The organism is Mycolicibacterium novocastrense (genome assembly GCF_001499835.1).
Taxonomy (GTDB): domain Bacteria; phylum Actinomycetota; class Actinomycetes; order Mycobacteriales; family Mycobacteriaceae; genus Mycobacterium; species Mycobacterium novocastrense.
Map to the genome: position 1 here is coordinate 57,672 of NZ_LQIH01000004.1, position 55,873 is coordinate 113,544.

A 55,873-nucleotide genomic window follows, 5' to 3' on the forward strand; every position below is an offset into this window, starting at 1 on the left:
GTCTCGGGGAGCACGTTCGCGACGCGGTCGGCGTAGCGGCGCTCGTGCACCAGGGCAACCATGTCGGAGTTCTCGAAGAGGTACTTCAGCTCGCCCTCGACGTAGCGGAAGTTGACGTTGACCAGGATGGCGCCGGCTTTGACGATGCCCAGCATCGCGACGACGATCTCGTTGCGGTTGCGGCAGTAGAGGCCGACCTTGTCGTCCTTCTTGACGCCCTGATCGATGAGGTAGTGGGCCAACCGGTTGGCCTGCTCCTCCAACTGGGCGTACGTGAGCTGGTCGTCGCCGCAGATGAGGGCGACACGGTCTGGCACGGCGTCGATGGCGTGCTCGGCGAGATCAGCGATGTTCAGGGCCACGAGACCTAAACTAGAACGTGTTACATTTCCAGACAAGTCTGTGGCATCGACGCTGGAAGGCGAACCCTCGTGAGTGATCCCCAGAAGGGCCCCGACGCCCTCATTGAGCAGCGCGGACACACCCTGATCCTGACGCTGAACCGGCCCGAGGCGCGCAATGCGCTTTCGACCGAGATGCTCTCGATCATGGTGGAGGCCTGGGACCGCGTCGACAACGATCCCGAGATCCGCACCTGCGTCCTCACCGGCGCCGGCGGCTACTTCTGCGCGGGGATGGACCTCAAGGCGGCGACGGCCAAACCGCCGGGCGATTCGTTCAAGGACGGCAGCTACGACCCGTCGCGCATCGACGCGCTGCTGAAGGGCCGCCGGCTGACCAAACCGCTGATCGCCGCGGTCGAGGGCCCGGCGATCGCCGGCGGTACCGAGATCCTGCAGGGCACCGACATCCGTATCGCGGGTGAGAGCGCCAAGTTCGGTATCTCCGAGGCCAAGTGGAGCCTGTATCCGATGGGCGGCTCGGCGGTGCGCCTGGTGCGCCAGATTCCGTACACCATCGCGTGCGATCTTCTGTTGACCGGACGACACATCACCGCCGCCGAGGCCAAGGAATACGGGCTGATCGGCTACGTGGTGCCCGACGGGACCGCGCTGGACAAGGCGCTGGAGATCGCCGAGGTGATCAACAACAACGGACCGCTGGCCGTGCAGGCGATCCTGAAGACCATCCGCGAGACCGAGGGCATGCACGAGAACGAGGCGTTCAAGCCCGACACCGCCAACGGCATCCCGGTGTTCCTGAGCGACGACGCCAAGGAGGGCCCGCGAGCCTTCAAGGAGAAGCGGGCCCCGAACTTCCAGATGAAGTAGGCCCGCGGCGTCGTCCCGCTCCCTCGCTCGGTTGTGAAACCTGCGACGGTTTCGGTCGGATTTCCGTCGCGCGTTTCACGAACGGGACTAGAGCATTTTCGCCGTCGGCGTGAACACCACCGGCATCTTCTCCAGACCGCTCACGAAATTGGCGGGCCGCAACGGCAACTCGTCTCCGGAGGCCAACCGCAGATCGGGCAGCCGCTGCAGCAGTTTGGTCTGCATGATCGACAGCTCGAGCCGCGCCAGTTGGTTGCCCAGGCAGAAATGCGTGCCGAAGCCGAACGCCAGGTGGTTGTTCGGATAGCGCTCGATATCGAAAGACTCCGGGTCGTCGAACACCTTCTCGTCGAAGTTGGCCGACTCGAACAGCAGGATCATCTTCTCGCCCTCTTTGAGGGCCGTTCCGTGGAATTCGGTGTCGGCGGTGATCGTGCGCGCCATGTTCTTCACCGGCGCCGTCCAGCGCAGCATCTCCTCGATCGCGTTGGGCAGCAACGACAGATCGGACGCGAGGCGCCGATGCTGATCGGGGTGCAACAGCAACTGCCGGGTGCCGCCGGACAACGTGTGCCGGGTGGTCTCGTCGCCGCCGATCAACAGCAGCAGCACCTCGGTGACGATCTGATGGTCTTCGAGCTTGCTGCCCTCGACCTCGGCGTGCACCAGCACGCTGACCAGATCGTCGGTCGGCTCATCCTTGCGGACCGCGATCATGCCCATCATGTACTCGCTGTAGGCCGCGAACGCGTCCATGGTGACCTGGAATTCCTCCGGGTCCGCGGTGCTGCTGAGGGCACCCACCAGGTCGTCGGACCACTTGAGGAACATCTCGCGTTCCTCGGGACGCACCCCGAGCATGTCGCCGATGACGGCCATCGGCAGCGGCGCCGCGATGTCCCAGACGAAGTCGCATTCACCGCGCTCGCACACGTTGTCGATCAGCGTGTCGCACAGGTTCTCGATCGAGCCCTCGAGGTCTTTGACCCGCTTACGTGTGAAGCCGGAGTTGACGAGCTTGCGCCGCAGCAGATGCTGCGGATCGTCCATCTCGATCATCATCTCGACGCCCGGCTGGTCGGGTCGGATGCCACCGGCGTTGGAGAACAGCTCCGGGTTGCGCTCCGCCTCGATGACGGCGGCATACGTTGCGGCCGCGGCCAATCCGTTGCGGTCGCGGAACACCGGTTCGTTCTCGCGCATCCACTTGTAGACCGACCGCGAGTCGCCGGCGTAGAAGGCGCCGTCGGTCAGGTCGACATCGGGTTTGGTCTGCGGTGCCGTAACGGTCACGATCCAAGCTCCTCTGCATCCGCGAACGACATCTCCACGTTCCCGGCCGAACCGGAGAACAAAGCGCGTTTGGGAAAGCCTAGCGACGCAAGCTCCTTCGCATAGGGATGTTCGCCGAGCCGGACCCTGGCCCCGCCCGGCCGGTACCGCACATCGCTCAGCTTCATCTCGCCGACGGTGCGGCGCAGGACACCGTCGCGGCACGAGTAGGTGGGGTGGGCCTGCGGCTTGGCGGTGAACGTGGCAGGGACCCGAAGACCGGGACGAAAATCCATGCCGACCGCGAACTGGCCGTCGATGGTGACGTCGAACGAGTAGGTGTGCCCGTCACGAATCGTGAACTCCGACATCACCTTCGGATAACCCCAGATCTTGGTCCCCGCCTCCAGCGTGAACGCCTGGTCGACCGGTAGATGGTGGATGAACGCGCCGGCCGACTGCAGGGCCCGCGGCCCCGTCGCATCCGACCCGGGCGGGTTCACCATCACGTTGGTGCCGTATTCGTAGTACTGGCCGAGGTCGCCGTCCTCGTAGCGCATCAGCATCAGCACCGCGATCGCGCGGCCCGGCAGGAACCGGCAGACCTTCAGACCGCTGTAGTCGATCATGCGCTGGGCGGCTTCGGCGTCGACGGAGAACATCGCCATGTGCTGGTGCGCCTTGCGGATCTTCACCGGCATGGTGAGCACCGTGCCTGCGATGGTGTGCTGGGTCATCGCGTCAATCTAGAACGCCGAGTAGACAACTAGCAAGGAAGTGTCTACCCAGGCTGGATCGGCGGCTCGCCGTCCCGGGTCAGACGAGCGCGGCGAGATCCCTGATCTGCTCGGGCGAACGCGCCCCGACGACCATCATCGTGACGCCTGCGGCCTCCCATGCCTTGATCTGTTCCTGCACATAACCGAGGTCGCCGACGATCGCCGAGTCGTCGACCAACTCGTCGGGAATGATCTTCGCGGCTTCGTCTTTGCGGTCCGAGCGGAACAGCTTCGTCACATCCTCGACGACTTCCGCATAACCCATCCGGCGGTAGACGTCGGCGTGGAAGTTGGTGTCCTCGGCGCCCATGCCGCCCATGTACAGCGCCAGATGCGGCTTCATCAGCTCCATGATCTCGGCGCGGTCGTCGGTGACGACCACCTGAGCCGTCGCGCAGATCTCGAAGTCGGCGCGGCTGCGGCGCGCGCCCGGGCGGGCGAAGCCCTCGTCGAGCCACTCGTTGTACATGTCGGCGATGCGCGGCGAGTAGAAGATCGGCAACCAGCCGTCGCAGATCTCGGCGGCCAGCGCGACGTTCTTGGGCCCTTCGGCGCCGAGCATCACCGGGATGTCGGCGCGCAGCGGATGGGTGATCGGTTTGAGGTTCTTGCCCAGACCCGTGGTGCCCTCGCCGGTCAACGGCAGCGGATAGTGCGGGCCGTCGCTGCGCACCGGCGCCTCGCGCGCCCACACCTGCCGCAGGATGTCGATGTACTCCCGGGTGCGGGCCAGCGGCTTGGGGAACTTCTGGCCGTACCAACCCTCCACGACCTGCGGTCCGGACACCCCGAGCCCGAGGATGTGCCGACCCCCGGAGAGATGGTCGAGTGTCAGCGCCGCCATCGCGCACGCGGTCGGGGTGCGCGCCGACAGCTGGATCACCGACGTGCCCAGCCGCATGCGCGTGGTCTCGCGGCCCCACCACGCCAGCGGCGTGTAGGCGTCCGAGCCCCAGGCCTCGGCGGTGAACACCGTGTCGAAGCCGGCCTGCTCGGCGGCGGCGACCAGTTCGGCGTGATTCTCGGGCGGTTGCGCGCCCCAATACCCCAACTGCAGTCCGAGCTTCATCGGCAGACCTCATAACGGTGTCTTGAAACCATTGTTAGAACCTGTTCTACTCGATGCCGTGACCACCAGCCAAAGCAGCCCGGTGCAGATCGATCCGCATGAGCCGCCGCTTTCAGCGCCGCTGAAGCTCTCATTCGACTACACCCGTTCAGTCGGACCACTCCTGTCCCAGTTCTTCACCGCCCTGCGCGAGCGACGCATCGTCGGAGTGCGCGGTTCGGATGGGCGGGTGCACGTGCCGCCGGCCGAGTTCGATCCCGTGACCTACGAGCGATTGACGGAAATCGTACCGGTGGCCGCCGTCGGCACCGTGGTGTCGTGGACGTGGCAGCCGGCCCCCCTCGAGGGTCAGCCTCTGGACCGGCCGTTCGCGTGGGCGCTGATCAAGCTGGACGGGGCCGACACACCGATGCTGCACGCGGTCGACGCGGGTTCCGCAGACTCCATCAGCACCGGCGCGCGGGTGCACGCGCACTGGGTGGACGAGCCGGTCGGGGCCATCACCGACATCGCCTACTTCGCCCTCGGCGAGGACGCCGAACCGGAGGGTCAGCCCGACGACCGCGACCCGGTCACCGTCCAGGTGACGCCGTCGTCGATCGAGATCCAGCACACCGCGTCCCTGCCCGAGAGCACCTTCCTGCGGGCACTGGAGGAGGGCAAGCTGCTCGGGGCGCGAACCAAGAGCGGCCGCGACGGCAAGCCCGGCAAGGTGTACTTCCCGCCCAAGGAGGCCGATCCGGCCACGGGGCTGGAACTCGACGAGTTCATCGAGTTGCCGGACAAGGGCACCGTCACGACGTTCGCCGTCATCAACATCCCCTTTGCAGGACAACGCATCAAGCCGCCCTATGTGGCTGCCTACGTTCTGCTCGACGGCGCCGACATTCCCTTCCTGCATCTGGTGACCGAGATCGAGGCGAGCGAGGTCCGCATGGGCATGCGCGTCGAAGCGGTCTGGAAACCGCGCGAAGAGTGGGGTCTGGGCATCGACAACATCGACCACTTCCGGCCGACGGGTGAGCCCGACGCCGACTACGACTCCTACAAGCACCACCTGTAAAGGGCTGGACGTGACCGATTCAAGAGATGTAGCAGTCGTCGGGTTCGCGCACGCACCGCACGTGCGCCGCACCGACGGGACCACCAACGGCGTCGAGATGCTGATGCCGTGTTTCCACCAGCTCTACGAAGAGCTCGGCCTGAAGCAGACCGACATCGGCTTCTGGTGCTCGGGGTCCTCGGATTACCTTGCGGGCCGGGCATTCTCGTTCATCTCGGCGATCGACTCGATCGGTGCGGTGCCGCCGATCAACGAGTCGCACGTCGAGATGGATGCGGCGTGGGCGCTCTACGAGGCCTACATCAAGATCCTCACCGGCGAGGTGGACACCGCGCTGGTGTACGGCTTCGGCAAGTCCAGCGCGGGTGTGCTGCGCCGCGTGCTGGCGCTGCAGACCGATCCCTACAGCGTCGCCCCGCTGTGGCCGGACGCGGTGTCGATGGCGGGTCTGCAGGCCCGCTTCGGACTCGACGCCGGCAAGTGGACCGCCGAGCAGATGGCTCAGGTCGCACTGGACTCGATGACGGCCGCCGGCCGCACCGACAGCGAGAAGGCTCCGACTGCCTCAGACGAGGCGAAGGCGATCTCCGAACTCCTCGAGCGGCCGTACTTCGCAGATCCGTTGCGCCGCCACGACATCGCGCCGATCACCGACGGAGCCTCGGCGATCGTGCTCGCCGCCGGCGACCGGGCGCGTGAGCTCCGTGAGAACCCGGCGTGGATCACCGGGATCGAACATCGCATCGAGACGCCGATACTGGGCGCCCGCGATCTGACCACGTCGCCGTCGACGGCGGCGTCCGCCCGGGCGGCCACCGGCGGCGACACGGGATCCATCGACGTGGCCGAGATCCACGCACCGTTCACCCACCAGCAACTGATCCTCACCGAGGCGATCGGGCTGCCCTCGTCGACGAAGGTGAACCCTTCGGGCGGTGCGTTGTCCGCCAACCCGATGTTCTCGGCGGGCCTCGAGCGCATCGGGTTCGCCGCACAACACATCTTCAACGGCTCGGCGCAGCGGGTCCTGGCGCACGCGACGAGCGGGCCTGCGCTGCAACAGAACCTGGTGGCCGTTCTGGAAGGACACGCCTGATGTCGAAGAATCTCGCTGCGGTCCTGGGTACCGGGCAGACGAAGTACGTCGCCAAGCGCCAGGACGTCTCGATGAACGGCCTGGTACGAGAGGCCATCGACAAGGCGCTGGCCGACTCGGGCGCGACGATGGATGACATCGACGCGGTGGTGGTCGGCAAGGCGCCCGACTTCTTCGAGGGCGTGATGATGCCCGAACTGTTCATGGCCGATGCCGTGGGCGCGACGAACAAGCCGTTGATCCGCGTGCACACCGCCGGTTCGGTCGGCGGATCGACCGCGGTGGTGGCCGCCAGCCTGGTGCAGTCCGGTAAGTACCGGCGGGTGCTGGCCATGGCATGGGAGAAGCAGTCCGAATCGAACGCCATGTGGGCGTTGAGCATTCCGGTGCCGTTCACCAAGCCGGTCGGCGCCGGCGCCGGCGGCTACTTCGCCCCGCATGTGCGTGCCTACATCCGCCGTTCCGGGGCGCCCGACCACATCGGTGCGATGGTGGCGGTCAAGGACCGGCTCAACGGCGCCAAGAACCCGTTGGCGCACCTGCATCAGCCCGACATCACGCTGGAGAAGGTGATGGCGTCACAAATGCTGTGGGACCCCATCCGGTTCGACGAGACATGCCCGTCCTCCGACGGCGCCTGCGCTCTGGTGATCGGCAACGAAGAGATCGCGGATCGCCGTGTCCAGGAAGGCAATCCGGTCGCGTGGATCCATGCGACCGCGCTGCGGACCGAACCGCTGGCCTACGCGGGTCGCGACCAGGTCAATCCGCAGGCCGGCCGCGACGCCGCCGCGGCGTTGTGGAAGGCGGCCGGGATCAAGAGCCCCATCGACGAGATTGACGCCGCCGAGGTCTACGTGCCGTTCTCGTGGTTCGAGCCGATGTGGCTGGAGAACCTCGGATTCGCGCCGGAGGGTGAGGGCTGGAAGCTGACCGAGGCCGGTGAGACGGCGATCGGCGGTCGCATCCCGCTCAACCCGTCCGGCGGCGTGCTGTCGAGCAATCCGATTGGGGCGTCCGGCATGATCCGGTTCGCCGAGGCGGCGATCCAGGTGATGGGCAAGGCCGGTGAACACCAGGTGCCCAACGCGCGCAAGGCGCTCGGCCACGCGTACGGCGGCGGCTCGCAGTACTACTCGATGTGGGTGGTCGCCAGCGACAAGCCCGAGCACCGATGACCACAATGCAGTACACCTGCGCGGTGCCGATGTGCCAGATCGACCAACTCATCGACATCGCCAGGACCGCTGAGGAAGTCGGCTTCACCTCGATCGCGTTGCCGGACTCCATCTTCTACATGGAGAAGCAGTCGGCGGACTACCCGTACACCCCGGACGGCTCCCGGATGTGGGACGAGAACACCCCGTGGGTGGACCCGCTGATCGCCGCCGGCGCGATGGGTGCGGTGACGTCGACGCTGCGCTTCTACACCAACGTGATGAAGTTGGGCTCGCGCAACCCGCTGCTGCTGGCGCGTCAGGTCGGCTCGGTGGCCAACCTGACCAACAACCGGTTCGGTTTCGGCGTCGGAATCGGCTGGGCACCGGAGGAGTTCGAATGGTGTGGCCAGCCCTATGCCAAACGCGGCAAGCGGGTCGACGAGATGATCGAGGTGATCAAGCTCGTGCTGGCCGGCGGCATGGTCGAGTTCCACGGCGAGTTCTACGACTTCGACAAGCTGCAGATGAGCCCGGCGCCCACCGAGCCGGTTCCGTTCTACGTCGGCGGCCACACCGACGTCGCGCTCAGGCGCGCGGCACGTGTCGGTGACGGGTGGACCAGCGCGATGATGACCGGCGAACAGTTGGCCGAGACGATCGCCAAACTGAAGGCGCTGCTCGCCGAATACGGCCGCGCCGACGACCCATTCGAGTTCCAGGCGGTCTGCATCGACAAGTTCGGCGTCGACGGCCACCGCGAACTCGCCGAATCCGGTGTCACCGACAACATCGTGATGCCGTGGGTGTTCGAGGGACTGGGCTTCGACGCCCCACTGCAACCCAAGCTCGACTCGATGAAGCGTTTTGCCGAGACCTACATCCACTCGGGTTGGCAGAAGTGAGCGTCACCAATCCCGATGCACCGGTTCACCTGGCGGGCAAGCGATCCCGCGAGGCGGCAATCGCCCACGACAAGCAGGCCTGGCTGGACAACTTCGCCGACGACGCGGTCGTCGAGGATCCGATCGGACCGTCACACTTCGACCCGGAGGGCAAAGGCCACCGCGGCAAGGAAGCGATCGCCAAGTTCTACGACACCGCGATCGCGCCCAGCGAACTGCAGTTCAACTTCGTCGAGACGTTCCAGTGCGGTAACGAGGAAGCCAACGTCGGCTCGATCGTGATCCGGTCCGCCGGCTACGAGGTGACCGCCGAGGGCGTGTTCACCTACCGCGTCAACGACGAGGGCAAGCTCGTCGCGCTGCGCGCATACTGGGAGCTGGACCGCGCCACCGCGAGCGCGCGAAAGATCTAGCGGCCGAAGCGGTCCGCAGCCGAGGTGGCCAGGCTGAAGGTGAACCGCTTCGCTCGCCTGACCGCGTCGGTGAGGGCGCGTTTGGGTGCTGCCGCGGCACGGAGCTCGACCGCGTCACCCACGCGCGCGGCGCCCGCGGTATCCACCCAGCAGTAGCTGCCCAGGCATCGCTGCGCCCGTTCGGCGACGGCCTTGGTGATGCGGCGGTCGACCTCGAGGCCCGGTTGCGCACGGCTCGGGACGACGCAGCGGATGGTCGGCATCGTCACCTCGAGCACCGCACCGCCGACGGTGAGATGGCCGCCGATCCACTGCGCTTCGGGTAGGCCGTCGTCCGGATCCCGTAATGCGAGAAGCACATTCGGCCGAAACCGGCGCACGTCGAGCGGATCCCCGTCGACCTCTGCACCGACTGTCGACAGACTCGTGACGCTCAGCACGTGGACCGGCGCCAGGTCGACGAACATCCCCGGCGGCGTCGAGAACCGGGCGAACATGGCGAGGTCGGCGATCCGGAACATCGAGACATCAGGCAACCTTTCACCGTCACCGACCCCGAAATCGGTGCGCAGCGAGGCGATCGACGCGTTGTCTCGTTCGTGCTTGCTCAATCGGTGCAGGCTGGTGTCCTCGGCCGGCGGCAGTGCGGTCAGCCGCATGTCACGTCCGGCCAACTCCGACAGCTTCGCGTTCACCGCGTCGTCGCTGCTGGACAGTTCACTTCCGTCCGGAAAGGTGATCACCACATCGGGCACCTTGCCCGGACCCGCATCCGGCGGCAGCGGAGCGGCGTACCGTGCCGTCGCGTTCAGCAGCGCGGGGATGCGGCGCGCCGAGGCGGTCACGTCGCGCTCCAGATCGCGAACCGCCCAGAGCCGATCGCCGAGAACTCCGCGTTGTCCGATATCGACACTGTCGACGCGTTCGCCGCCCAGCGACTTCACCGGGTAGCGCCACAGTTCGGCAACCTCGCCGATCATCATGGGCGCCAGGCTACCGCCAACCGGTTCGGTCGCAGACCTGCATCCAGCGCATACGGCGAATTCAGTACGTTCGTTGTCGTGCTCTCGACACGAATGCGACGTCCGGATGCGTTGATTGAACGCGGCCGACTCACCATCACGAAGTCGATGTCCGCCGCGGCGGTGGCGGCTGCCATCTGCGCCGCCACTGTCGGCTGTGACGCCACGACCGGCCCCGTCCCGAACACGGGCACCGCAAGCCCGACCACCTCGCCTACCGCCTCTCCGGCGCCTGCCACCACGACCACCGGCACCGACCAGCCGGACGCGGCCTTCGATTACAGCCGCCTCCTGCTGCAGGCGTCCGATCTCAGCGACGCCGAGGACACCTTCACCGTTGCGTCGACGAACCCGGCGCCGGGAGGGTTACCTGGTTCGAGCGCCCTGTTCGTCAACCAGGACGACACCCGTGCGATCTCCAACACGGTCGTGATCTACCCGGACGCCGAAACCGCAACCAGAACGCTGCGCGAGGCCATACCCAAACTCGACCAGGTGGTCGTCAACGCGACACCGCGGCCGGTCCCGGTCGGCACCGACGGCACCATCGCCGTCGGCGAGTCCGTCGATCGCAGCAAGGCGGTCACGCTGGTGCTGTTCACGCAGGGGCCGGCGCTGGTACGCCTGGAATTCCAGAGCGCTCAAGGGGACGCCCCCACCGAAGAATTCGTGATCAACATCGGCAAGATGCAGAACGTCGCCCTTCGCGTCGGACTGCCGGAACCGCAGTAGTCACTCTTCGACGGGCTGCAGACCCGTCGAGTAGCGGCGGGCCAACTCCTGGTACGCGCCGGGATTGGTGTTCACCCACATCTGAGCGCCGGTGCCCGCGATCGGGCCACGCACCTTCGCGGGCGCACCGGTCACCAGCACTTCGTCGGGAATCTTCGTGCCGCCGACGACGAGCGAATGCGCCGCGATCAGGGTGCGCGCACCGATGACCGCGCCGTCGAGCACCGTGCAGTGGTTGGCCAGCACCGCCTCCGCGCCGATGTGCGCACCGTGCACGACGCACGCGTGGGCGACCGTGGCGCCGGGTCCGACGTCCACCGGAATGCCGGGCGGGGCGTGCAGCACGCAGCAGTCCTGCACGTTGGCGCCCTCGCGGATCACGATCGGGGCGAAGTCGGCCCGCAGGACCGCGTTGAACCACACCGACGCCCCCGCCTCGACGTGCACGTCACCCACCAGCGTGGCCGTCGGCGCGATGAACGCGTCCGGATCGATCGTCGGTGCGCGCCCCTCGAACGAGTACAACGGCATCGTTTGGTTATACCCCTAGTTGACCCCCGATGAGCGCTTCACGGGGAGGCGAATTACCTGCATAGATTGCGTGGAGAGCGGGAAAAACTGTAACGTGTTCTAGTTAGAGACACAGAAGCGGGAGGCCCACCGTGACTACCAACAGTGCGGGAATTCGTGAGATCGACACCGGCGCCCTGCCCGACCGGTACGCCCGGGGTTGGCATTGCCTGGGCCCGGTGGAGAACTACCGGGACGGCAAGCCGCACGGCATCGAGATCTTCGGCACCATGCTGGTGGTCTTCGCCGATTCACACGGCGATCTGAAAGTGCTCGACGGCTACTGCCGGCACATGGGCGGGAACCTCGCCCAGGGCACGATCAAGGGCGACGAGGTCGCCTGCCCGTTCCACGACTGGCGCTGGGGCGGCGACGGCAAGTGCAAGCTGGTGCCCTACGCCAAGCGGACACCGCGATTGGCCCGCACCCGTGCCTGGGAGACCGACGTTCGCGGCGGGCTGTTGTTCGTCTGGCACGACCACGAGGGCAACCCGCCCCAGCCCGAGGTCCGGATCCCCGACATCCCGGAGTTCGAGAGCGACGAGTGGACCGACTGGAAGTGGAACTCGATCCTGATCGAGAACGCCAACTGCCGGGAGATCATCGACAACGTCACCGACATGGCGCACTTCTTCTACATCCACTACGGCTTGCCGACGTACTTCAAGAACGTCTTCGAAGGCCATATCGCGTCGCAGTATCTGCACAACGTGGGCCGGCCCGACATCAACGACATGGGCACCACCTACGGTGAGGCGCACCTCGACTCGGAGGCGTCGTATTTCGGCCCGTCGTTCATGATCAACTGGCTGCACAACAACTACGGCGGCTACAAAGCCGAGTCGATCCTGATCAACTGCCACTACCCCGTCACGCAGAACTCGTTCATGTTGCAGTGGGGCGTCATCGTCGAGAAGCCCAAGGGCCTCGACGAGAAGATGACGGAGAAGCTCGCCAACACGTTCACCGAGGGTGTCAGCAAGGGCTTCCTTCAGGACGTGGAGATCTGGAAGCACAAGACCCGCATCGACAACCCGCTGCTCGTCGAGGAGGACGGCGCGGTGTACCAGATGCGCCGGTGGTATCAGCAGTTCTACGTCGACGTCGCCGACATCACCCCGGACATGACCGACCGCTTCGAGATCGAGGTCGACACCACGGCGGCCAACGAGAAGTGGCATGTCGAGGTCGAGGAGAACCTCAAGCGTCAGGCAGAAGAGAAGGACGAGAAGGAAAGAGCCGAGCAGAAGTCGTGACCGAAGACCGTAAGGCACCCGACGTCGACCAGATTGTCGGCCCCGCCGACGGCGGCCAGATTGTCGGCCCCGCCGACGTCGACCGGCTGGCCCGGGCGATGCTGCTGCTGCACGGTGCGCATGATGACGACGACGACGGCCATGGTCACGGCCACGGCGGGTTGGGGCCCGAAATCACCTCCAAGGCACCCTCTTTCGGTGGTGAGCGCGCGGCGGCACTGCGGGAGGCCACCCAGCGGGACCGCGAACGGTATCTGAGGTCGGGCCTGGTATCCGTCGACTGCCGCTTCTGCCATGTCTCGGTGGACGTCAAGAAGCTGGGACCGGCTCACACCTCGGTGCAGTGGAACACCGAGGCATCGCGGCGGTGTGCGTACTTCACCGAGATCCGGGAATCCGGCGGCGACCCCGCGCGCGCCAAGGCCTGCCCCCGGCTGGCCGACAGCATCAAGCACGCCGTGGCCGAGGGATGCCTGGAAGAGATCTCCTCGGCCCCCTCTCCCGGCGACGGCTAGATATCCCGAGCGCGAGGCCGTCGTAAAGTGCTCTGATATGCGCTGCGTTGCGGTCACTTTCTGTCTGTTCGCGGTGACTGCCTGCACGCGCGTGGTGGACAGTCCGCAGCCGGCGCCCGAACCGCCGGTCGCCCCGATCACCGCCGGACAAGTCGGCGACCTGCTGAGCCCCGACGTGACGAAGGGCGACGGCAACCTGTTCGTGACCGTCGACCCTGCCGAATGCGCGGGTGTGGCGCGTGAGGTGGACCCGCCGTTCATCGTCGATCACGATCCCGCGGCGTACGACGGCGGGCACTGGATGACCGTCAACGGCGCTCTCGACGTGTACGTCGAGGAGATGGTCGGCGTCTACCGCGCCGATTTCGACGCCAAAGACGCGCTCGCACAGGCCAAGCACACCATCGACGCCTGTCAGGGCATGACCTTTCGGGTCACCAGCATGGCCGAACGCGAGTATGTCTTCGAGCTTCTGCCGCAAGTCGATTCCGGTTCCGCCGAGATCCTGCTGTGGTCGTTCAAAGGTGACACCTGGGCTTGCGACAGCGCTTTCGTGGCCGCGCACAACGCCGCGATCGAGATTTCGACGTGCGGTCCCGCGAACGGATACGACGTGCGGTCGCTGGCCGAGGACGCGCTCGAACGCATCGAGAAGTTGGCCAACACCACCGCCTGACTACAGCCCCTTGAAGCGCTCCTTGACCTCGTCGTCGGTGAGGCCGTAGTCGGCCAGCGAGTAGGTGTGCTTGGGTGCCCGCGGACCCTTCTTGCTCTCTTCGTGGGTCGCGGTCGCCGCTTCACGCGCGGCATCGGTGAACTCGATCCCGAAAGCGCGGTAGATGTCGGCGACGGCGCCGACGGGATCCTTGACCAGATCGAAGTAGTCGAGATCGTAGAACTGAGCCGGATCATGTTTGGCCCGTTCGGCGTTGAACAGTTGCAGTCCCCGCGACCAGGTCTCCAGCGAATCGCGTCCGATGGTCTCCCCGACGAACGTGTTGGACCAGCCCTCGGTGGTGTGCTGGGCCAGCGAGCACATCGACGCCATTATTGTCTCCGCTGGCCGGTGACACTGGATGACCAGCGCATCCGGATAGGTTTTGAACAGCGCGTCGAGCGCGAACAGGTGGCTCGGATTCTTCAGGATCCACCGCTTCTCGGGTTCGTTGAGCCCGATCAGCTGAAGGTTCTTGCGATGCCGCCGATAGGGCTTCGTCCAGTCCTGCTTCGCCAGCCACTGCGAATACGTCGGGATGTGGGCCAACGTCTCGTAGGACACCGAATGCAGCGACTGGCGGAGCAGCTGCCAGCATTCCTCGACCTCGTCGGGAGTCATGTAGTGCAGCCCGGTGTAGTCGGGATTCTCCGCGTGCGCCTTGCTGAACTGGGCATCGAGTTGAGCGAAAACCGGGTTATCGGACCAGGTTTCGCGGGGCGGCCGAGGCTGGGGAAACTCGGCCAGCCACAACTCGAGCCCCTGGTGGCGGGGGTCGGCGGCCAAGAGCCGATGAATGGCGGTGGTGCCGGTGCGGGGCAGGCCCGTCACGAAGATCGGCTTTTCGATCACGATGTCGGCGTGCTGCGGGTGCTGCTTGAAAGCCGCTTCGGACACCAGCCGGGCGACCAGCGCGTTGCGCACGAAGAACCGTTGCATCTTGCTGCCGAATTCGGTGAGATCGGCGTCGCGGCGGTAGGACTCGAGCAGCACTCCGAGTGCTTCGCGATAGTTGTCGTCGTCGCTGCCGAAGTCGTCGAGGCCGCAGGCCTTGGTCGCCGACGCGTGCAGATCCTCGACCGTACCGACGTCGGTGCGCGTCACGCCTTGTACTCCCCACAGTTGACATCCAGCGCCTGGCCGGTGATTCCGCTGGACAGGTCGCTGGCCATGAACAGGATCGCCGAGGCCACCTCGTCCTCGGTGGGCAGCCGTTTGAGATCGGACGCGGCGGCGGTCGCCTTGTAGATCTCGTCGACGGTGGTGCCGTACTTGCCGGCCTGATGGTTGAAGTAGCTCTCCAGCGTGCCACCCCAGATATAGCCCGGCAGAATCGAATTCACCCGGATACCCTGTTCACCCAGTTCGGTGGCCAACGACTGCGACATCGCCAGCAGCGCCGACTTCGCCATCTTGTAGGCGCCGTACTTGGCCTGCGAGTGACGCACCACCATCGAATTCACGTTCACGACGGATCCGTTGGCCTCGGCCAGCGCAGGCGTGAATCCCTGAATCAGCCGCAACGCGCCGAAGACGGTCAACTCGATCGCATCGCGCATGTGCTCGAAAGTGGTGTTGGCCAACGGCTTCATCGACGGCACCCGAAACGCGTTGTTGATGAGCACGTCGACTTTGCCGTACGCCTTCATCGTCTCGTCGACGAGATTGTTCACCTGCGCCTCGTCGGTGATGTCGGTGCCCACCGACAGCGCCCGCCTGCCCAGATCGGTGACCTGCTTGGCGACGTCCTCCAGCCGTTCTACGGTGCGGGCCGCCAGCACGAGGTCGGCGCCCTCCTGGGCACACCGGCGCGCGAGCGTGGTGCCCAGCGCGGGCCCGACGCCGCTGATCACGACCACCTTGTCCTGCAGAAGACCCGACATCAGCCCACCATCCTGTTCTGAATCTGCCGTTGCCGCAGTGCGATTCTGGCACGCCAGTCGTCGTCGGAGATCTTGTTGCTGTCGTGGTACGGCAGCGCGGCGGCGACCTTGTCCACGTCGAGGACCTCGACCGTCGGACCGTCGGCCTCGGTGAGCGCACGCGACAGGCGCTGCCAGCGGAACTGCAGATATCCCTTGCGATGGCCGAGCGTCTCGCACCAGTTCGTGACACCGGGGTTGGCGTCGGAGACGACGATGCGGATCTTGTTGTCCGGATCCGCCTGTGCCTGAGTGCCGTTCAGCGACGTCTGGTGGTTGATGTAGTCCAACGAGATGTACCAGAGGCTGCCGAGCTGGAACCCGAGATACGGCGCGTCGCTGACCGGCACTGTGATGATCATGGCCTGATCCGGTGCCAGGTCGAAGTGGCCGACCGACGAGTACTGCGTTGCCAGTCCGCCCGGTGTGAGCCTCGGCGCGGTCAGCGTGTTGACCGGCAGGGTGTTGTAGAACCACTGCGGGAACTGCAGCCACGTCTTGACCCGTTGCACCAGTTGCTTTCCGGCCACCGCATAGCGCTTCTCGATGAGCGCCTTGGTCAGCGGCGGCGGTGCGGTGCCTGCGGTGTCGGTGCGCGCGATGCTGATGTAGCCGCGCTGTGCCGACCAGTCGTTGTAGACCTCGCGAACCACCAACTGCGCCGGGCTGTCCGGCGTGAAGCGCCACTCGTAGGTGCCGTCTTCGGCGATGTCGAGTTCGCGGTCGTCGAACGCGGCCTGGCTCGGTGGGACGTTGTCGTCGGTGTACTCGCCGCCGAGCATCTGGAATGCCAGGTCGGTCGTGGTTCCTCGCTTACCGGTGACGACGTACTCGTGACCGGCCTGCACGCGGGTGCCGAAGTAGAGGGCGTCCGGATTGTCGAGGCCCATCTTCGTGAACGGCCCGGTCCCGGACTGCATGAACGGATGCTCGCGGTCGTAGTCGAACGCCAGGTGAGCGCAGGCGGCCACGCATCCGGCGAGGTACTGCAGACCCTCGAGCAGGTCGGCTTCGGACTCGATGAACGGCGCGGTGGCCACGAGGTGCTCGGCTTCGGCGATCGCGTCGATCAGTGGCTGTGAGTACACACTGCGAAACTAGAACGCGTTCTACCGGTAGTCAATATATCGACCGCTGCGGTACATATATGGAACGTCAAGTACGCTGCTGACGTGCCCAGCACCGAGCCTTCCGGCCGCGCATCACCCCCGACCGATCGCGTGGTGCGCGTCCTGGACTACCTCGCGGAGCGTCCCGCCGAGCGTTTCGGTGTATCGGATTTGGCCCGCCGCGTGGCGCTGAGCAAGCCGACTTGCCTGGGCATCGTCACCTCGCTGTGTGATGCGGGATATCTGGTGCGCGATCCGACCGACAAGACCTACCGGCTGGGCGCGTCGCTGATCACGCTCGGGCATCGGGCCCAGGAGGCGTTGCGCGTCAGCCCGGCCGTCCGGGAGGAACTGCGTCGGCTCTCGACGCGGTTCGGTGTCACCGCGGCGCTCTCGGGCGTGGTCGACGACCGGATCACGGTGCTGGACCTCGTGGCGCCCGCCGGCGCGCGCCCGGGCGTAGAGGTCGGCCAGAGCTATCCGTTCGCCCCTCCGGTGGGCCTGATGTTCGTGCTCTGGGACGACGAGGCCGAGCGCGATTGGTTGGCCAAGGAGCCGACGCTTCCACTGCGCACCGACACCGAGCGGTTGCACCGGGTGATCGCCGAATGCCGGGCCGATGGGTACCTGGTCGAGAGGCTGACGCCCGGCGGGCGACGGCTGTATTCGTTGATGGCGGGGATGTCGACACAGTTGCCCGACGAGTTGCGCGCACTGCTCGGGGAACTGGTCTCCGACATCGGCGAACGGGTTTACCTGCGCGACGAGAACGACAGTGGCCGCAAACGTCATGACATCAGCGTGATCTCGGCGCCGGTGTATGACCACTACCAGCGACAGATCATGGTTGCCTCGATGCACATCGGGAAAGCGTTGACCGACAACGAGATCACCGAACGCGCGCGGGCATTGGTCGCGACCGCCGACACGGTAACCCAGCAGCTAGGTGGCGTGAAGCGTCGCGGTACCACTTAGAACAGCAAACATACTTTTTTCGAGTTTGCGTGTTTTGCCACCGGGGTCGGGGGTATCCAGATTGCGTCTGGGGGTCTTCAAGCCGCACCGGTCGCACTGGTCGGGGCGGTTACGAACAACAAGTCGATGTAGCGCCGTGACCATCGGCGCCATCACCGAACAAGGAGTTCAACTGTGGAGATCAAGAAACTTGCGGCCACAACGGCAATGGCGGGTGCGCTCGGTTTGTCGGCATTCGCACTGGGCAGCGGGCTCGCGCAAGCCGACCCCGGGCCGAAGTGGCCGAACATCCCTGGTCCGCCGAATCCGCCCGCGCCGGCCATCTCGCACTGGGCGCCGGGCGACCCGCCCGGGCACAACCCGTACGGCCCACCCGGACAGGTGAAGAAGGACCCCACGCTAGGCGTGGTTCCGAACCCGTTCTACGGTGTTCCGCCTGGACACTGGGATAACCCGGCACGTCTCGGTATCCCGGACGTCTGGCTGCCGCCCGTCGAATTGCGTCCGGACTTCCCGGACCTCAACACCCCGCTGAAGGTCGAGTGGAACGCCGAGGCGAACGCATTCGGTGTGACGCTGGAAAACGGCGTGTTCATCGCTTACCGATGACGCGTTAAGCCTCCACACCACAGCCGCCCTGCCCGATGGCAGGGCGGCTGTGCTTAGTCGTGACTTCAGGAGCACTTCCGGAATACCTCTCAAACGCTACGCTGACCTGGTGAAAGTCGGCGGAGCGACCTCGTGACCGGGGTGCCGGAATTCGGCATCCTGGGTCCGCTCGCTGTCACTCTCGACGGCGGACAACCGCTTGATCTCGGCGGCCCGAAGCAGCGGGAACTGCTCGCCATGCTGTTGCTGTACCCAAATCGGTGCCTCCCGGCGGACCGCATCGCCGACGCAATCTGGTGTGGCGCACCGCCTGCGAGCGCGAACGGCACGCTGCGGGCTCACGTGTCGCGCCTTCGATCGCACCTGGCGGCTGCGGGAGCCCACGATGTGCTGGTCACCCAGAGGGCAGGCTATGGAATCTTCCTGAGCCGCAACCAGATCGACAGCGTCCGGTTCGAGGACATGCTGGCCCTAGGACACGAAGCATTGCGAGCCGGTGACGCTGAACGCGCCGCGGGGATTCTGGGCGAGGCGCTGAGCCTCTGGCGCGGACGCGTGCTCGAGGACCTTGAGGAACCCGAATTCGCCACCGCCGAAACGGCGCGCCTTGATGAACTTCGGTTGATTGCAACGGAACACCGCATCGACGCCGATCTCATGCTCGGCAGGCACCATGCCGTCATCACCGAACTCGAACGGTTGACGGCTGCCCATCCCTATCGAGAACAGTTGCACTGCATGCTCATGCTCGCGCTGTACCGGTCGGGAAGGCAGGCCGACGCGCTCGCGGTCGGCGCGTCGGTGCGTGGGCGCCTGGCCGACGAACTCGGCGTCGACCCCGGACCTGCGCTGCGCGACCTGGAAACCGCGATACTGCGCCACGATCCGTCGCTGCAGTCCCCCGCACCTGAAGCCGCGCCGCGCAACGCCACGCCCCCCGCCGCGGTGACCAAATACCGTCCGTCCACCCCGACGCGCAAATTGGTGAGCAGGCCGCGCCTGATCGACGAATTGCGCGCCGACGGTCCGCGCCGGCTGGTCGTCATCCACGGTCCTGCCGGGTTCGGCAAGACCACACTGGCCGTGCAATGGCGCGAAGCGCTCGTCGAGGAGGGCGTGACGGTCGCCTGGCTGGCCGTCGACGACGACGACAACAACCCGGTGTGGTTTCTGGCCCATCTGATCGAAGCCGTGCGCACCGTGCTCCCGACGCTGGAACCCGATCTTCGCCAGGCGCTCGAGGAACGCGGCGCCGCGGCGACGCGTGTCGTCCTGACGACGTTGATCAACCACATCGAATCCCAACCCAGTCGCACATGTGTCGTCATCGACGACTGGCACCGCATCACTGACTCGGCGACCACCGAGGCGATGGCGTACCTGCTCGACCACGGCGGACCGCAACTTCAGGTGGTGGTGACGACGCGTAGCCGCTCGGGACTGCCACTAGGCCGGATGCGGGTACGCGGCGAGCTCGTCGAGATCGACTCGTCTGCTTTGCGTTTCGATTCATCGGAGTCCCACACCTTCCTGGTTGAGCTCGGGGGGCTGGCGTTGACAGGCACGGATGTGGCGAAGCTCGAGCGAACCACCGAAGGCTGGGTCGCCGCGCTGCAACTGGCGACTCTGTCGCTGCGTAACTGCGACGACCCCGCCGCGTTGATCGAGGGTATGTCAGGACGTCACCACGCCGTCGGCGAGTATCTAGCCGAGAATGTGCTCGACTCACTCGACACGGACATGCTCGACTTCCTGATGGCCACCTCGATTGTCGAGCGGATCTGCGGCGACCTGGCGTCCGTGTTGGCCGGTGTGGGCAATGGACAGGCGCTGCTCGACGAAGCTGAGAAGCGCGACCTGTTCCTGCGTCGACTCGACGACGATCGGGAGTGGTTCTGCTATCACCAGCTGTTCGCGGAGTTTCTGCGGCGGCGTCTGGAATGTGATCACCCGCAGCGGATTCCAGGTCTGCATGCGGCCGCGTCACGGTGGTTCGCCGACCACAGCATGGTTCGCGAGGCGATCGGCCACGCGGTGGCTGCCGGGGACGAGGACCGTGCGATCGAACTGATCGAGCGCCACGGGGTCGATCTGGAACAGCAAGCGCAGCTGTCGACGTTGCAGGCGCTGGTCGCGACGCTGCCGCCCCGCATCGTCACGCTCAGCCCGCGACTGCAGCTGTTCCTGGCCCGCGCGCACAGTCTGTTGCAACAGCCCGAACAGGCTCGTGTCGCGCTTGACGCGTTCGAAGCAGCGCTTGAAGCTAGAGCACTGCCGCCACCGGAAGTTCGCGAGATGCGCGTCGAGGCAGATGTTTTCCGCGCGCTGGTACAAGTCTGGGCCGACCGTGGCGACGGTGTCGACGAGTTGCTGTCGGAGTGCCTCACCCACCCGGATACCCTGCCACCCTTCGTCGTCAGCACTGCGGCCAACGTCGCATCGTTCCTTGAGATCTGCCGGTTCGATTTCGTCGCTGCGCGGAATTGGCAGGACTGGGCGACCGATTACCACCACCGATGCGGTAACTCGTTCGTCCTGATCTACGGGCACTGTCTGGTCGCAATGGCGGCTTCGGCGCAGCTCGACATGGTGGAAGCCGAAAGTCGGCTCCGTGACGCGGTGCGGATCGCCAGGCAGTCGCAGGCTCCGTACTCACACGCCGCGCGGGTCGCGTACGCGCTGCTGGCGGAGTTCCTCTACGAGCGTGGGGAGTTGCGCGACGCCGATCAACTTCTGGAGGACAGCGGTCGATTCGGCACGGGCGGCGGTCCGCCGGTGGAGTTCATGATCGCCCGTTGCTGCGCCGGGGCGCGGATCAAGGTCGCACTCGGCCAGCACGATGCGGCGCGGAGACTGCTGGACGAAGGGTCGGAAGTGGCTGCGACCGTCGGTCTTTCACGGCTGGGCGCCGCCGTGGAGGTGGAGCGGATGCGGCTGAAGCTGCCACCCGAGCACCCCGCCCACATCGGATCGGCGCCCGGCAACGGACTCAGCACTGAGGTCACCGCTCAACTGCGCGACGAAGCCGAGATACTGCGACTGCTCGACACCGACCCCGAGCTGGCCTGTGAATGCGCCATGTCCTGGGTGAACAAGCTCGAACCCCAGGGCCGTCCCCGCGCGCTGCTCCAGGCGAACCGTCTGCTGATCGCGGCGTTGTGCGTCGCCGGCCGAACCGACGAAGCGCGGCAACTGCTCAAACAGGTCGCCGCCCAATGCGCCGAGCTCGGCATGGTGCGTTATCTGCGCGACGGCGGCCCACACCTCACCACCCTGCTGTCCTGAGCCCTGCAACGGCGCTGCAACGGATCTGCAACGCCGGTTGGCGACGGTGGTCGCGTCAGATCTCATCACTGCATTCGCGGGGGAATCAGCCGATGAGCACGTGATCGACTGAAGGGAAACCAAGATGAAAAAGCATTCGTTGTGGGTGTTCGGCCCCGCTGCGATCGCCGTGGCGATAGGTGTGCTCGTGCCGCCCGGCGTCTCACAGGCCAAGGATGAGTGGGACATCGGAGCCTACGACACCTGCATTAAGGCGGCCCAAGACCGGCTTAATGCCGACAAGATCAGTCCGTCACAGTACTACGACGAGCTGCGGTTCTGCTGCGACATGTCCGGCGGGCAATGGGCCGGTGGTAACGGCAATCACTCCGCGGGCAAATGCGAGGCGCCGCCCGCGACCGCCCAGACCGCGCCGAAGAGCCCGGGCGAAGTCGTCCAGGCGCCCACCGCGGGGACGGCCGACCCGGGCCAGAACCCCGAGCGCACCGGCGGCGGCACCTTCGAGGTGGTACCGATCGGCCCGGGTGGGCCGGTGCTCTACAACCCGTAGACGTGCTTGTGGCGCCGGCTGGAGGCCGGCGCCACAAGCTCGTTCAGGGGTTACGCGTCAGTCAACACAGCCGAGATCGGCGTCGGAGTCACCTCGACACCACACTGGCTCGAGATCTCCGCGACCGGCTGGTTGATCGCCTTCAGCTCGGACTCAACCTGCGGGTTCTGCGCGAAGTAGGCGCGGAAGTCCTGCGTGGCCTGGTCCTGCGGCTTCGTGGCGATCTCCGTCAGCGCCTCGTTGGCCTCGGGGTTCGAGGCGAGATAGGTGCTGGTCGAAGCCGACACCGTGCTCGAGGTGTTGGCGATCGCGCTCACGCTGCAGGTGTTGTCCTGCGTCGGCGCCGGAGCCGGCTGCGCGTTGGCAACCGGTGCCACGATCGCGGCGGAACCGAAAGCAAGCAGGCCGCCGGCGAACATGCCGTACAGGCCGCGTCGAACGGTCGTTGCGGACAGGTTCATCAAATCACTCCTTTGGTCTGCGACGCGGTGGCCGCTCCGTAAGGCGTAACCGGCCCGGGGGGCGGGCTAAACAGCGCCAGTACAAACCCCGTTTTTCGGGTGTCGGCAAGCCCAGCGCTCGCTAACGGGTTGATCGCACGCAGGTGGTGCGTGACATCAACCCCTTAAGCACCCGGAGCCGCCAAACGAGCCGATGGTCGTGCGCAAAGAACCCGTCAGCTCACGCTGGCCAGCGCAAACGGCAGTACCGCCGGCGCGCCCGCCGCCCTGACCAGCCGCGACGCCGTCGTCAACGTCCACCCCGTGTCGGTGACATCATCGACCAACAGCACCGGTCCGGCCACTCCCGACAACTCCGGGGTCTCCCACGCACCGTTCAGCGCCGCGACGCGGTACGCCGAGTTCGCCGCGGTCACCGGTCTGCGTCCGGGCGCGTATCGCAGTACACCCAGATCCTCAAGGCGGCCCAGCCGGGACAATTCACGCGCCAGCGAGGTGATCAGCAGCGGATGGGTGTCCGAGTCCAGGGCCATCACCGCGGCCGGGCGGGTCTCCCAGTCCCATGCGGCCAGCACCTGCACGGCCGCCTGCACCACGGCATCGGACACCTCCGCGTCCGGTTCGTCAAGCAGGCGCCGCAGCCGGGCGCCCCAGCCGAGATCGGTCAACCTGCCGATGGCGCGGCCGGGCTCCGGCCCGTCGCTGATCTTGCCCTTGAGGTCCAGTCCGAGCTTCTCGAGCCCGGACGGCCACTGTTTGCGTGGTGTCAGTTCGACGCCGGGCCGCATGAGGTGCGTTTGCGTGCGCTCGACGGCACCGGCGTCGACGACAGCGTCGTAATGCGAACCCGTGCAGTTGTCGCAGCGACCGCATCGCTCACCTTCGCCGAGTTCGGGGTCGTCGAGCTGAGCCCGCAGGAATGCCATCCGGCAGCGGTCGGTCGCCTGGTAGTCGAGCATCGCCTGCTGCTCACGTTTACGCGCTTCGTCGAGCTTGCGATAGCGCGCCTCGTCGTAGGTCCACTCCATGCCGGTGCCGATCCAGCCGCCCTTCACCCGCCGGACCGCACCGTCGACGTCGAGCACCTTGAGCACCATCTCCAGCCGCGTCCGGTTGAGGTCGACCATCGGTTCCAACGCCGCCGTCGACTGCGGACGGTCCGGCTCCAGAATACGAATCACGTTGCGCACCATGGCTTCCGATGGGAATGCGACCGACGAGAAGTACCGCCAGACGTCCTGATCCTCACGGCCCGGCAACAGGATCACCTCCGCGCTGGCCGTCGACCGGCCGGCACGGCCGACCTGCTGGTAGTACGCGATCGGTGAGGATGGTGCGCCGAGGTGCACGACGAATCCGAGGTCGGGTTTGTCGAAGCCCATGCCCAGCGCCGACGTCGCGATCAACGCCTTGACCCGGTTGGCCAGCAGATCGGCCTCCAGTTGTTCGCGCTCGGCGCCCTCGGTCGCGCCGGTGTACGCCGCCACCCGATGCCCTTGCTCGCGCAGCAACGCGGCGATGTCGTGAGCCTGCGCGACGGTCAGCGTGTACACGATGCCCGACCCGGGCAGCGAATCGATATGTGCCGCAAGCCAAGCCGCGCGTTGTGCCGGGTTGCCGGCCTTGACCACCGAGAGCCGCAGCGATTCGCGGTCCAATCCGCCGCGCAGCACCAGCGTCTCACCGCCGCCGACACCCAACTGCGTCGCGACGTCGTCGACCACCCGGTCGTTGGCGGTCGCGGTGGTCGCCAGCACCGGGATGTCGTCGCCGAGTTCAGCGATCAGGGTGCGGATGCGCCGGTAGTCGGGCCGGAAGTCATGGCCCCAGTCCGACACGCAGTGCGCCTCGTCGACCACCACCAGCCCGGCATCGCGTGCCAGCGCGGGCAGCACAGCGTCGCGAAAGTCGGGGTTGTTCAACCGCTCTGGGCTGACCAAAAGCACGTCGAGTTCACCGGTCCGTACCCGCTCGTGGATGTCGTCCCACTCGGCGACGTTGCTGGAGTTGATGGTCGCGGCGTGCACACCGGCCCGGTCGGCGGCGGCCACCTGGTTGCGCATCAGCGCCAACAACGGCGACACGATCACCGTCGGCCCCTGCCCTTCGGCACGCAACAGCTTGGCCGCGATGAAGTAGACCGCCGACTTCCCCCAACCCGTGCGCTGGACGACCAGCGCCCGACGGCGGTGCACGACGAGCGCCTCAATGGCGGCCCACTGATCGTCGCGCAGCATCGCCGTCGGCACGGCCAACTGCGAAAGAATCGCCTGAGCTTGTTCGCGCGTCGCCATGGCCCCATCGTGCCGGTCCGCTCCGACGACCGGACAGGGTTACCTCGCAAGCGGCGGGGTATGCGGCCGAGTGTCCCCGCAATCTCGAGCTGTACGGAGCTGACCATGGTGCTCTACCGGTTCCGATGCGAATCCGGCTGCGGAATAACCGAGCAGGCGTTCTCCATGCGGAGCTGCCCGGACGTCGTCGGCTGCCCGCGGTGCGCCGGGGACGCGTTGAAGATGATGTCGATGCCGCACCTGGGTCGCACCGACATCGCGATGAAGCTCCAGGACGCGACCCGCGCCAGCGCCGACCGTCCTGGCGTCGTCACCGCACCACCCCCCACAGCTCGTCGCCGACCAACGAGCACCGACCCGCGACACCGTGCGCTGCCCCGACCCTGAAGGTGATCCCATGCCCGAACTGATCTTTCCGCTCGACTCCACCAAGAGGTTCCCCGACCAGCAGATAGTCGGGCACAACCGCTGGCATCCCGACATCCCCGCGGCGGTCACCGTCAAGCCGGGCGACTCGTTCCGGGTGCACTGCCGCGAATGGTTCGACGGCGACATCCACAACGACGACTCCGCGGAAGACATCCTCAACGCTCCGATGTCCAAGGTGCATGCGTTGTCGGGACCGATCGCGGTGGAAGGCGTCCGCCCCGGCGACCTGCTCATCGTGGACATCCTCGACGTCGGCCCCCTCCCGCAAGAAGACTCCGGACCCCTGGCCGGGCAAGGCTGGGGATACACCGGAATCTTCGCCAAGAGCAACGGCGGCAGCTTCCTGGTCGACCAGTTCCCCGACGCCTACAAGGCGGTCTGGGACTTCTCCGGCGAGAAGGCGACCTCCCGCCACATTCCCGGGGTCGAGTTCACCGGCATCACCCATCCGGGGCTGATGGGGACCGCGCCGTCGGCGGAACTGCTCGGCAACTGGAACTCTCGTGAGGCCGCGCTGATCGCGACCGACCCGGATCGCGAGCCGCCGCTCGCGCTGCCGCCGGAGCCCAAAGACGCCATCCTCGGCACCCTCACCGGCGACGCGTTCGGCAAGGTCGCCGCCGAGGGGGCTCGCACCGCGCCGCCTCGCGAGAACGGCGGCAACTTGGACATCAAGAACCTGACCAGGGGCAGCCGGGTCTTCTACCCGGTGTTCGTCGCCGGCGCCAACCTGTCGGTGGGCGACCTGCACTTCTCCCAGGGCGACGGCGAGATCACCTTCTGCGGAGCCATCGAGATGGGCGGTTTCATCGACCTGCACGTCGACGTGATCTCCGGCGGGATGGAGACCTACGGGGTCAACGAGCATCCGATCTTCATCCCCGGCAACACCCAGCCGCAGTACTCCGAATGGCTGACGTTCTCGGGCACCTCGGTCACCCTCGACGGCGAACAGCGGTATCTCGATTCGCAGCTCGCCTACCAACGCGCCTGCCTACACGCGATCCACTACCTGACGAAGTTCGGCTACAGCCCCGAGCAGGCGTACCTGCTGCTCGGTGCCGCCCCCATCGAAGGCAGGTTCTCCGGCGTCGTGGACATCCCGAATTCCTGTGCGACGGTGTACCTCCCGACGGCGATCTTCGACATTCCGATCGCCCCGACTGCGGGCAAGCCGGCGCAGATCGACGCCGGAGTCGGCGCCCCGCGCGCTGCGGCGTAGGACTCGCCGAACGTGGGTTACCCGCACGCCAAATCGCGATCAGACGTGCGGGTAACCCACGTTCGCGCCAACCGGAGGACGGCACCTTGACCGTGACCGTGGTCGCGGACGCAGCACCAAGCGTCGAAGGTGTGACGGGGTGGGCTGTGTCGTTGATGGACCGCCTCGGTGGCGTCGGCGCAGGCGCAGTCATCGCAGCGGAGAACATCTTTCCCCCACTGCCCAGCGAGATCATCCTGCCGCTGGCAGGCCTATCTGCGGCGCGCGGTGAGATGTCGCTGGCAGAAGCCATCGTGGGGACGACGGTGGGTTCCGTGGTGGGCGCGATCGTGCTGTATCTGGTGGGTGCCCGCCTCGGACGCGACCGCGTGCACCGGATGGTCGCGCGACTACCGTTCTTCTCCGCCGACGACCTCGAGAAGAGCGAGGCATGGTTTCGTCGCTACGGATCCGTGGCGGTGTTGTTCGGGCGGATGATCCCTGTCGTCCGCAGCCTGGTCTCGGTTCCCGCAGGGATCTACCGCATGCCCTTCGTCCGTTTCATCGCACTCACGACCGCGGGCAGCGCGGTATGGAACAGCCTGCTGGTGGTGGCCGGCTTCAAGTTGGGCAACAACTGGGAAGCCGTGTCGACGTGGACGTCGCGCTACCAGTACGCGGTCCTGGCCGTAGCGGCCGTCCTGCTCGCGGTATGGCTGGCACGGAAGGTGCGTAGCCGAGCCGGCTAGATCAAGCCGCCGCTAGCCGGTCTTGGCGCTGTCTTGCTCGCGCTTGATCTCCAGCGCGATGTCGATCAACTGGTCCTCCTGGCCGCCGATGAGCTTGCGCTGGCCTGCGCGGTGCAGCAGCTGGTGCGCCGGCACGCCGTAACGCTCGGATTGGCGGATCGCGTGCTTGAGGAAGCTCGAGTACACGCCCGAATAGCCCATGATCAGCGCGTTGCGGTCCAACAGGCACTCAGCCGGCATCGCGGGTGCCACGACCTCTTCTGCCGCGTCGGCGATGTCGAAGAAGTCGATACCGGTCTTGACGCCGATCTTGTCGAACACCCCGATCAGCGCCTCGACCGGTGCGTTGCCCGCACCCGCGCCGAACCGGCGGCACGAACCGTCGATCTGCTTGGCACCCGCACGCACGGCCTCGATCGAGTTCGCGACGCCCAGGCCGAGGTTCTCGTGGCCGTGGAAGCCGACCTGCGCGTCGTCGCCCAACTCCGCCACCAGGGCCGCGACCCGGTCACGAACACCCTCGAGCACCAACGCACCCGCCGAGTCGACGACGTACACGCACTGGCAGCCGGCGTCGGCCATGATCCGCGCCTGGGCGGCCAGCTTCTCCGGCGGAATCGTGTGGCTCATCATCAAGAAGCCGACGGTCTCCAGGCCGAGTTCGCGGGCCAGGCCGAAGTGCTGGATCGACACGTCGGCCTCGGTGCAGTGGGTGGCGATCCGGCAGATCGAGCCACCGTTGTTCTGCGCCTCCTTGATGTCCTCCTTGGTGCCCACCCCGGGCAACATCAGGAAGGCGATCTTGGATTCGGTGGCCGTCTCGGCGGCCAGCTTGATCAGCTCCTGCTCAGGCGTCTTGGAGAAGCCGTAGTTGAAACTCGACCCACCGAGGCCGTCGCCGTGGGTCACCTCGATGACCGGCACACCGGCGGCGTCCAGCGCCGCGACGATCGCGTGCACTTCCTCCTTGGTGAACTGGTGCCGTTTGTGGTGACTGCCGTCGCGCAGCGACGTGTCCGTCATCCGGACATCCCAGATCGGATTGAAATAGATGCTGTCGGTGCCGCTCATGCTTGGCCTCCTGCACTGCTCGTGGCCATGGACTCCTTCGCGATCTCCTCGCCCACCTTCGTGGCCGCGGCGGTCATGATGTCCAGGTTTCCAGCGTAAGGCGGCAGGTAATCGCCCGCACCCTCCACTTCGATGAATGTGGTGACGACGTGGTTGCCGCCGTTGACCACCGACGGTTCGTCGAACTGCGGATCGTTGAGCAACCGGTAGCCGGGCACGTAGGTCTGCACCTCGGCAACGACGTCGCGGATCGACTGGGTGACCGCATCGTGGTCGGCGTCCTCGGGGATCGCGCAGAAGATGGTGTCGCGCATGATCATCGGCGGCTCGGCGGGATTGAGGATGATGATCGCCTTGCCGCGCTGGGCGCCACCGATGTTCTGCACACCGGCGCTGGTGGTCTTGGTGAATTCGTCGATGTTGGCGCGCGTGCCAGGACCGGCCGAGGCCGACGAGACCGAGGCCACGATCTCGGCGTAGGGCACCTCCACCGCGCGAGAAACCGCGTACACGATCGGGATGGTCGCCTGCCCGCCGCAGGTGACCATGTTGACGTTGGGCGCGTCGAGATGGTCGCGCAGATTGGCGGGCGGGATTACGCCCGGCCCGATGGCCGCGGGCGTCAGGTCGATCGCGCGGATACCGGCCTCGGCATACTTCGGCGCGGCGTCGCGGTGCACGTAGGCGCTGGTGGCCTCGAAGACCATGTCGGGCTTCTCGCTCTGCGCCAGAAGCCAATCCACGCCCTCGTGCGAGGTTTCCAAGCCGAGCTTGCGGGCGCGCGCCAGGCCCTCGCTCTCCGGGTCGATGCCGATCATCCAGCGTGGTTCCAACCACTCCGAGCGCAGCAGTTTGTACAGCAGGTCGGTGCTGATGTTGCCGGATCCGACGATCGCGACGCTTGCTTTAGGCATAACGCTCCTATTCGAAACTCAGGTGGACCGAACCCAGCCCGGTGAAGTCGGCGACGTACTCGGCGCCCGGGGTGGCGTCGAACGCCTTGGTGCACGAGCCGGGTAACACGATGTCACCGGCCTTGAGGCGGACACCGAAGCTGTCCACCTTGCGGGCCAACCACGCCACTGCGGTCACCGGGTTACCCAGCACCGCATCGCTGCGGCCCTTCGCCACCACCTCGCCGTTGCGGGTCAGCACCGCGTCGATAGCGGTGATGTCGATGTCCTTCGGCGACACCCGGTTCTCACCGAGCACCCAGCCCGCCGAGGACGCGTTGTCGGCGATCGTGTCGCAGAGTTTGATCTTCCAGTCCGTGATACGGGTGTCGATCAACTCGATGGCGGGCGCGAACGCGGCCGTCGCAGCCAGCACGTCGTCCTCGGTGCAGCCTTCACCGGGCAGGTCGTCGGCCAGGACGAATCCCACCTCCACCTCGACGCGGGGATAGAGGTAGTCGGCGGACTTGACGGGCGTGTCCTCGTGGACGGCCATCTCGTCGAGCAGATGCCCGTAGTCGGGTTCATCGACGTTCATCATCTGCTGCATGGCCTTCGACGACAGACCGACCTTGTGGCCGATGACCTTGGCACCCTCGGCGACGCGCTGGCGGATATTGATGAGCTGGATCTCGTAGGCGTCAACGACGTCAATGTCCGGATGGGCGTCGGTCAACGGCGAGATGGGAACCTTGCTGCGCTCGGCCTGGGCGAGATCGGCGGCCAGCTTCTGCCGCACCTGATCACTGAGCATTCTTATGAAGTCCCCTTGTTCTGTTGACCGGCGCGGTTGTGGGTCGGCCGCGCAATTCTATAACGTGTTCTACATGACTGGTCAGGAGTACGACGTCGTCGTGGTGGGGAGCGGCGCCGCCGGTATGGTCGCCGCGCTCACCGCAGCCCACCAGGGACTTTCCACAGTAGTCGTCGAGAAGGCTCCGCACTACGGTGGTTCCACTGCGCGGTCAGGTGGTGGCGTCTGGATCCCGAACAACGAGGTCCTCAAGCGCGACGGCGTCAAGGACACTCCCGACGCCGCCCGCACCTACCTGCACAGCATCATCGGCGACGTCGTGCCCGCCGAGAAGATCGACACCTATCTCGATCGCGGACCGGAGATGTTGTCCTTCGTGCTCAAGCACTCACCCCTGCGGCTGTGCTGGGTGCCGGGCTACTCCGACTACTACCCCGAGACGCCGGGCGGCAAGCCGTCGGGGCGGTCCGTCGAACCCAAGCCGTTCAACGCCAAGAAACTCGGCCCGGACCTGCCGGGCCTGGAACCGCCGTACGGCAAGGTTCCGATGAACATGGTTGTCATGCAGCAGGACTACGTCCGGCTCAACCAGCTCAAGCGCCATCCGCGCGGTGTGCTGCGCAGCCTCAAGGTGGGCGTACGCGCCACGTGGGCCAAGGTCACCGGCAAGAACCTGGTCGGCATGGGCCGCGCGTTGATCGCGCCGCTGCGCATCGGCCTGCGCGAGGCGGGTGTGCCAGTTCGACTGAACACCGCGCTGACCGACCTCTATGTCGAGGACGGTGTCGTGCGCGGCATCTACGTACGCGACAGCACCGCACCGGAATCCGGTGAGCCCGAACTGATCCGGGCCCGTCGAGGCGTCATCCTCGGCTCCGGCGGCTTCGAACACAACGAGCAGATGCGGGTCAAGTACCAGCGTGCCCCGATCACCACCGAATGGACGGTCGGCGCCAAGGCCAACACCGGCGACGGCATCATCGCCGCCGAGAAGCTGGGCGCGGCACTCGACGTCATGGAAGACGCCTGGTGGGGGCCGACGGTGCCGCTGGTCGGCGCCCCGTGGTTTGCGCTGTCGGAACGCAACTCGCCGGGCTCGATCATCGTCAACATGGCGGGCAAACGGTTCATGAACGAGTCGATGCCCTATGTCGAGGCGTGCCACCACATGTACGGCGGGCAGTACGGCCAGGGGCCGGGGCCCGGGGAGAACATCCCGGCCTGGCTGGTGTTCGACCAGCGGTACCGGGACCGCTATATCTTTGCCGGCCTTCAACCGGGCCAGCGGATTCCGAAGAAGTGGCTGGAATCGGGCGTGATCGTCACGGCCGACACGCTCGAGGAACTGGCCGAGAAGACGGGGTTGCCGGTGGATGCCTTCAAGGCCACCGTCGAGCGGTTCAACGGATTCGCGCGCTCCGGCGTCGACGAGGACTTCAAGCGCGGCGAGAGCGCCTACGACCGCTACTACGGCGATCCGACCAACAAGCCCAATCCCAACCTCGGCGAGATCACCCACCCGCCGTACTACGCGGCCAAGTTGGTGCCCGGTGACCTGGGCACCAAGGGCGGCGTGGTCACCGACGTGTACGGGCGCGCCCTGCGCGACGACGGGTCGGTGATCGAGGGACTCTATGCTGCGGGCAATGTCAGCGCCCCGGTGATGGGCCACACCTACCCCGGCCCGGGCGGCACCATCGGCCCGGCGATGACGTTCGGATACCTTGCAGCACTACACATCGCCGGAAAGAGTTAACGCATGCCCATCAATCTCGACGAGGCGCTCGGCGCCGAACTCCCCGCCGCCGAGTTCTCCTGGACCAGCAGCGACATTCAGCTCTACCACCTCGGGCTCGGCGCAGGTGCCGACCCGATGGACAAGCGCGAGTTGCGCTACCTGACCGACGAAACGCCGCAGGTGCTACCGACGTTCGGCAATGTTGCGCAGAGCTTCCACATGACGGAACCGCCGACGGTGAAGTTCCCGGGTATCGACATCGAACTTTCCAAGGTGCTGCACGCCAGCGAAGCCGTGTCGGTTCCGGGCCCGATTCCGCCGTCCGGCACCGGGATCGCCGTCACACGCTTCACCGACATCTGGGACAAGGGCAAGGCCGCGGTCATCTGGTCGGAGACCACGGTGACAGCGCCCGACGGCACCCCGTTGTGGACCCAGAAGCGATCGATCTTCGCGCGCGGTGAAGGTGGCTTCGGTGGCGATCGTGGACCGTCGGGAGCTTCGGAGCCTCCGCAGCGCGCACCGGATTTCGAGATCGCGATCCCCACTTCCCCGCAGCAGGCGCTGCTGTACCGGATGTGCGGCGATCGCAACCCGCTGCACTCCGATCCCGACTTCGCTGCGGCGGCGGGATTTCCGCGTCCGATCCTGCACGGGTTGTGCACCTACGGCATGACGTGCAAGGCGCTGGTCGACACCCTGCTCGACGGCGACACCGCGCGGGTCGCAAGCTACGGCGCGCGCTTCGCCGGGGTGGTGTTCCCCGGCGAGACGCTCAAGGCCAGCGTGTGGAAGGACGGCGACGGCTTCGTCGCCACCGTGACCGCACCCGACCGCGACGACGCGGTGGCGCTCGCCGGCGTGGAGTTGACCCCCGCCTAGGGGTTAGACCCGGACGCGCCGTTTCCGCCGGTGCCACCCTCGCCGCCGGAACCACCCGTGGTGCCGGACCCCTGATTGCCGGAATTACCGGCGTTGCCTGCATTACCGGACGCGCCGATATTTCCGTCCGACGTGTACGCCCTGCCACCATTGCCGCCCTTGCCGCCGGTGCCGCCGGTGCCGCCGGTGCCGTTGACACCGTTGCTGCCAGTGCTGCCGCGCTTACCGAAGATCCCACCGGCGCCGCCCTTGGCTCCGCTGCCGCCGGTGCCGGCGTCACCGCCCTTGCCGCCGGTGCCCCCGGTGCCCCCTTTACCGCCCGACGCATTCCCTGGATAGGTCGACGTGCTGGGGCTGGATTGGAGATTTTGCACCGCACCGGCGCCACCGAGGCCACCGTTGCCGCCATTGCCCCCGGCCGCCCCGTCACCGCCGTCACCACCGTCGGCGCCGTTCCCGCCGGCTCCGCCATTGCCGACCAGAAGCCCTCCGCGGCCACCTTTGCCGCCGGAACCGCCGCTGGTTCCGTTGGAACCCGCGGTGCCGACACCGCCGTCGCCGCCGTCTCCGCCTATTCCGCCTTGGACGATGCCCGAAGTTTCCGGATTGGACGAGAACAACACCACTGTCTCGTTCCCACCGCTGCCACCGTTGCCACCCGCGCCGCCACCCGGACCACCGTCACCACCATTGCCACCGGCACCGCCGGTTCCGTTATAACGGGCCGATCCGCCGGAGCCCCTGCCGCCATTACCCCCGGGGGCTCCCGCGATGTCGGTATCGCCGCCGTTTCCGCCATCGCCACTCACCGCGATCGAGGTGTTGTTGTTGGGTCCGCTAGAGGTGGTGAGCTGACCCTGCCCGCCGTTGCCGCCGCCGGTAGCCCCTTCCTGACCCGGTGCGCCGGGCCCTCCGCTGGCTCCGATCACCGTGCCCGTCCCGGTCAAGGACGTCGGATAACTCGTGCCGGTGGCCGCACGAGTGCCATCCCATGTCGGGTTGACGCCGTCTGCACCGTCCCAGCCCAAGCCGCCATGACCGCCACTACCGCCGTTGCCGATCAGGGTGAACAGCCCGACGCTGCCGCCGTTCCCCCCGTTGCCGCCATTGCGGGTGGCATCACCTGCCGCGCCGTTGCCGCCGTTTCCGGCGTTGCCGATCAACGCGAACGCGCCCACGTTGCCGCCGTTGCCGCCCGCGCCGGCGCGAACGCCGAGCACACCGGTGCCGCCGTTGCCGCCGTTCCCGCCGAACAACCCGGCGTGGCCACCGTTGCCACCGTTGGCTCCATTACCACCGTTGCCGAACAAGATGCCGCCATTGCCGCCGTTGCACGCCGAGCCGACGCAATCGGCAGCAGCGTTCAAACCATTACCGATGAGCCAGCCGCCCGGCCCGATCATCGGACGTCCCCCGAAAGTGCTGAAACTGGCGGCTGCGGGGGCGCCCCCGCCAGATCCGGTCAGGCTGTTTTCATACAGCAACCAGAAGTCATCGGGAGGCGGAGCCAATGGCACCAACACCGATTCCACCGACGCCAACTGGACGACCGGAGAGGTCTCCGCTGGAGCCGGACCGCTCGGCGGTGCGATCAGCAGGGCACCACCGCCCGCCACCGCCGCCGCGCCGATTCCGACCCCGAGATACTGCCGAATCCGTACCACCCGTCGAGCGTCTCTTCGATGTTTGGCCATGACGTGACTCCTCTGTAGGTGGTGAGACGTCGGGCGCCTCGGTCGCTTGCCTCTGTTTCAGCCGGTTGGCCGATACGACCGTACGGTTTGCTGAAAAGATACATGAGGGTACAAAGTCATCAATCGGCGCGGGCATTTGCCCTGTGGCCCAGCTTTTACCACCGTGTCTTGAACGGCACTCCGAAATCACAGCCGAATTTGCGACGTATCAGCAGGCACGAAAAGTCACCGATGGACGTGTTCAGAAAACTGGCCTACGCAGACGATGCCTTCGCGTTCTACCGAGAATGGGCGGTCAACGGACAGAATCCGCCATTACCGAGCAACCTGATAGTTTTTCCTTCGGTGACCATTCCAATTCTCGGACGAGTCAGGAGCACATCTTGAAGATCACCAGGATCACCAGCGTCTTGGCAGCGACCGCGACCGCGGGATTCATCGCAGCACCGTTCGCCTCCGCCGAGCCCGAAGCCACGCCACCCGGGCCGACGGTCCAGACCCAGACACTCGGAACCCAGGGCAAGTTGGTCGATGGGGCCGTGATCCAGGGCTGGACGATCACCAACCTCATGCCCAGCAGCGACGTCATCCCCTACCCGGTGACCGGCACGCTGTGGGAGGCAACGGCGACAGACCAGGCGATCCAGGGATCGGCGACGCCGATCGTGGCGAACCTGGTCGCGCGGACCGCCGACGGCCAGACGTACCGCTCGCTGTTCGAGGTGGCCACGCCGCAGGGTGTGAACCCCTCGACGCTGGCTCAGGGACAGGAGACGTCCGGCAAGGTCTACTTCGACGTCACCGGCGCAACCCCGGACCGGGTGGTCTACAACGCAGGCGGACAGGATCTGCTGGTGTGGACCAAGCCTGCCACGAGCTCGAGCACGAGCACGTCCTCGCCGTCGACCTCGTACGGCACCGGTAGCACCGCACCCGCGGAGGCTCCGGCTGCCGAGGCTCCCGAGGGCACGACCGCGGCTCCGGAAGGCACGACCGCCGCTCCGGCCGCAACGGGCGCCGAGGCACCCGAGGGCAGCCAGGGCACGCCGATCGCCGAGGGCAGCCAGGGCACACCGCTTCCGGAAGGCAGCCAGGGCACCCCGATCGCGCCGGCTCAGCCCGAGGGTGCGCCCGCTCCTGCCGCGCTGGGCACCCCGGCACAGCCCGCACAGGGCACGCCGGCTCCGGCCGGCACCGAGGGCGTTCCGCAGCCCGCCGGAAGCCAGGGCACGCCGTTGCCCGCGGGTGACCAGGTGCAGACCCCGACCACCTACACCCCGGCCCCGACTCCGTAAGCGGATCGCCTAACAGGTCATACGGTCAGCGTCGTCACGAGTGCGAGGACCACCACGCGTACAACCGTGGAAAGGTCGGGCCATTCGGCCCCGCTCGGACGGCGCTGACCGTCTTTCTCTCCTCGTCGGTCCAGACCACGGTCGGTTGACCGTCTGTGAGGCCGCAGTACAGCTGCCCGCTGATGCTGTCCGGCGTGGCGTTGCGCCGCCACGGCCCCGGCGACTGGATATTGCCCGGGCAGTCGACCCTCTTCGCGGCCCCGATCGTCTCGTTGAAGACCCTTTCGAGTGAGATGCTGTCACCGACGAGGCTGAACGTCGCCGACACCGGGCCGTCAGGATCGTCGTTCTGGGCGCACTTCACCTGCGACAGAACACCTTCGGGCGCTTGCGTCGGCTCGCACGCGCCGACACGGTAGCCCTTCGGCAGCAACCGCAGCAGACGCCCGTCGTCCTCGGACGTGGTCGTCGGCTGAGACGGCCCGGTCGCCGCGGGTGCCTCGGCTTCGGCGGGTTGGGCGTTGTCCTCAGACGGCCGCGTCAACCAGAAGACCACTCCGCCGACCGCGACGACGAAGACGGCGCCGATGGCCAGGGCCTTGCCTCTGGACCTCGGCTGCACCTGGCGCGGAGTCACCGTCAGCGGTGCATCGAACCTGCGCGCCCAATTTCCCTGACCGGCAGAGAATTCCGGATCAGGGTCGTCCCACCCGGGCGGCCTCGGCGAGTTCACCCCTCAGAGGGTAGTAGGCGCCTCGAGCTCAGCGGCACACCGATCAGCCCAGGATCAGTCCCGATGTGGGCACGCCGGTGCCCGCGGTGACGAGGACGTGCTCGACATTGGGCACCGGGTTGACCGAAGTCCCCCGCAGCTGGCGAACACCCTCGGCGATTCCGTTCATGCCGTGGATGTAAGCCTCGCCCAACTGGCCGCCGTGGGTGTTGATCGGAAGCCGCCCGCCGACCTCGATCGCCCCGTCGGAGATGAAGTCCTTGGCGTCACCCTTGTCGCAGAATCCGAGCTCTTCCAACTGGATCAGGGTGAACGGGGTGAAGTGGTCGTAGAGAATGGCGGTCTGAATGTCCTGCGGTTTCAGCCCCGACTGCGACCACAACTGCCTGCCGACGAGCCCCATCTCTGGCAGCCCCAGCTCCGGCCGGTAGTAGCTCGTCATCGAATACTGGTCCGGGCTGGAACCCTGCGAGGCCGCCTCGATGACCGCCGGGCGGTGCTTGAGGTCTTTGGCCCGCTCGGCGGATGTCACGACCAACGCGACGCCGCCGTCGGTTTCCTGGCAGCAGTCCAGAAGCCGCAGGGGTTCGGCGATCCACCGCGAATTCTGGTGATCCTCGATGGTGATCGGCTTCTCGTAGAAGTACGCCTTGGGGTTCTTGGCGGCGTGTTTGCGGTCCGCGACCGAAATCATGCCGAAGTCCCTGCTGGTCGCGCCGGATTGGTGCATGTAGCGCCGGGCGATCATCGCGACCTGCGCAGCGGGGGTCGACAAGCCGTGCGGGTAGGAGAAGGAGTTGTCGACGCCGGTCGAGTCGGCGTTCTCGACCAGACGCATCTGCACCTGGCCGAATCGGACACCCGATCTCTCGTTGAACGCCCGGTAAGCCACAACGCAATCCGCCACACCGGTTGCCACCGCGATCGCCGCCTGCTGGATGGTCGCGCAGGCCGCGCCGCCTCCGTGGTGAATCTTCGAGAAGAACTTCAACTCGCCGATGCCCGTCGCCCGCGCGATCGCGACCTCGGTGTTGGAGTCCATCGTGAAGGTGACCATGCCGTCGACGTCGGCAGGTGTCAGGCCCGCATCTTCGAGCGCGTCGAGCACCGCTTCGGACGCGAGTCGCAATTCGCTGCGACCGGAGTTCTTGGAGAAGTCGGTGGCGCCGATCCCGACGATCGCCGCCTTCCCGGACAGTCCACCCGCACTCATGCTCGGCTCTCCGCTCGTTCCGGTCCTCGCTCGTTCCTCGCTGCGATCCTCACTCGCGGTCGCCTTCGCGGCATCAGCCCTTTCCTCCGATCGTCAAAGTCGCGGTGGCGATCACGTGGTTGCCGAGGCTGTTGGCGCCGACGATCTTCAACGTGATCAGGCCGTCCTCGATGGCGGTCACCTCACCGGAGAACGTCACGGTGTCATAGGCGTACCACGGCACGCCCAATCGCAGCGATATCGATTTGATGATCGCGGTCGGACCGGCCCAGTCGGTGATGTACCGCTGCACCAGGCCGGTGTCGGTGAGGATGTTGACGAAGATGTCCTTGCTGCCCTTGGCCTGCGCCTTGTCCCTGTCGTGATGGACGTCCTGATAATCGCGGGTGGCGATGGCCGTCGACACGATGAAGGTCGGGTCGCCGTAGAGGGCGAGTTCGGGAAGCTTCGTTCCCACTTCGACTGCGGGTGCGCTCACGCTGCGGCCTCCTCATCGGGCTCCCACGCGTAGAGCGTCCACGCCGGACCGGATTCGCCTTCCGGGAAGTCGATATATGTTGCGTGGACGGGCATTCCGATCTGCACCGTGGCCGGGTCGACGTTACGGAGCTGTCCGAGCATCCGCACACCCTCCTCGAGCTCGACGAGGGCGATCACAAACGGCAACGTTCGCCCGGGCACCTTCGGCGCATGGTGCACGACGAAACTGAACACGGTGCCCTTGCCGCTGGCGACGACGTAATCGATCGGCTGGTCCTTGTCCTGCCAGATGGCGGGTATCGGAGGGTGCACCAATGTGCCGTCGTCACGCTTCTGTATGCGCAACTCATGTGCGTTCACGCCGTCCCAGAAGAACTTCGTGTCGCGCGACGAAGCCGGCCGCATCATCATGTCCGCGTCCAGATCGTCGGGCACCGCCGCGCCGGCGTCCTTCTCTGCCGGCTTGAACTTCATGATGCGCCACAGCATTTCGGCGACAGCTTCGTCACCGTCGGTACCGTTGGCCACGGTCCAGGTGATGAGCTGGTTGATGAAGTACCCCTCACCCAGCGCTGTGCGCTTGGGACCGACGACGTCAGTGATCTCGGCGTGGATGCTGACTTCCTCACCCGGGCGCAGATACCGGTGGTAGGTCTGCTCACAGTTGGTGGCGACCACGCCGACGTAGCCGGCATCGTCGAACAGCTGCATCATCTTGGTCAGGGGGTCGTCGTCCGAGCGGCCCTGTCCGAGCCCGCCCATCGTCCACACCTGGATCATCGCCGGCGGCGCCACGATGCCGGGGTGACCGGCGGCCTTGGCAGCCGTCTCGTCCACGTAGATCGGGTTCCGGTCCCCGATGGCGTCGACCCAGTGGTGAATCATGGGCTGATTGACCGGATCTCGACCGGTGCGCGGCTCGCTTCTGCCGTCCGCCTTGATCTTCTCGATGTCTGCCCTCAGGTCGGCGCTCACCGCGGAACCCTCGGCACCTTCAGGCCCGCGGCCGCGATCATCTCCCGCATCACCTCGTTGACACCTCCACCGAACGTGATCACCAGGTTTCGTTTGGTCTGCGAGTCAAGCCATTCCAGTAGTTCGGCGGTCTCCGGCTCGGCCGGGTCGCCGTACTTGCCGACGATCTCCTCGGCTAGGCGTCCGGCGTACTGAATCCGCTCGGTGCCGAACACCTTGGTTGCTGCGGCGTCGGCGATGTCGATGGTCTCGCCGGCCGCAGCGACCTGCCAGTTGAGTAGTTCGTTGATCCGCCACATCGCCTTGAGCTCGCCGAGAGCGCGCTTGACGTCACCGTGGTTGATCGGAATGTCGCCGTTGCCACCGGGTTTCGAGGCCCACGCGTGCACGTGGTCATAGAGGCTGGCGAATCGGCCGGCGGGCCCCAGCATCACGCGCTCGTTGTTCAGCTGGGTGGTGATCAGCTTCCACCCGCCGTTCTCCTCGCCGACGAGCATGTCGGCCGGCACCCGAACGTCGTTGTAGTACGTCGCGTTGGTGTGGTGAGCGCCATCGGACAGGATCATCGGCGTCCACGAGTACCCCGGGTCCTTGGTGTCGACGATGAGGATCGATATCCCCTTGTGCTTCACCGCCTCCGGGTCGGTGCGACACGCCAGCCAGATGTAGTCGGCATCGTGCCCGCCGGTGGTGAACACCTTCTGCCCGTTAACGATGTACTCGTCGCCCTGCCGTACCGCGGTGGTGCGCAGCGACGCCAGGTCCGTGCCGGCTTCCGGTTCGGTGTAACCGATCGCGAAGTGCACCTCGCCGGCGAGGATGGCGGGCAGGAACTTCTTTTTCTGTTCTTCGGTGCCGTACTGCTGCAGCGTGGGCCCGACGGTCTGCAGTGTGACGGCGGGCAGCGGCACGTCGGCCCGCTGCGCCTCGTTGACGAAGATCGACTGCTCGATGGGCCCGAAGCCGAGGCCGCCGAATTCCTTCGGCCAGCCGACACCGAGCTTGCCGTCCGAGCCCATCCGCTTGATGACCGCGCGGTACGCCTTGCCGTGGCGGTCCTTTTCCATCTCCTTGGCCTCATCGGACGATATGAGATTGGAAAAGTACTCACGCAGTTCGGCCTGCAGCTGCTTTTGTTCGGGCGTCAGTTCGATGAACATTGCTAGCTCCCGTCGTTTCGCTCGCCCAGTGCGGCTCCCACCAAATCGAGCCGGTGTGACGGACCACCCACGAGGCGGGCCAGGTCCTTGATCGAGGAGTAGTAGCGGTCCATCGGATAGGTGATGTCCATACCCATACCGCCGTGCAGGTGATGACAGAGCTGCATCACCGGAGGCGCCTGCGAGGCGAGCCAGTACGCGAGGATGTCGATATCGTCGTCGGCGTCGCGGCCCTCTGACAGCCGCCAGGTCACCGAGTTCGACGCCAATGTCAGTGTGCGCGAGGCGATGTAAACCTCGGCCAGCTGCGCGGCGACGGTCTGGAATGTCGACAGCGGTTTGCCGAACTGCTCGCGAGTGGCCACGTAGTCGGCGGTGAGCCGCAGTGCGCCGGCGACCAGTCCCGCTGCGAACGCACCGATGGCTGCCAGGGCAAGCTGGTTGACTCGGCGGGGCTGCAGCCCGCCCAGCGTGCCGTCGACTGCGGCGTCTGTGAACGTCACCGAGTACTCGTCGCCGTGGTTGGACGTCGGCGACTTGGTCACCACCACGCCGTCGGCCTTCGGCGACACCACCACCACGGCGCTGTTGGTCGTGACGACGAGCCAATCCGCCTGTTCCGCATAGGGAACGGCGACTTTGGTACCGCTGAGCCGGCCGTCGGCGAACGTCACCGCCGGCCGATCCGGCAGCGGTGCCCCCGGTTCATTGAGCGCCGCCGAGAGCACGGCGCCTTTGCCGACCCCGGCCAGATAGCGATCCTGCTGCTCGTCGGTCGCCGACTCCAGGAGTGGGAGCAATCCCAGACCCAGCGTGGCCAACGCGGGGCTGACCGTTCCGTGTCTGCCGATCTCGGTGAGCGCGGTCGCCACCTCGGGCAGGCCGACACCGTCGCCGCCGAGACGCTCGGGGACCGCGAGCGCGGTCACGCCTCCGGACACCAGTGCGTCCCAACTGTTGTCCCGGGTCAGCACCGAGGTCACCACGTCGGCGACAGCCTGCTGCCCTTCGTCTGGACTGAAGTCCACCCGAATCCTCCTTGATACCGGGAAATTTCGCAGTCGCTACAACGTACGTCGTCAGCTGTTGGCGACCGGGCACTTTCCGGTGTAATCCACCTGCCAGTGCTTGATGCCGTTGAGCCAGCCCGACTTGAGCCGCTCGGGCTCGCCGATCGGCTTGAGATCGGGCATGTGGTCGGCGACCGCGTTGAAAATCAGGTTGATGGTCATCTTCGCCAGGTTCGCGCCGATGCAGTAGTGCGCGCCGGTGCCGCCGAAACCGACGTGCGGGTTGGGGTCGCGCAGGATGTCGAACTTGTGCGGGTTCTCGAAGACCTCTTCGTCGAAGTTGGCCGAGCGGTAGGACATCACGACCCGCTGACCCTTTTTGATCTGCACGCCACCCAACTCGACGTCCTCCAACGCGGTGCGCTGGAAGGCCGAAACCGGGGTGGCCCAACGGACGATCTCGTCGGCGGCGGTCTCGGGGCGTTCGCGCTTGTAAAGCTCCCACTGATCCGGGTTCTGAGAGAACGCGATCATGCCGTGGGTGATGGAGTTGCGGGTGGTCTCGTTACCGGCAACCGCGAGCATCACGACGAAGAAGCCGAACTCGTCATCGGAGAGCTTCTCGCCGTCGATGTCGGCCTCGATCAGCTTGGTGACGATGTCTTCGGTGGGGTTCTTGGCCCGCTCCTCGGCCATCTTCATCGCGTACTGGATCAACTCGAACGACGACACCGCAGGGTCCACATCGGCATACTCGGGGTCTTCACCGGCGGTCATCTCGTTGGACCAGCGGAAGATCTTGTCGCGGTCGTCCTGCGGCACGCCGAGCAGTTCGGCGATGGCCTGCAGCGGGAGTTCGCACGAGACCTGTTCGACGAAGTCGCCGGACTCCTCGGCCGCGGCGGTCTCGGCGATCTTCTGTGCCCGAGACCGCAGTTCGTCTTCGAGCCGCCCCACGGCGCGGGGCGTGAAGCCGCGCGAGATGATCTTGCGAAGACGGGTGTGCTGGGGCGCGTCCATGTTCAGCAGCACCGCCTTCTGCAGGTCGATGGCATCGCGCGTCATGTCCTGCGGCCAGACCGGGATCGCGCCGTCCGGTGAGCTACCGAAGACATCGTTGCGCTTCGAGACCTCTTTGACGTCGGCGTGCTTGGTCACCAGCCAGTAGCCCTTGTCGCCGAAGCCGCCGGTGCCGCCTGGCACGTCGACCCAGTGGATCGGCTCGGACCTACGCAACTCGGCCAGCTCTTCGACGGGCAGGCGCTCGAGGTTCAGGCTCGCGTCGAGGAAGTCGAAGTCGGCTGGGATATTCGGGCAAGGCATGGGGAAAGCTCCTCCGCAACAGTTATTGCAACATGTTCTAGTCTCAGTAAAACATGCCTTCTGCGCAGATAAAAGGCAGGTCATCAACGTCGCTTGTCAGAGTAATGAAACGTGTTCTAGCCTGACGGAATGGGTAACCCTGTCATCGTTGAAGCCACCCGCAGCCCCATCGGTAAGCGCAACGGCTGGCTGTCCGGCCTGCACGCCACCGAGTTGCTCGGTGCCACCCAGAAAGCTGTCGTCGAGAGGGCCGGGATCGACCCCGGCGACGTCGAGCAGGTGATCGGTGGCTGCGTCACACAGTACGGCGAACAGTCCAACAACATCACCCGGGTGAGCTGGTTGGTGGCCGGCCTGCCCGAGCACGTCGGCGCGATGACCGTCGACTGCCAGTGCGGCAGCGGTCAGCAGGCCAACGGGCTCGTCGCGGGATTGATCGCAGCAGGTGCCATCGACATCGGCATCGCCTGCGGCATCGAGGCGATGAGCCGCGTGGGCCTCGGCGCCAACGCCGGCCCCGACCGCAGCATCCTGCGGCCGTCGTCGTGGGACATCGACCTACCCGACCAGTTCACCGCCGCCGAGCGGATCGCCAAACGGCGCGGGATCACCCGCGAGGATATCGACCAGTTCGGTTTCGAGTCCCAGCTCAAGGCCAAGCAGGCGTGGGCCGAGGGCCGGTTCGACCGCGAGATCAGCGGTATCGAGGCCCCCGTGCTCGACGAGCAGAAGCAGCCCACCAGCGAGCGCCACGTCGTGACGCGCGACCAGGGCCTGCGCGACACCACCCTCGAGGGCTTGGCATCGCTGAAGCCGGTGCTCGAGGACGGTATTCACACCGCGGGTACCTCGTCGCAGATCTCCGACGGCGCGGCGGCGGTGCTGTGGATGGACGAGGATAAGGCCCGTGCGCTCGGATTGAAGCCACGCGCCCGCATCGTGAGCCAGGCGCTGGTCGGTGCCGAGCCGTACTACCACCTCGACGGGCCGGTTCAGTCGACGGCGAAGGTGCTCGAGAAGGCCGGTATGAAGATGGGTGACATCGACATCGTCGAGATCAATGAGGCCTTCGCCTCGGTCGTCCTGTCGTGGGCGCGGGTGCACGAACCCGACATGGACCGGGTCAACGTCAACGGCGGCGCGATCGCGCTCGGCCACCCCGTCGGTAGCACCGGCAGCCGACTGATCACCACCGCTCTGCACGAGTTGGAGCGCACCGACAAGAGCACGGCGCTGATCACGATGTGCGCAGGCGGCGCGCTGTCCACCGGCACGATCATCGAGCGGATCTAGTCGCGAAATCGTCGGGCGCCGAAGCGCTTTACGTCGACGGGCTCAGCCGCGCAGCAATACCGGCCGCACGCGCGCGTGGATGTGGTGAATCTTCCCGTCGGCGGCCGGAATGCGGAAGGTCTCCTCGGTGCGGGCGCCCACGCGCCGCCCGGCGATTGTCGGCTTGGTGACGACGGTGAACGTTGCGTGCACGTCGTCGCCGTCGACGCGGAATTCGCGGTCGACGATCGCCGAGATGATCCGGAACTGCGGTCCACGATTCAGGCTGCGCCGCAGATGCGCACCCGAGAAGCCGGTCTTGAGGCCGTTTTCGATCCTGGTGCAGTCCGGCGCGAAGGGAACGTCGTCGCCCCGATGGCTGACCAGCGCATCGATATAGGACTCCGCGGCGGCGATCCGATCGGTATCAGAGACTGTGCTCATCGACCGAGCATAGGATGACGGCCATGCCAAAGTCGCGGCCACGGTTCATGGATACGAAGGCCTCGGACTTCTTCGTCAAGCAGATGTCGAGGCTCAACACCTTCCTGTACCGCCGCAACAACGGCGAAGGGCTCGGCGGCGAGTTCCAGGGCATCCCGGTGGCGCTGCTGACGACGACCGGACGCAAGACCGGCGAACCTCGGGTCAGCCCGTTGTACTTCCACCGCGACGGCGACAAGGTGATCGTCGCCGCGTCCAAGGGCGGCAGCGACAAACATCCGATGTGGTACCTGAACCTCAAGGCCAACCCCCGCGTCCAGGTGCAGATCAAGAGCGAAGTGCTGGACCTGACCGCGCGCGACGCCACCGAGGAGGAGCGTGCGAAGTACTGGCCGCGACTGGTCCAGATGTATCCGACGTACGAGGACTACCAGTCCTGGACCGATCGCGTGATCCCTTTGGTGGTCTGCGGACCCTGACCGATGGCCCGGCCGCTCAGGCGCCGTAGACCGGCACGGGTGGACGCGCCTTGGCGAGCAGATCGGTGACCACCGGGCCGAGTTCGGCGGGATCCCACCGCGCGCCCTTGTCGACCTGTGGCCCGTGTGCCCAGCCCTCGGCGACCCGCACGATGCCGCCTTCCACCTCGAACATGCGGCCGGTGACATCCTTGGATTCGACGCTTCCCAGCCAGACCACCAGGGGGGAGATGTTCTCGGGCGCCATCGCGTCGAAGTCCTGATCCTGGGTGGCCATCATGTCGGCGAACACGGTCTCGGTCATCCGGGTCCGCGCCGACGGGGCGATCGCGTTGACGGTGACGCCGTAGCGCCCCATCTCGGCGGAGGCCACCAGGGTCAGGGCCGTGATGCCCGCCTTGGCGGCGCTGTAATTCGCCTGTCCCACACTGCCTTGCAGGCCGGCCCCCGAGCTCGTGTTGATGATCCGCGCGTCCACTGGATTGCCGGCCTTGGACTGGGCCCGCCAGTACGCCGCGGCGTGGCGCATGGTGGCGAAGTGTCCCTTGAGGTGCACGGCGACCACGGCGTCGAATTCCTCTTCACTGGTGTTGGCGAACATCCGGTCGCGCACGATCCCGGCGTTGTTCACCAGCACGTCGAGCCCACCGAATGTGTCGACCGCGGTCTGGATCAGACCCTCGGCCTGCGCCCAGTCGGCGACGTTGGCGCCGTTGGCGACGGCTTCCCCACCGGCGGCGGTGATTTCGTCGACAACGCTTTGTGCGGCACTGCCACCACCCGCGGGTGATCCGTCGAGGCCGACCCCAATGTCGTTGACCACCACGCGGGCGCCCTCGGCGGCGAATGCAAGAGCGTGTGCGCGGCCGATGCCGCCGCCGGATCCCGTCACGATGACCACTCGACCGTCGAGCAATCCCATATCTGTTGTCTCCTTGGTTGTTTGAGTGCGCTACTTGATGTCAGCAGTGGTGGTTGCGAGGTAATGCGGTGGTTCACCGCCACCGTGAACCTCGAGCGATGCGCCGCTGATGTAGGACGCCGCGTCGCAGGCCAGGAACGCCGCGGCCCAGCCCACGTCGGCCGGTTTGGCGAGCCGGCCCAGCGGAACGTTGCGCGAGATCGCCGCGATGGAATCCGCGTCGCCGTAGAAGAGTTCGGACTGTTCGGTCTCGACCATCCCGACGACCACCGAGTTGACGCGCACCTTCGGCGCCCACTCGACCGCCAGCGTGGAGGTCAGGCTTTCCATACCGGCCTTGGCCGCCCCGTAGGGTGCGGTGCCCGGCGTGGGCCTACGCCCACTCACGCTGGCGATGTTGATGATCGACCCGCCACGGTCCTGCTTCTGCATCACCGCATTCGCGTGGGTCGACACCGAAAGCGGGCCCAGCAGATTCAGTTCGACGATCTTGCGACTGAACTTGGCCGACGACTCGGCGGCGAGCACATACGGTGATCCGCCCGCGTTGTTGACCACCACATCGAGACGACCGTGACGCTCGGCGACGGTCTCGACCAGAGAGGCGACCGCGTCGTCGTCCCGCACATCGCACGCATGGAACTCGTATGGCAATCCCTCGACAGGCCGGCGGGCGCAGGTGACGACCGTGGCGCCCTGCTCGGCGAACACGGCGCTGATGCCGGCACCGACCCCCCGCACACCGCCGGTCACCAGCACCACCCTGCCTTCGAGGCCCAGGTTCATGTCTTGCAGGTCGGTCACTGTGCTAGCGTACCAAGCAAGTGCTTGCTTTCCTACCGGACCCAGGAAGTCTTCGGGAGCTCAGATGACCATCACTCGTACCATCACCGAACCGGGAATCGTCTCGGTCACCGTCGACTACCCCCCGGTCAACGCGATTCCGTCGCGCGGGTGGTTCGAACTCGCCGACGAGATCACCGATGCCGGCGCCGATCCCGAGACGCACGTCGTGATCCTGCGCGCGGAGGGCCGTGGGTTCAACGCCGGCGTCGACATCAAGGAGATGCAGCGCACGGAGGGCTTCACCGCGCTGATCGACGCCAACCGCGGCTGTTATGCGGCGTTCAAGGCGGTCTACGAGTGCGCGGTCCCGGTGGTCGCCGCGGTCAACGGTTTCTGCGTCGGAGGCGGCATCGGCCTGGTCGGCAACGCCGACGTCATCGTCGCATCGGACGACGCGACGTTCGGGCTGCCCGAGGTCGAGCGCGGCGCGCTCGGCGCGGCGACCCACCTGTCGCGCTTGGTGCCCCAACACATGATGCGCCGGTTGTTCTTCACCGCCGCCACCGTCGATGCGGCCACGCTGCACCACTTCGGCTCGGTGCACGAAGTGGTCCCGCGCGATCAACTCGACGAGGCCGCGCTCCGTGTCGCGCGCGATATCGCCGCCAAGGACACCCGCGTGATCCGCGCGGCCAAGGAGGCGCTGAACTTCATCGATGTGCAGAGGGTCAACTCCAGCTATCGCATGGAGCAGGGCTTCACGTTCGAGCTGAACCTCGCGGGCGTGTCCGACGAACACCGCGACGCGTTCGCGGGCACCGACAAGGGAGCGGGGACGTAATGAGCGATAAGAGAACAACTCTCGACGACGCGGTCTCTCAGATCCGCAGTGGGATGACCATCGGCATCGGCGGCTGGGGTTCTCGGCGCAAGCCGATGGCGTTCGTGCGGGCGTTGCTGCGCACCGACGTCACCGACCTCACCGTCGTCACCTACGGCGGGCCCGACCTCGGGCTGCTGTGCTCGGCGGGCAAGGTGAAACGCGTCTACTACGGCTTCGTCTCGCTCGACTCGCCGCCGTTCTACGACCCGTGGTTCGCCAAGGCGCGCACCACCGGCGCGATCGAGGCCCGCGAGATGGACGAGGGCATGCTTCGGTGCGGGCTGCAGGCCGCGGCGCAGCGGCTGCCGTTCCTGCCGATCCGGGCCGGGCTGGGCAGCGACGTCCGCGCGTTCTGGGGAGACGAATTGAAGACCGTGCGGTCCCCCTACCCCACCGGCGAGGCCTACGAAGAACTCGTCGCGATGCCCGCGCTCACCTTGGACGCCGCCTTCGTCCACATGAATCTCGGTGATGCTGCGGGCAATGCGGCTTACACCGGCATAGACCCCTACTTCGACGACCTGTACCTGATGGCGGCCGAGCGCCGGTTCCTGTCGGTCGAGCGGGTGGTGCCGACCGACGAGCTGGTCAAAGCGGTTCCGCCACAAGCGCTTCTGATCAACCGGATGATGGTCGACACCGTCGTCGAGGCGCCCAACGGTGCCCACTTCACCACCGCCGAACCCGACTACCGTCGTGACGAGAAGTTCCAGCGGCACTACGCCGAAGCGGCGAAGTCCGACGATTCATGGCAGGAGTTCGTGCAGACCTATCTGTCCGGCACCGAAGCCGACTATCAGGCCGCAGTGCGAGAATTCAAGGAGCAGCAATGATGTCGGTGTCCCGTGCCGAAGTGTGCGCCGTCGCGTGCGCCGAGTTGTTCCGCGACGCCGGTGAGATCATGGTCAGCCCGATGACGACCATGGTCTCGATCGGCGCCCGACTGGCCCGCCTGACCTTCGCCCCCGACATCCTGCTCACCGACGGCGAAGCGCGACTGCTGGCCGATACGCCCGCGCTCGGGGCCGCAGGGGCGATCGAAGGTTGGATGCCGTTCGGTCGGGTCTTCGAGACGCTGGCCTGGGGCCGACGCCATGTGGTCATGGGCGCGAACCAGATCGACCGCTACGGCAACCAGAACCTGTCGGCGTTCGGACCGCTGCAGCATCCGACCCGCCAGATGTTCGGCGTACGCGGGGCCCCGGGCAACACCATCAACCACGCGACCAGCTACTGGGTGGGCAACCACTCGAAGCGCGTGTTCGGTGAGTCCGTGGACATCGTCTCCGGAATCGGGTGGGACAAGGTCGATCCCGACAACCCCGCATACCGGTTCGTCAATGTGTACCGGGTGATCACGAACCTGGGCGTATTCGACTTCAACGGCCCCGACCATCAGATGCGGGCGGTGTCACTGCATCCCGGTATCGAACCCGAACAGGTCGCCGAGAACACCTCGTTCGAGGTGCACGGGCTGGACTCCGCCGAGCAGACCCGGCTCCCCACCGATGCCGAGCAGAAACTGATCCGCGAGGTGATCGATCCCAAGGGACTGCGGGACAAGGAAATCCGGTGAGCACTCCGGGTAAGCCCACGTTGCGCACACCGCTGACCGAGCTCGTCGGTATCGAGCACCCGGTGGTCCAGACCGGCATGGGCTGGGTGGCGGGCGCCCGGCTGGTCTCGGCGACGTCGAACGCCGGCGGCCTCGGAATCCTCGCGTCGGCGACCATGACGCTCGAGGAACTGCAGACGGCGGTCACCAAGGTCAAAAGCGCCACGGACAAACCCTTCGGCATCAACATCCGCGCCGACGCGGGAGACGCCGGCGAACGGATCGACCTGCTGATCCGCGAGGGCGTCAAGGTCGCCTCGTTCGCACTGGCGCCCAAACCCGAGCTGATCGCCAAGCTCAAAGACGCCGGCGTCGTGGTGATTCCGTCGGTCGGTCTGGCCAAGCACGCCAAGAAGGTGGCCGGCTGGGGCGCCGACGCGGTGATTGTGCAAGGCGGTGAAGGCGGCGGCCACACCGGGCCGATCGCGACGACGCTGCTGTTGCCGTCCGTGCTCGACGCTGTCGACATCCCGGTCGTTGCGGCGGGCGGCTTCTTCGACGGCCGCGGGCTCGCGGCGGCATTGTCTTACGGTGCGGCGGGCGTCGCCATGGGGACTCGATTCCTGCTGACGTCGGACTCCACGGTTCCCGAAGCGGTCAAGCGTCGGTACCTCGAATCGGGACTGGACGGCACCGTCGTGTCGACCCGTGTCGACGGAATGCCGCACCGGGTGCTGCGCACCGGCTTGGTCGAGAAGTTGGAGAGCGGATCGCGACTGCGGGGTTTCTCGGCGGCCGTCCGCAACGCGCAGAAGTTCAAGAAGATGTCGGGTATGACGTGGCGGTCGATGATCCGCGACGGCTTGGAGATGCGGCACGGCAAGGAGTTGACGTGGTCGCAGGTGGTGATGGCCGCCAACACCCCGATGCTCCTGAAAGCCGGTTTGGTCGAGGGCAATACGGATGCGGGTGTGCTGGCATCCGGCCAGGTCGCGGGCATTTTGGACGATCTGCCGTCCTGCGCGGAGCTGATCGAGACGATCGTGGCCGACGCGGTTGCGCACCTGCGACAGGCCAGCGGATACATCGAGTGAAGGATACTGCTTAATTTTGCGGTAGTGAAGCTATAATCTTCATGTGTCTGGACTGAAGCGGTCGCCTTCACCGCACGCTCGCGCCACGTTGATCGGCGACGTGATCGGCTCACGCCGGGTGGCCGATCGCACCGCCGCGCACCGCGCACTCAACAAAGCGCTTGTCGACGCCGCCGGCGACGCGATCGACGCACCCGCGTTCACGGTCGGTGACGAGTTTCAGGGCAGCTATCGGACGGTCGGCGCCGCGATCGAAGCGGCGTTCGCCATTCGTCTGGCCGTCGCGCCCGGCATCGACGTCCGATTCGGCATCGGATGGGGCGCCGTGACCGTTTTGGACTCCGACTCCGGAATCCAGGACGGGCCGGGCTGGTGGGCCGCCCGCGAGGCGATCGAGTGGACCGCCTCCACGCAACGCCAACCCGGTCTGGCCTTGGTGCGCACATCGTTTCGGGCCGAGGGCGAGAGCCGCCGCGACCTCGACGCGATCAACGCGGCATTGTTGTGTCGGGACCATCTGATTGGATCGCTCGATGACCGCTCATTGAGGATTGTGAAGGGACTGTTGACCGGCAAGACCAAGAAGGACATCGCCGCCGACGAGGGCATCAGCGCGTCAGCGGTGTCCCAACGCGCGGGTCGCGACGGGTTGGACCTGATCCTGCTCGCGGCGCAGTATCTGCGGGACGTGCCATGAGCGCGGTCGCGGTGCTGCTGATCGCGATCGGTACCGCCGATGTCCTTCGACGGCTCGTCGATCGGGTGTGGCTGTCCGCGGCGGCGGCGCCCCTTGTCGTGATCGCATGCGCGGCGATGGCCGGGTTGTGGCGGTGGGGCGACGTCGTGCTGCTCGTGGTGGCGGCGGTGAGCGGCGTGGGCTGGGTGGTGCTCAGTGCGCGAGCCGAACGCACCGGCCGGCACCAGGTGACACCGCTGGTCGTCTTCGGCGGTGCGCTCGGGGTGCTGATCCTGCTCTCGGGCCTCGGCTCGGAGGTGGCAGGTGTGGCGGCCCGGTGGCCGGACTGGGTCGGCATCACGGTGTCCCCCGACCGACTCTTGATGATCGTCGGCGTGATGCTCATGCAACTGGTGACCGGGAATCAGTTGGTGCGCTTGGTGCTTGGGTCGGTCGGCGCGGTCAAACCGGAGGGGCAGCCCCAGGCCTCGGACCGGTTGAAGGGCGGCAGGCTGCTCGGTCCGATGGAGCGGGTGCTCATCCTCGGGCTCGGCCTGGCCGGCCAGCTCACCGCCGCCACGGCCGTCGTCGCCGCCAAGAGCATCATTCGCTTCCCCGAGATCAACGCCCAGAAGGCACGCGAAAACGGGGGCATCGGCATCGACGAAGTCACCGAATACTTCCTCGTCGGTAGCTTCGCGAGCTGGATCGTCGCGCTCGGCGGGCTGGCCCTCGCACACTGAACCGTAAGCCTTTCCATTCGCCCGTAATCCGCCCGCAGGTTTCCTACACTCGCGCCCATGAAGACGAACGCCGCCGTCCTGTGGGGACTCAACGAACCGTGGAGCATCGAGGAGATCGACCTCGATGGTCCGAAGGAAGGTGAGGTGCTCGTCTCCTTCGAGGCGACCGGGTTGTGCCACTCCGATCACCACGTCGTCACGGGTGATTTCGCCGGTGTGCCGCTGCCGATCATCGGTGGCCACGAGGGGGCGGGCGTCGTCGTCGAACTCGGGCCGGGCGTGCGCGACCTCGAGGTCGGCGACCATGTCGTCAGCTCGTTCCTGCCCGCGTGCGGGCGCTGCCGCTGGTGCGCCAGCGGGCATCAGAACCTGTGCGACCTCGGCGCGCTGATCCTCGTCGGTCTGCAGGCCGACGGCACATACCGACGCAAGGTGCAGGGCAAAGACGTCGGAATCCTCTCCGGTGTGGGCAGTTTCTCGCAGTACGGGACGCTGTCGGAGGCATCGGTGGTCAAGATCGACGACGACTTCCCCCTGGCCCGGGCCTGCCTGCTGGGCTGCGGGGTGATGACGGGTTGGGGCTCGGCCGTGAACACCGCCGACGTCAGTCCCGGCGACACGGTCGTGATCATCGGGTGCGGCGGCATCGGCAGCGGCGCGATTCAGGGTGCTCGCCTGGCCGGCGCCGAACACATCGTGGTTGTCGACCTCGTAGAGAGCAAGCGGGAGAAGGCTTTCGAGTTCGGCGCCACCCATTTCGTGACGTCCATGCCCGAGGCGATGGAATTGGTCGGTGAGCTCACCCGCGGCGTGATGGCCGATTCCGCACTGTTGACGATGGGTGTGCTCGAAGGCCGGATGATCGACGAGGCGCTCAACATCATCCGCAAGGGCGGGGCGGTGGTGATGACCGCGATCGCCTCGATGGCCGATGTCACGCCGACGCTGTCGATGGCGATGATGACGCTGTTCCAGAAGCGACTGCTCGGCAGCCTCTACGGCGAGGCCAATCCGCGCGCCGACATTCCGCGGCTTCTCAACCTCTACCGCGACGGCAAGCTGCTGCTCGACGAAACCGTCACTGCCGAATACAAACTCAACGACATCAACGAGGGTTACGACGACATGCTGGCAGGGCGAAACATCCGCGGCGTGATCATCCACGACCACTGACGCGATGCCGGAGGCATAGGTGCGCTGGCTGTCGCACGTGCGGTCGGTGCTGAGCACCGAGATCCACGCCGTCCGCGATCGCAAGCTGGACCTCAATCCCGCCGATCTCACCCGGTTCACGTTCCCGTTGGTGTTGGGACTGGCCGGTGTCGTGGCGTTCGGCGCCGTGCCACTGATCGTCATCCGCAGCAGCGTCAGCACCGATGACGTGCTGGTCCCGCTGCTGGGATCGCTGGCCCTGACCGCCGTGGGCACGGCGGTGATGACGTGGTTGATCGCCATCGTGGTGTCCGGTCTGGTGCTGGTGGTCGTCTATCGAACGGCGCCGGCTACGGCGTCACGGCTGGTGATTCGCACCGTCGTCGACTCGTTCGACCGCGTCAGCGACACGGCCGCGCGACTGGCGACCCTCGCGCTTGTTGCCGGCCTCGTCGCCCTGGCCATCGGGCTGCCGACCCGGCCCGACGACGAACTGGCGCATCCGGTGGTCAACGACCTGCTCACCGCGCAGATCGGGGTTCTTTTGGCCGCGCTCGGCGTCGCCTACCTCGCCGAGACCGTGCGCTGCGCCGCCGAGCTGGTGGACAGGCAATCACTGCTGCTGGCGTGGCCGTGGTCGCTTGGGATCTCCTGTGCCAGTTGGATTATCGCGACCAGCGTCGGGCCGTTCCAGACCTCCCGCATGCTGGCGGTCCTGCTCAACGAGTGGCTACCTGCCGCAGTGAACGGGACTCCGCGAACGGAAGTGATCGCCGATCTGCTACCAGCGGGTGCGAACTGGTGGGCGGCCTTCGCGCTGTTGCCCGTGATCACCGTGGTGTGGGCGCTCGGTGCGCACCGCCACGACGGATTCGCGGCGATGCGAGAGCTCCTCGCGGGCAAGGCCGACAGGCCGCAGGAGGCCTAGAGACGCTCGATGATCGTGACGTTGGCGGTGCCGCCGCCTTCGCACATCGTCTGCAGACCGTAGCGACCGCCTGTGCGCTCCAACGTGTTCAGCATCGTCGCGAACAACTTCGCGCCCGTGGCGCCCAGCGGATGACCGAGCGCGATCGCGCCGCCGCTGGGGTTCACCTTCGCGGGGTCGGCGCCGGTCTCCTTGAGCCAAGACATCACGACCGGCGCGAAGGCTTCGTTGATCTCGACGGTGTCGATATCGTCGATCGACAGGCCGGTCTTCTTCAACGCGTACTCCGTCGCCGGGATCGGCCCGGTCAACATGAACACCGGGTCGGCGCCGCGGGCGCTGATGTGGTGGATGCGGGCGCGGGGCTTGAGTCCGTGGTCCTTGACGGCCTGCTCAGAAGCCAGCAGCACTGCGCTGGCGCCGTCGGAGATCTGGCTGGCCATCGCGGCGGTCAGCCGGCCGCCGTCGACCAGGGTCTTGAGCCCGGCCATCTTCTCCAGCGAGGTGTCGCGCGGGCCCTCGTCGGTGGCGAACCCGTCGACCGGAATGATCTCGTTCTCGAAGTGACCGGAGCGAATCGCCTCCTGTGCACGCTGGTGGCTGGTCAGCGAGTACTGCTCCATCTCCTCGCGGGAGATGTCCCACTTCTCCGCGATCAGCTCGGCGCCGCGGAACTGTGAGATCTCCTGATCGCCGTAGCGGTGGAGCCAGCTCTTGGATTCGTTGGTCGGCGAGGTGAAGCCGAACTGCTCGGCGACGGTCATCGCCGACGAGATCGGGATCTGACTCATGTTCTGCATACCGCCGGCGACAATGAGATCGGCCGTACCGGACATGATCGCTTGTGCGCCAAAGGAAACCGCCTGCTGACTGGACCCACACTGGCGGTCGACCGTGACACCCGGCACCTCTTCGGGGTAACCCGCCGCCAGCCACGACAGCCGGGCGATGTTGCCGGCCTGCGGACCGATCGCATCGACACAACCGGCGATGACGTCGTCGACCGCGCCGGGATCGACGTCGACACGGTCGAACAGGCCGCGCCATGCGGCAGCGCCCAGATCCACGGGATGCACACCGGCCAGCGATCCGTTGCGCTTGCCGACTGCGGTGCGAACGGCGTCGATGACGTAAGCCTGCGATGTTGGGGTCATTGTTTCCTCATTTTTTCGTGATGCCACCAAGAACGATAGCGAGATACTGACGGCCGACCTCTTCGGCCGTGAGCGGTCCGCCCGGCTGATACCAGCGGACTGAAACCCAGGTGGTGTCGCGGATGAACCGGTACACCAGATCGACGTCGATGTCGGGCCGGAAGTAACCCTCTTCGACGCCCTGGTTGAGCAGGTCCAGCCACATCTTGCGTTGCTCTTTGTTGCGCTGATCCACGTAGGAGAACCGCTCCTGCCCGGACAACCGCTTGGCCTCGTCCTGATAGATGACGACCTGCGCGTGCCGGTGCTCGATCGCCTCGAACGAGGTCATGAACAGGCCCTTGAGTCGCTCCAGCGGGTTGGGTTCGGTGTCGACGATCTCCTGGTAGCGCGTGAACAGCCAGTCGAGGAAGCCGCGCAGGACCTCGTCGACCATCTCCTCCTTCGACGAGAAGTGGTGGTACAGGCTGCCCGAGAGGATGCCTGCGGAGTCGGCGATGTCGCGCACGGTGGTCGCGCGCAAGCCCCGCTCGGCGAACATCGTCGCGGCGAGCTCGAGTAGCTCGTCCCGGCGGGTCGGGGGCTGGCTCACCGGTTGCTTCTGTGGCACTTGATCCACCGACACAGGGTATCAACCAAGCGCTTGCTCGGCTACTGCCGTGTGCGTTTCTCAACCCGAGGTTCGGTACACATGAGCGGTGACCGACGCGCCCCGCCAGCCCTCTGGATTCTGGAACCGACTGACCCGGCGCACGAAGATCCTCGTCCTCGTCGACGTCATCGTATTGGCGACATTGCTGGTAGCGGCCGTGCTGTACGTCACGGATCCATGGTCCGATTCTTCATCGGAAACCATCGCCACGTCGGACACCACCACAGCCGCGCCTCAATCGCCGTTGCGCACTCGCTACGGCCTTGCTTGGATCACGGCAGCCTGCGGCAGTCGTATGGTGTTGGAGGATCCGCCTCAGTCGCCGCTACCCCAAGCGATCGATTGCGTCGCGTGCATTGCGTCCGGAACCATCGACACGATCGTCATCGGGGCGTACGACGACGAAAACACCCTCGACGGTGACCTCGCCGGGATGCGCACAGCGCACCGCCATGCCACTCATGTAGACGAC

At 66.3% G+C, this 55,873-nt stretch carries 58 protein-coding genes (2 of these 58 only partly in view); 30 read left to right on the top strand and 28 right to left on the bottom strand.

From position 1 onward, the window contains the following. Positions 1-362, bottom strand: partial view of a medium/long-chain-fatty-acid--CoA/3-oxocholest-4-en-26-oate--CoA ligase gene (locus AU072_RS04820; protein WP_064412729.1) — the start only. Its footprint begins 1,291 nt before the window's first position; the window shows 362 of its 1,653 coding nt (coding positions 1-362); it begins with the start codon at positions 360-362; the stop codon falls past the left edge of the window. Between the two features lie 69 nt (positions 363-431). Here AU072_RS04820 and AU072_RS04825 point away from each other — a divergent pair, with 69 nt between their 5' ends. Continuing rightward, entirely contained in the window at positions 432-1,232 is an 801-nt protein-coding gene (locus AU072_RS04825) for a crotonase/enoyl-CoA hydratase family protein (RefSeq protein ID WP_064412730.1), read from the top strand. Between the two features lie 87 nt (positions 1,233-1,319). Here the strand turns inward: AU072_RS04825 and AU072_RS04830 are convergent, their stop codons facing one another. The 3 genes from AU072_RS04830 to AU072_RS04840 form a co-directional block, all read right to left on the bottom strand. Next, positions 1,320-2,525: a cytochrome P450 gene (locus AU072_RS04830; RefSeq protein WP_064412731.1), complete on the bottom strand. Its 1,206-nt coding sequence runs from the start codon at positions 2,523-2,525 to the stop codon at positions 1,320-1,322. Then, entirely contained in the window at positions 2,522-3,241 is a 720-nt protein-coding gene (locus AU072_RS04835; protein WP_064412732.1) for an acetoacetate decarboxylase family protein, read from the bottom strand. Before AU072_RS04835 ends, AU072_RS04830 begins: the two co-directional genes overlap by 4 nt. A 79-nt stretch (positions 3,242-3,320) precedes the next feature. Next, on the bottom strand, positions 3,321-4,352 hold the full coding sequence (locus AU072_RS04840; protein ID WP_064412733.1) for an LLM class F420-dependent oxidoreductase: 1,032 nt from the start codon (positions 4,350-4,352) through the stop codon (positions 3,321-3,323). A gap of 58 nt (positions 4,353-4,410) precedes the next feature. On the opposite strand from AU072_RS04840, the gene AU072_RS04845 reads away from it, so the two are divergent. Genes AU072_RS04845 through AU072_RS04865 form a run of 5 tightly spaced genes read left to right on the top strand, consistent with a single transcriptional unit; the run spans position 4,411 to position 8,986 of the window. Next, positions 4,411-5,415, top strand: a complete 1,005-nt coding sequence (locus tag AU072_RS04845) for a Zn-ribbon domain-containing OB-fold protein (protein ID WP_064412734.1) — start codon at positions 4,411-4,413, stop codon at positions 5,413-5,415. 10 nt (positions 5,416-5,425) lie between these two features. Next, a complete protein-coding gene (locus AU072_RS04850) occupies positions 5,426-6,511 on the top strand; it encodes a thiolase family protein (protein WP_064412735.1) in 1,086 nt (361 codons plus the stop codon). Next, positions 6,511-7,689: a thiolase family protein gene (locus tag AU072_RS04855; RefSeq protein WP_064412736.1), complete on the top strand. Its 1,179-nt coding sequence runs from the start codon at positions 6,511-6,513 to the stop codon at positions 7,687-7,689. The genes AU072_RS04850 and AU072_RS04855 overlap by 1 nt, the downstream gene beginning before the upstream one ends. Beyond that, positions 7,686-8,573 carry a TIGR03619 family F420-dependent LLM class oxidoreductase gene (locus AU072_RS04860; RefSeq protein WP_407937585.1) on the top strand — a complete coding sequence of 296 codons (888 nt, stop codon included), beginning with the start codon at positions 7,686-7,688 and terminating at the stop codon, positions 8,571-8,573. The genes AU072_RS04855 and AU072_RS04860 overlap by 4 nt, the downstream gene beginning before the upstream one ends. Then, entirely contained in the window at positions 8,570-8,986 is a 417-nt protein-coding gene (locus tag AU072_RS04865; RefSeq protein WP_064412737.1) for a nuclear transport factor 2 family protein, read from the top strand. Before AU072_RS04860 ends, AU072_RS04865 begins: the two co-directional genes overlap by 4 nt. Here AU072_RS04865 and AU072_RS04870 read toward each other — a convergent pair. Then, complete coding sequence (locus AU072_RS04870; RefSeq protein ID WP_174523715.1) at positions 8,983-9,969, bottom strand: MOSC domain-containing protein; 987 nt, start codon at positions 9,967-9,969, stop codon at positions 8,983-8,985. The genes AU072_RS04865 and AU072_RS04870 overlap by 4 nt on opposite strands. A 78-nt stretch (positions 9,970-10,047) precedes the next feature. On the opposite strand from AU072_RS04870, the gene AU072_RS04875 reads away from it, so the two are divergent. Then, positions 10,048-10,740 (top strand): hypothetical protein, encoded by a 693-nt coding sequence (locus AU072_RS04875; RefSeq protein ID WP_407937586.1) that lies wholly within the window; start codon positions 10,048-10,050, stop codon positions 10,738-10,740. On the opposite strand, the gene AU072_RS04880 is transcribed toward AU072_RS04875, so the two are convergent. Further along, positions 10,741-11,271 carry a gamma carbonic anhydrase family protein gene (locus AU072_RS04880; protein ID WP_064412738.1) on the bottom strand — a complete coding sequence of 177 codons (531 nt, stop codon included), beginning with the start codon at positions 11,269-11,271 and terminating at the stop codon, positions 10,741-10,743. Between the two features lie 131 nt (positions 11,272-11,402). Between AU072_RS04880 and AU072_RS04885 the strand changes: the two genes are divergently transcribed. The 3 genes from AU072_RS04885 (at position 11,403) to AU072_RS04895 (ending at position 13,757) form a co-directional block, all read left to right on the top strand. Next, positions 11,403-12,566: a 3-ketosteroid-9-alpha-monooxygenase, oxygenase component gene (locus tag AU072_RS04885; RefSeq protein WP_064412739.1), complete on the top strand. Its 1,164-nt coding sequence runs from the start codon at positions 11,403-11,405 to the stop codon at positions 12,564-12,566. Positions 12,567-12,664: 98 nt separating this feature from the next. Next, positions 12,665-13,081, top strand: coding sequence for a hypothetical protein (locus AU072_RS04890; protein WP_064412836.1), 417 nt, complete (start codon positions 12,665-12,667; stop codon positions 13,079-13,081). 73 nt (positions 13,082-13,154) lie between these two features. Beyond that, complete coding sequence (locus AU072_RS04895) at positions 13,155-13,757, top strand: sensor domain-containing protein (protein WP_308206372.1); 603 nt, start codon at positions 13,155-13,157, stop codon at positions 13,755-13,757. Here the strand turns inward: AU072_RS04895 and AU072_RS04900 are convergent, their stop codons facing one another. Genes AU072_RS04900 through AU072_RS04910 form a run of 3 tightly spaced genes read right to left on the bottom strand, consistent with a single transcriptional unit; the run spans position 13,758 to position 16,806 of the window. Next, on the bottom strand, positions 13,758-14,900 hold the full coding sequence (locus AU072_RS04900; RefSeq protein ID WP_064412741.1) for a sulfotransferase family protein: 1,143 nt from the start codon (positions 14,898-14,900) through the stop codon (positions 13,758-13,760). It abuts the gene before it with no gap. Further along, complete coding sequence (locus tag AU072_RS04905; protein ID WP_064412742.1) at positions 14,897-15,679, bottom strand: SDR family oxidoreductase; 783 nt, start codon at positions 15,677-15,679, stop codon at positions 14,897-14,899. Before AU072_RS04905 ends, AU072_RS04900 begins: the two co-directional genes overlap by 4 nt. After that, positions 15,679-16,806, bottom strand: a complete 1,128-nt coding sequence (locus AU072_RS04910) for a hypothetical protein (protein WP_064412743.1) — start codon at positions 16,804-16,806, stop codon at positions 15,679-15,681. Before AU072_RS04910 ends, AU072_RS04905 begins: the two co-directional genes overlap by 1 nt. Positions 16,807-16,890: 84 nt before the next feature. On the opposite strand from AU072_RS04910, the gene AU072_RS04915 reads away from it, so the two are divergent. The 4 genes from AU072_RS04915 (at position 16,891) to AU072_RS04930 (ending at position 22,246) form a co-directional block, all read left to right on the top strand. Further along, positions 16,891-17,802 carry an IclR family transcriptional regulator gene (locus AU072_RS04915; protein ID WP_064412744.1) on the top strand — a complete coding sequence of 304 codons (912 nt, stop codon included), beginning with the start codon at positions 16,891-16,893 and terminating at the stop codon, positions 17,800-17,802. Positions 17,803-17,976: 174 nt separating this feature from the next. Next, a complete protein-coding gene (locus tag AU072_RS04920) occupies positions 17,977-18,411 on the top strand; it encodes a hypothetical protein (protein WP_064412745.1) in 435 nt (144 codons plus the stop codon). A 132-nt stretch (positions 18,412-18,543) separates the two neighbouring features. Then, entirely contained in the window at positions 18,544-21,696 is a 3,153-nt protein-coding gene (locus AU072_RS04925; protein WP_064412746.1) for a BTAD domain-containing putative transcriptional regulator, read from the top strand. 124 nt (positions 21,697-21,820) lie between these two features. Further along, positions 21,821-22,246 (top strand): hypothetical protein, encoded by a 426-nt coding sequence (locus AU072_RS04930; protein WP_064412747.1) that lies wholly within the window; start codon positions 21,821-21,823, stop codon positions 22,244-22,246. A gap of 50 nt (positions 22,247-22,296) precedes the next feature. Here the strand turns inward: AU072_RS04930 and AU072_RS04935 are convergent, their stop codons facing one another. From AU072_RS04935 to AU072_RS04945, 3 genes are all read right to left on the bottom strand, one after another. Continuing rightward, complete coding sequence (locus AU072_RS04935; RefSeq protein ID WP_064412748.1) at positions 22,297-22,707, bottom strand: hemophore-related protein; 411 nt, start codon at positions 22,705-22,707, stop codon at positions 22,297-22,299. A gap of 215 nt (positions 22,708-22,922) precedes the next feature. After that, positions 22,923-25,001 carry a RecQ family ATP-dependent DNA helicase gene (locus tag AU072_RS04940; RefSeq protein ID WP_064412749.1) on the bottom strand — a complete coding sequence of 693 codons (2,079 nt, stop codon included), beginning with the start codon at positions 24,999-25,001 and terminating at the stop codon, positions 22,923-22,925. 113 nt (positions 25,002-25,114) lie between these two features. Beyond that, a complete protein-coding gene (locus tag AU072_RS04945; protein ID WP_174523716.1) occupies positions 25,115-25,315 on the bottom strand; it encodes a hypothetical protein in 201 nt (66 codons plus the stop codon). An 83-nt stretch (positions 25,316-25,398) separates the two neighbouring features. Between AU072_RS04945 and fmdA the strand changes: the two genes are divergently transcribed. Both fmdA and AU072_RS04955 read left to right on the top strand, forming a co-directional pair. Beyond that, positions 25,399-26,652, top strand: coding sequence for a formamidase (fmdA, locus tag AU072_RS04950; protein WP_064412751.1), 1,254 nt, complete (start codon positions 25,399-25,401; stop codon positions 26,650-26,652). 92 nt (positions 26,653-26,744) lie between these two features. Next, on the top strand, positions 26,745-27,380 hold the full coding sequence (locus AU072_RS04955; protein WP_064412752.1) for a DedA family protein: 636 nt from the start codon (positions 26,745-26,747) through the stop codon (positions 27,378-27,380). A gap of 12 nt (positions 27,381-27,392) precedes the next feature. On the opposite strand, the gene dmpG is transcribed toward AU072_RS04955, so the two are convergent. Genes dmpG through AU072_RS04970 form a run of 3 tightly spaced genes read right to left on the bottom strand, consistent with a single transcriptional unit; the run spans position 27,393 to position 30,158 of the window. Further along, a complete protein-coding gene (gene dmpG, locus AU072_RS04960; RefSeq protein ID WP_064412753.1) occupies positions 27,393-28,451 on the bottom strand; it encodes a 4-hydroxy-2-oxovalerate aldolase in 1,059 nt (352 codons plus the stop codon). Beyond that, positions 28,448-29,365, bottom strand: a complete 918-nt coding sequence (locus AU072_RS04965; RefSeq protein WP_064347951.1) for an acetaldehyde dehydrogenase (acetylating) — start codon at positions 29,363-29,365, stop codon at positions 28,448-28,450. Before AU072_RS04965 ends, dmpG begins: the two co-directional genes overlap by 4 nt. A 7-nt stretch (positions 29,366-29,372) precedes the next feature. Then, positions 29,373-30,158 carry a 2-keto-4-pentenoate hydratase gene (locus tag AU072_RS04970; RefSeq protein ID WP_064347950.1) on the bottom strand — a complete coding sequence of 262 codons (786 nt, stop codon included), beginning with the start codon at positions 30,156-30,158 and terminating at the stop codon, positions 29,373-29,375. A 73-nt stretch (positions 30,159-30,231) separates the two neighbouring features. On the opposite strand from AU072_RS04970, the gene kstD reads away from it, so the two are divergent. Both kstD and AU072_RS04980 read left to right on the top strand, forming a co-directional pair. Continuing rightward, positions 30,232-31,914, top strand: a complete 1,683-nt coding sequence (gene kstD / locus AU072_RS04975) for a 3-oxosteroid 1-dehydrogenase (RefSeq protein WP_064412837.1) — start codon at positions 30,232-30,234, stop codon at positions 31,912-31,914. A gap of 3 nt (positions 31,915-31,917) precedes the next feature. Then, positions 31,918-32,778 (top strand): enoyl-CoA hydratase ChsH3, encoded by an 861-nt coding sequence (locus AU072_RS04980; protein ID WP_064412754.1) that lies wholly within the window; start codon positions 31,918-31,920, stop codon positions 32,776-32,778. Here the strand turns inward: AU072_RS04980 and AU072_RS28245 are convergent. Then, positions 32,775-34,472 (bottom strand): hypothetical protein, encoded by a 1,698-nt coding sequence (locus AU072_RS28245; protein WP_067393900.1) that lies wholly within the window; start codon positions 34,470-34,472, stop codon positions 32,775-32,777. The genes AU072_RS04980 and AU072_RS28245 overlap by 4 nt on opposite strands. 383 nt (positions 34,473-34,855) lie before the next feature. Between AU072_RS28245 and AU072_RS04990 the strand changes: the two genes are divergently transcribed. Then, complete coding sequence (locus AU072_RS04990; protein ID WP_064412755.1) at positions 34,856-35,767, top strand: MPT63 family protein; 912 nt, start codon at positions 34,856-34,858, stop codon at positions 35,765-35,767. A 34-nt stretch (positions 35,768-35,801) separates the two neighbouring features. On the opposite strand, the gene AU072_RS04995 is transcribed toward AU072_RS04990, so the two are convergent. The 7 genes from AU072_RS04995 to AU072_RS05025 form a co-directional block, all read right to left on the bottom strand. Next, positions 35,802-36,500 (bottom strand): hypothetical protein, encoded by a 699-nt coding sequence (locus AU072_RS04995; protein WP_133147262.1) that lies wholly within the window; start codon positions 36,498-36,500, stop codon positions 35,802-35,804. A gap of 43 nt (positions 36,501-36,543) precedes the next feature. Next, positions 36,544-37,713 carry a 17-hydroxy-3-oxo-4-pregnene-20-carboxyl-CoA lyase gene (locus tag AU072_RS05000; protein ID WP_064412757.1) on the bottom strand — a complete coding sequence of 390 codons (1,170 nt, stop codon included), beginning with the start codon at positions 37,711-37,713 and terminating at the stop codon, positions 36,544-36,546. Between the two features lie 73 nt (positions 37,714-37,786). Next, the gene (locus tag AU072_RS05005; protein ID WP_064412758.1) at positions 37,787-38,191 is read right to left on the bottom strand and encodes a MaoC family dehydratase; all 405 of its coding nucleotides are present in this window, start codon (positions 38,189-38,191) and stop codon (positions 37,787-37,789) included. Continuing rightward, positions 38,188-39,168, bottom strand: a complete 981-nt coding sequence (locus AU072_RS05010) for a bifunctional MaoC family dehydratase N-terminal/OB-fold nucleic acid binding domain-containing protein (protein ID WP_064412759.1) — start codon at positions 39,166-39,168, stop codon at positions 38,188-38,190. Before AU072_RS05010 ends, AU072_RS05005 begins: the two co-directional genes overlap by 4 nt. After that, a complete protein-coding gene (gene fadE29 / locus AU072_RS05015) occupies positions 39,165-40,328 on the bottom strand; it encodes an acyl-CoA dehydrogenase FadE29 (RefSeq protein ID WP_064412760.1) in 1,164 nt (387 codons plus the stop codon). The genes AU072_RS05010 and fadE29 overlap by 4 nt, the downstream gene beginning before the upstream one ends. A 2-nt stretch (positions 40,329-40,330) precedes the next feature. Next, positions 40,331-41,356, bottom strand: a complete 1,026-nt coding sequence (locus AU072_RS05020; protein ID WP_064412761.1) for an acyl-CoA dehydrogenase family protein — start codon at positions 41,354-41,356, stop codon at positions 40,331-40,333. A gap of 51 nt (positions 41,357-41,407) precedes the next feature. Next, positions 41,408-42,661, bottom strand: a complete 1,254-nt coding sequence (locus AU072_RS05025) for a cytochrome P450 (RefSeq protein ID WP_064347940.1) — start codon at positions 42,659-42,661, stop codon at positions 41,408-41,410. Positions 42,662-42,790: 129 nt separating this feature from the next. Here AU072_RS05025 and AU072_RS05030 point away from each other — a divergent pair, with 129 nt between their 5' ends. Beyond that, positions 42,791-43,954, top strand: a complete 1,164-nt coding sequence (locus AU072_RS05030; RefSeq protein ID WP_064347939.1) for a steroid 3-ketoacyl-CoA thiolase — start codon at positions 42,791-42,793, stop codon at positions 43,952-43,954. A 42-nt stretch (positions 43,955-43,996) separates the two neighbouring features. On the opposite strand, the gene AU072_RS05035 is transcribed toward AU072_RS05030, so the two are convergent. Continuing rightward, positions 43,997-44,377, bottom strand: a complete 381-nt coding sequence (locus AU072_RS05035; RefSeq protein WP_064412762.1) for a DUF8021 domain-containing protein — start codon at positions 44,375-44,377, stop codon at positions 43,997-43,999. Between the two features lie 23 nt (positions 44,378-44,400). On the opposite strand from AU072_RS05035, the gene AU072_RS05040 reads away from it, so the two are divergent. Beyond that, positions 44,401-44,856: a nitroreductase family deazaflavin-dependent oxidoreductase gene (locus AU072_RS05040; protein WP_064412763.1), complete on the top strand. Its 456-nt coding sequence runs from the start codon at positions 44,401-44,403 to the stop codon at positions 44,854-44,856. Between the two features lie 16 nt (positions 44,857-44,872). Here AU072_RS05040 and AU072_RS05045 read toward each other — a convergent pair whose 3' ends face one another. Beyond that, entirely contained in the window at positions 44,873-45,778 is a 906-nt protein-coding gene (locus AU072_RS05045) for an SDR family oxidoreductase (protein WP_064412764.1), read from the bottom strand. Between the two features lie 30 nt (positions 45,779-45,808). Further along, complete coding sequence (locus AU072_RS05050) at positions 45,809-46,564, bottom strand: SDR family oxidoreductase (protein WP_082680727.1); 756 nt, start codon at positions 46,562-46,564, stop codon at positions 45,809-45,811. An 82-nt stretch (positions 46,565-46,646) separates the two neighbouring features. Here AU072_RS05050 and echA20 point away from each other — a divergent pair, with 82 nt between their 5' ends. From echA20 to AU072_RS05090, 8 genes are read left to right on the top strand one after another with little or no spacing between them, the layout of a single operon-like run. Beyond that, positions 46,647-47,405, top strand: coding sequence for a (7aS)-7a-methyl-1,5-dioxo-2,3,5,6,7,7a-hexahydro-1H-indene-carboxyl-CoA hydrolase (gene echA20, locus AU072_RS05055; RefSeq protein WP_064412766.1), 759 nt, complete (start codon positions 46,647-46,649; stop codon positions 47,403-47,405). Continuing rightward, entirely contained in the window at positions 47,405-48,280 is an 876-nt protein-coding gene (gene ipdA, locus AU072_RS05060) for a cholesterol ring-cleaving hydrolase subunit IpdA (RefSeq protein ID WP_064412767.1), read from the top strand. Before echA20 ends, ipdA begins: the two co-directional genes overlap by 1 nt. Further along, positions 48,277-49,023, top strand: coding sequence for a cholesterol ring-cleaving hydrolase subunit IpdB (gene ipdB / locus AU072_RS05065; RefSeq protein ID WP_064412768.1), 747 nt, complete (start codon positions 48,277-48,279; stop codon positions 49,021-49,023). Before ipdA ends, ipdB begins: the two co-directional genes overlap by 4 nt. Then, positions 49,020-50,096 (top strand): (3aS,4S,5R,7aS)-5-hydroxy-7a-methyl-1-oxo-octahydro-1H-indene-4-carboxyl-CoA dehydrogenase, encoded by a 1,077-nt coding sequence (gene ipdC, locus AU072_RS05070; protein WP_235629821.1) that lies wholly within the window; start codon positions 49,020-49,022, stop codon positions 50,094-50,096. The genes ipdB and ipdC overlap by 4 nt, the downstream gene beginning before the upstream one ends. 43 nt (positions 50,097-50,139) lie before the next feature. Beyond that, complete coding sequence (locus tag AU072_RS05075) at positions 50,140-50,793, top strand: SatD family protein (RefSeq protein ID WP_120271012.1); 654 nt, start codon at positions 50,140-50,142, stop codon at positions 50,791-50,793. Further along, the gene (locus AU072_RS05080; RefSeq protein WP_064412769.1) at positions 50,790-51,515 is read left to right on the top strand and encodes a hypothetical protein; all 726 of its coding nucleotides are present in this window, start codon (positions 50,790-50,792) and stop codon (positions 51,513-51,515) included. Before AU072_RS05075 ends, AU072_RS05080 begins: the two co-directional genes overlap by 4 nt. A gap of 57 nt (positions 51,516-51,572) precedes the next feature. Beyond that, complete coding sequence (locus tag AU072_RS05085; protein WP_064403713.1) at positions 51,573-52,688, top strand: NDMA-dependent alcohol dehydrogenase; 1,116 nt, start codon at positions 51,573-51,575, stop codon at positions 52,686-52,688. Between the two features lie 19 nt (positions 52,689-52,707). Next, positions 52,708-53,595, top strand: a complete 888-nt coding sequence (locus AU072_RS05090; RefSeq protein ID WP_064412770.1) for a hypothetical protein — start codon at positions 52,708-52,710, stop codon at positions 53,593-53,595. On the opposite strand, the gene fadA6 is transcribed toward AU072_RS05090, so the two are convergent. Both fadA6 and kstR2 read right to left on the bottom strand, forming a co-directional pair. Beyond that, the gene (fadA6, locus tag AU072_RS05095; protein WP_064412771.1) at positions 53,592-54,749 is read right to left on the bottom strand and encodes a steroid 3-ketoacyl-CoA thiolase FadA6; all 1,158 of its coding nucleotides are present in this window, start codon (positions 54,747-54,749) and stop codon (positions 53,592-53,594) included. The two genes, AU072_RS05090 and fadA6, sit on opposite strands and share 4 nt — an antisense overlap. Before the next feature lie 7 nt (positions 54,750-54,756). Further along, positions 54,757-55,341 carry a TetR family transcriptional regulator KstR2 gene (kstR2, locus tag AU072_RS05100; protein ID WP_064348195.1) on the bottom strand — a complete coding sequence of 195 codons (585 nt, stop codon included), beginning with the start codon at positions 55,339-55,341 and terminating at the stop codon, positions 54,757-54,759. A gap of 106 nt (positions 55,342-55,447) precedes the next feature. On the opposite strand from kstR2, the gene AU072_RS05105 reads away from it, so the two are divergent. Further along, a protein-coding gene (locus AU072_RS05105) for a hypothetical protein (RefSeq protein ID WP_064412772.1) crosses the window boundary here: on the top strand, positions 55,448-55,873 show its 5' portion. It continues 87 nt past the right edge of the window; only the first 426 of its 513 coding nucleotides appear in the window; the start codon lies at positions 55,448-55,450; its stop codon lies beyond the right edge, outside the window.

What these genes read in the sequence shown, in the direction of transcription:
- AU072_RS04835 (WP_064412732.1), bottom strand. Translation starts at nt 3,241, where the DNA reads ATGACCCAGCACACCATCGCAGGCACGGTGCTCACCATGCCGGTGAAG.
- AU072_RS04840 (WP_064412733.1), bottom strand. Translation starts at nt 4,352, where the DNA reads ATGAAGCTCGGACTGCAGTTGGGGTATTGGGGCGCGCAACCGCCCGAG.
- AU072_RS04855 (WP_064412736.1), top strand. Translation starts at nt 6,511, where the DNA reads ATGTCGAAGAATCTCGCTGCGGTCCTGGGTACCGGGCAGACGAAGTAC.
- AU072_RS04860 (WP_407937585.1), top strand. Translation starts at nt 7,686, where the DNA reads ATGACCACAATGCAGTACACCTGCGCGGTGCCGATGTGCCAGATCGAC.
- AU072_RS04870 (WP_174523715.1), bottom strand. Translation starts at nt 9,969, where the DNA reads ATGATGATCGGCGAGGTTGCCGAACTGTGGCGCTACCCGGTGAAGTCG.
- AU072_RS04880 (WP_064412738.1), bottom strand. Translation starts at nt 11,271, where the DNA reads ATGCCGTTGTACTCGTTCGAGGGGCGCGCACCGACGATCGATCCGGAC.
- AU072_RS04890 (WP_064412836.1), top strand. Translation starts at nt 12,665, where the DNA reads ATGCTGCTGCTGCACGGTGCGCATGATGACGACGACGACGGCCATGGT.
- AU072_RS04905 (WP_064412742.1), bottom strand. Translation starts at nt 15,679, where the DNA reads ATGTCGGGTCTTCTGCAGGACAAGGTGGTCGTGATCAGCGGCGTCGGG.
- AU072_RS04930 (WP_064412747.1), top strand. Translation starts at nt 21,821, where the DNA reads ATGAAAAAGCATTCGTTGTGGGTGTTCGGCCCCGCTGCGATCGCCGTG.
- AU072_RS04935 (WP_064412748.1), bottom strand. Translation starts at nt 22,707, where the DNA reads ATGAACCTGTCCGCAACGACCGTTCGACGCGGCCTGTACGGCATGTTC.
- AU072_RS04940 (WP_064412749.1), bottom strand. Translation starts at nt 25,001, where the DNA reads ATGGCGACGCGCGAACAAGCTCAGGCGATTCTTTCGCAGTTGGCCGTG.
- fmdA (WP_064412751.1), top strand. Translation starts at nt 25,399, where the DNA reads ATGCCCGAACTGATCTTTCCGCTCGACTCCACCAAGAGGTTCCCCGAC.
- dmpG (WP_064412753.1), bottom strand. Translation starts at nt 28,451, where the DNA reads ATGAGCGGCACCGACAGCATCTATTTCAATCCGATCTGGGATGTCCGG.
- AU072_RS04965 (WP_064347951.1), bottom strand. Translation starts at nt 29,365, where the DNA reads ATGCCTAAAGCAAGCGTCGCGATCGTCGGATCCGGCAACATCAGCACC.
- AU072_RS04970 (WP_064347950.1), bottom strand. Translation starts at nt 30,158, where the DNA reads ATGCTCAGTGATCAGGTGCGGCAGAAGCTGGCCGCCGATCTCGCCCAG.
- kstD (WP_064412837.1), top strand. Translation starts at nt 30,232, where the DNA reads ATGACTGGTCAGGAGTACGACGTCGTCGTGGTGGGGAGCGGCGCCGCC.
- AU072_RS04980 (WP_064412754.1), top strand. Translation starts at nt 31,918, where the DNA reads ATGCCCATCAATCTCGACGAGGCGCTCGGCGCCGAACTCCCCGCCGCC.
- AU072_RS28245 (WP_067393900.1), bottom strand. Translation starts at nt 34,472, where the DNA reads ATGGCCAAACATCGAAGAGACGCTCGACGGGTGGTACGGATTCGGCAG.
- AU072_RS05000 (WP_064412757.1), bottom strand. Translation starts at nt 37,713, where the DNA reads ATGAGTGCGGGTGGACTGTCCGGGAAGGCGGCGATCGTCGGGATCGGC.
- fadE29 (WP_064412760.1), bottom strand. Translation starts at nt 40,328, where the DNA reads ATGTTCATCGAACTGACGCCCGAACAAAAGCAGCTGCAGGCCGAACTG.
- AU072_RS05025 (WP_064347940.1), bottom strand. Translation starts at nt 42,661, where the DNA reads ATGCCTTGCCCGAATATCCCAGCCGACTTCGACTTCCTCGACGCGAGC.
- AU072_RS05030 (WP_064347939.1), top strand. Translation starts at nt 42,791, where the DNA reads ATGGGTAACCCTGTCATCGTTGAAGCCACCCGCAGCCCCATCGGTAAG.
- AU072_RS05035 (WP_064412762.1), bottom strand. Translation starts at nt 44,377, where the DNA reads ATGAGCACAGTCTCTGATACCGATCGGATCGCCGCCGCGGAGTCCTAT.
- AU072_RS05040 (WP_064412763.1), top strand. Translation starts at nt 44,401, where the DNA reads ATGCCAAAGTCGCGGCCACGGTTCATGGATACGAAGGCCTCGGACTTC.
- AU072_RS05045 (WP_064412764.1), bottom strand. Translation starts at nt 45,778, where the DNA reads ATGGGATTGCTCGACGGTCGAGTGGTCATCGTGACGGGATCCGGCGGC.
- AU072_RS05050 (WP_082680727.1), bottom strand. Translation starts at nt 46,564, where the DNA reads ATGAACCTGGGCCTCGAAGGCAGGGTGGTGCTGGTGACCGGCGGTGTG.
- echA20 (WP_064412766.1), top strand. Translation starts at nt 46,647, where the DNA reads ATGACCATCACTCGTACCATCACCGAACCGGGAATCGTCTCGGTCACC.
- ipdA (WP_064412767.1), top strand. Translation starts at nt 47,405, where the DNA reads ATGAGCGATAAGAGAACAACTCTCGACGACGCGGTCTCTCAGATCCGC.
- ipdB (WP_064412768.1), top strand. Translation starts at nt 48,277, where the DNA reads ATGATGTCGGTGTCCCGTGCCGAAGTGTGCGCCGTCGCGTGCGCCGAG.
- AU072_RS05080 (WP_064412769.1), top strand. Translation starts at nt 50,790, where the DNA reads ATGAGCGCGGTCGCGGTGCTGCTGATCGCGATCGGTACCGCCGATGTC.
- AU072_RS05085 (WP_064403713.1), top strand. Translation starts at nt 51,573, where the DNA reads ATGAAGACGAACGCCGCCGTCCTGTGGGGACTCAACGAACCGTGGAGC.
- fadA6 (WP_064412771.1), bottom strand. Translation starts at nt 54,749, where the DNA reads ATGACCCCAACATCGCAGGCTTACGTCATCGACGCCGTTCGCACCGCA.